At 66.8% G+C, this 57,671-nt stretch carries 47 protein-coding genes and 1 pseudogene (1 of these 48 running past the window's edge); 21 read left to right on the top strand and 27 right to left on the bottom strand.

Annotated features, from left to right (window positions below; translation table 11 throughout):
- Positions 1 to 851: the 5' portion of a cytochrome d ubiquinol oxidase subunit II gene (gene cydB, locus RYM47_RS15205; RefSeq protein ID WP_315388879.1), read on the bottom strand. Its footprint begins 304 nt before the window's first position; the window shows 851 of its 1,155 coding nt (coding positions 1–851); the start codon lies at positions 849 to 851; its stop codon lies off the left edge, out of view.
- A gap of 15 nt (positions 852 to 866) precedes the next feature.
- Positions 867 to 2,453, bottom strand: a complete 1,587-nt coding sequence (locus RYM47_RS15200) for a cytochrome ubiquinol oxidase subunit I (RefSeq protein ID WP_315388878.1) — start codon at positions 2,451 to 2,453, stop codon at positions 867 to 869.
- Positions 2,454 to 2,678: 225 nt separating this feature from the next.
- On the opposite strand from RYM47_RS15200, the gene cydD reads away from it, so the two are divergent.
- Both cydD and cydC read left to right on the top strand, forming a co-directional pair.
- Positions 2,679 to 4,409, top strand: coding sequence for a thiol reductant ABC exporter subunit CydD (gene cydD, locus RYM47_RS15195; RefSeq protein ID WP_315388877.1), 1,731 nt, complete (start codon positions 2,679 to 2,681; stop codon positions 4,407 to 4,409).
- Positions 4,406 to 6,082, top strand: a complete 1,677-nt coding sequence (gene cydC / locus RYM47_RS15190) for a thiol reductant ABC exporter subunit CydC (RefSeq protein ID WP_315388876.1) — start codon at positions 4,406 to 4,408, stop codon at positions 6,080 to 6,082. The genes cydD and cydC overlap by 4 nt, the downstream gene beginning before the upstream one ends.
- A gap of 110 nt (positions 6,083 to 6,192) precedes the next feature.
- Here cydC and RYM47_RS15185 read toward each other — a convergent pair whose 3' ends face one another.
- The 6 genes from RYM47_RS15185 to RYM47_RS15160 all read right to left on the bottom strand — a co-directional run bounded on the left by RYM47_RS15185 (position 6,193) and on the right by RYM47_RS15160 (position 11,931).
- On the bottom strand, positions 6,193 to 6,549 hold the full coding sequence (locus RYM47_RS15185; RefSeq protein ID WP_315388875.1) for a response regulator: 357 nt from the start codon (positions 6,547 to 6,549) through the stop codon (positions 6,193 to 6,195).
- Position 6,550: 1 nt separating this feature from the next.
- Entirely contained in the window at positions 6,551 to 7,693 is a 1,143-nt protein-coding gene (locus RYM47_RS15180; RefSeq protein ID WP_315388874.1) for a PAS domain S-box protein, read from the bottom strand.
- A gap of 139 nt (positions 7,694 to 7,832) precedes the next feature.
- Positions 7,833 to 9,650 carry a glycoside hydrolase family 15 protein gene (locus tag RYM47_RS15175; RefSeq protein WP_315388873.1) on the bottom strand — a complete coding sequence of 606 codons (1,818 nt, stop codon included), beginning with the start codon at positions 9,648 to 9,650 and terminating at the stop codon, positions 7,833 to 7,835.
- Positions 9,647 to 10,546: an SDR family oxidoreductase gene (locus RYM47_RS15170; protein ID WP_315388872.1), complete on the bottom strand. Its 900-nt coding sequence runs from the start codon at positions 10,544 to 10,546 to the stop codon at positions 9,647 to 9,649. The genes RYM47_RS15175 and RYM47_RS15170 overlap by 4 nt, the downstream gene beginning before the upstream one ends.
- Positions 10,547 to 10,582: 36 nt before the next feature.
- Positions 10,583 to 11,449, bottom strand: a complete 867-nt coding sequence (locus RYM47_RS15165; RefSeq protein WP_315388871.1) for an SDR family oxidoreductase — start codon at positions 11,447 to 11,449, stop codon at positions 10,583 to 10,585.
- 95 nt (positions 11,450 to 11,544) lie between these two features.
- Positions 11,545 to 11,931 carry a sensory rhodopsin transducer gene (locus tag RYM47_RS15160; protein WP_315388870.1) on the bottom strand — a complete coding sequence of 129 codons (387 nt, stop codon included), beginning with the start codon at positions 11,929 to 11,931 and terminating at the stop codon, positions 11,545 to 11,547.
- A 157-nt stretch (positions 11,932 to 12,088) separates the two neighbouring features.
- On the opposite strand from RYM47_RS15160, the gene RYM47_RS15155 reads away from it, so the two are divergent.
- The gene (locus RYM47_RS15155; RefSeq protein WP_315388869.1) at positions 12,089 to 12,565 is read left to right on the top strand and encodes a YetF domain-containing protein; all 477 of its coding nucleotides are present in this window, start codon (positions 12,089 to 12,091) and stop codon (positions 12,563 to 12,565) included.
- 179 nt (positions 12,566 to 12,744) lie between these two features.
- Here the strand turns inward: RYM47_RS15155 and RYM47_RS15150 are convergent, their stop codons facing one another.
- The 11 genes from RYM47_RS15150 to ccmA all read right to left on the bottom strand — a co-directional run bounded on the left by RYM47_RS15150 (position 12,745) and on the right by ccmA (position 21,460).
- Positions 12,745 to 13,350: a DUF1294 domain-containing protein gene (locus RYM47_RS15150; protein ID WP_315388868.1), complete on the bottom strand. Its 606-nt coding sequence runs from the start codon at positions 13,348 to 13,350 to the stop codon at positions 12,745 to 12,747.
- Between the two features lie 3 nt (positions 13,351 to 13,353).
- Positions 13,354 to 14,466 carry a homoserine O-acetyltransferase gene (locus RYM47_RS15145; protein ID WP_315388867.1) on the bottom strand — a complete coding sequence of 371 codons (1,113 nt, stop codon included), beginning with the start codon at positions 14,464 to 14,466 and terminating at the stop codon, positions 13,354 to 13,356.
- Between the two features lie 155 nt (positions 14,467 to 14,621).
- The gene (locus RYM47_RS15140; protein WP_315388898.1) at positions 14,622 to 15,620 is read right to left on the bottom strand and encodes a cytochrome C biogenesis protein; all 999 of its coding nucleotides are present in this window, start codon (positions 15,618 to 15,620) and stop codon (positions 14,622 to 14,624) included.
- Positions 15,614 to 16,018: a cytochrome c-type biogenesis protein gene (locus RYM47_RS15135; RefSeq protein WP_315388897.1), complete on the bottom strand. Its 405-nt coding sequence runs from the start codon at positions 16,016 to 16,018 to the stop codon at positions 15,614 to 15,616. Before RYM47_RS15135 ends, RYM47_RS15140 begins: the two co-directional genes overlap by 7 nt.
- An 85-nt stretch (positions 16,019 to 16,103) precedes the next feature.
- A complete protein-coding gene (locus RYM47_RS15130; RefSeq protein WP_315388866.1) occupies positions 16,104 to 16,715 on the bottom strand; it encodes a DsbE family thiol:disulfide interchange protein in 612 nt (203 codons plus the stop codon).
- Between the two features lie 4 nt (positions 16,716 to 16,719).
- Positions 16,720 to 18,639: a heme lyase CcmF/NrfE family subunit gene (locus tag RYM47_RS15125; protein WP_315388865.1), complete on the bottom strand. Its 1,920-nt coding sequence runs from the start codon at positions 18,637 to 18,639 to the stop codon at positions 16,720 to 16,722.
- Positions 18,640 to 19,101: a cytochrome c maturation protein CcmE gene (gene ccmE, locus RYM47_RS15120; protein WP_315388864.1), complete on the bottom strand. Its 462-nt coding sequence runs from the start codon at positions 19,099 to 19,101 to the stop codon at positions 18,640 to 18,642. It lies immediately after the preceding gene.
- Positions 19,098 to 19,283 (bottom strand): heme exporter protein CcmD, encoded by a 186-nt coding sequence (gene ccmD / locus RYM47_RS15115; RefSeq protein ID WP_315388863.1) that lies wholly within the window; start codon positions 19,281 to 19,283, stop codon positions 19,098 to 19,100. Before ccmD ends, ccmE begins: the two co-directional genes overlap by 4 nt.
- Positions 19,280 to 20,056, bottom strand: a complete 777-nt coding sequence (gene ccmC / locus RYM47_RS15110) for a heme ABC transporter permease CcmC (RefSeq protein WP_315388862.1) — start codon at positions 20,054 to 20,056, stop codon at positions 19,280 to 19,282. Before ccmC ends, ccmD begins: the two co-directional genes overlap by 4 nt.
- Before the next feature lie 46 nt (positions 20,057 to 20,102).
- Positions 20,103 to 20,798, bottom strand: coding sequence for a heme exporter protein CcmB (gene ccmB, locus RYM47_RS15105; protein WP_070208422.1), 696 nt, complete (start codon positions 20,796 to 20,798; stop codon positions 20,103 to 20,105).
- Entirely contained in the window at positions 20,795 to 21,460 is a 666-nt protein-coding gene (gene ccmA / locus RYM47_RS15100; RefSeq protein WP_315388861.1) for a heme ABC exporter ATP-binding protein CcmA, read from the bottom strand. The genes ccmB and ccmA overlap by 4 nt, the downstream gene beginning before the upstream one ends.
- Before the next feature lie 30 nt (positions 21,461 to 21,490).
- On the opposite strand from ccmA, the gene RYM47_RS15095 reads away from it, so the two are divergent.
- The 5 genes from RYM47_RS15095 to RYM47_RS15075 all read left to right on the top strand — a co-directional run bounded on the left by RYM47_RS15095 (position 21,491) and on the right by RYM47_RS15075 (position 29,840).
- Positions 21,491 to 22,639 carry a pyridoxal phosphate-dependent aminotransferase gene (locus RYM47_RS15095; protein ID WP_315388860.1) on the top strand — a complete coding sequence of 383 codons (1,149 nt, stop codon included), beginning with the start codon at positions 21,491 to 21,493 and terminating at the stop codon, positions 22,637 to 22,639.
- The gene (locus RYM47_RS15090) at positions 22,639 to 23,469 is read left to right on the top strand and encodes an amidohydrolase (RefSeq protein WP_315388859.1); all 831 of its coding nucleotides are present in this window, start codon (positions 22,639 to 22,641) and stop codon (positions 23,467 to 23,469) included. Before RYM47_RS15095 ends, RYM47_RS15090 begins: the two co-directional genes overlap by 1 nt.
- A 205-nt stretch (positions 23,470 to 23,674) precedes the next feature.
- Complete coding sequence (locus tag RYM47_RS15085) at positions 23,675 to 25,153, top strand: DUF1552 domain-containing protein (RefSeq protein ID WP_315388858.1); 1,479 nt, start codon at positions 23,675 to 23,677, stop codon at positions 25,151 to 25,153.
- 75 nt (positions 25,154 to 25,228) lie between these two features.
- Positions 25,229 to 29,365, top strand: a complete 4,137-nt coding sequence (locus RYM47_RS15080; protein WP_315388857.1) for a DUF1592 domain-containing protein — start codon at positions 25,229 to 25,231, stop codon at positions 29,363 to 29,365.
- A gap of 40 nt (positions 29,366 to 29,405) precedes the next feature.
- Positions 29,406 to 29,840: a hypothetical protein gene (locus RYM47_RS15075; protein WP_315388856.1), complete on the top strand. Its 435-nt coding sequence runs from the start codon at positions 29,406 to 29,408 to the stop codon at positions 29,838 to 29,840.
- Positions 29,841 to 29,898: 58 nt separating this feature from the next.
- Here RYM47_RS15075 and RYM47_RS15070 read toward each other — a convergent pair whose 3' ends face one another.
- The 3 genes and pseudogenes from RYM47_RS15070 to RYM47_RS15060 all read right to left on the bottom strand — a co-directional run bounded on the left by RYM47_RS15070 (position 29,899) and on the right by RYM47_RS15060 (position 33,537).
- Positions 29,899 to 31,638 (bottom strand): pseudouridine synthase, encoded by a 1,740-nt coding sequence (locus tag RYM47_RS15070; protein ID WP_315388855.1) that lies wholly within the window; start codon positions 31,636 to 31,638, stop codon positions 29,899 to 29,901.
- A pseudogene (scpB, locus tag RYM47_RS15065) lies at positions 31,631 to 32,616 on the bottom strand (SMC-Scp complex subunit ScpB). The gene RYM47_RS15070 and the pseudogene scpB overlap by 8 nt, the downstream one beginning before the upstream one ends.
- A 15-nt stretch (positions 32,617 to 32,631) precedes the next feature.
- Positions 32,632 to 33,537 carry a ScpA family protein gene (locus RYM47_RS15060; RefSeq protein ID WP_315388854.1) on the bottom strand — a complete coding sequence of 302 codons (906 nt, stop codon included), beginning with the start codon at positions 33,535 to 33,537 and terminating at the stop codon, positions 32,632 to 32,634.
- Between the two features lie 303 nt (positions 33,538 to 33,840).
- Between RYM47_RS15060 and RYM47_RS15055 the strand changes: the two genes are divergently transcribed.
- From RYM47_RS15055 to RYM47_RS15010, 10 genes are all read left to right on the top strand, one after another.
- A complete protein-coding gene (locus tag RYM47_RS15055) occupies positions 33,841 to 34,140 on the top strand; it encodes a YciI family protein (protein WP_315388853.1) in 300 nt (99 codons plus the stop codon).
- Positions 34,137 to 34,406 carry a BolA family protein gene (locus tag RYM47_RS15050; RefSeq protein WP_315388852.1) on the top strand — a complete coding sequence of 90 codons (270 nt, stop codon included), beginning with the start codon at positions 34,137 to 34,139 and terminating at the stop codon, positions 34,404 to 34,406. The genes RYM47_RS15055 and RYM47_RS15050 overlap by 4 nt, the downstream gene beginning before the upstream one ends.
- Before the next feature lie 148 nt (positions 34,407 to 34,554).
- A complete protein-coding gene (locus tag RYM47_RS15045; RefSeq protein ID WP_315388851.1) occupies positions 34,555 to 35,592 on the top strand; it encodes a LacI family DNA-binding transcriptional regulator in 1,038 nt (345 codons plus the stop codon).
- Positions 35,593 to 35,646: 54 nt separating this feature from the next.
- Entirely contained in the window at positions 35,647 to 38,706 is a 3,060-nt protein-coding gene (locus tag RYM47_RS15040) for a TonB-dependent receptor (RefSeq protein WP_315388850.1), read from the top strand.
- Between the two features lie 105 nt (positions 38,707 to 38,811).
- Complete coding sequence (locus RYM47_RS15035) at positions 38,812 to 40,440, top strand: glucoamylase family protein (protein ID WP_315388849.1); 1,629 nt, start codon at positions 38,812 to 38,814, stop codon at positions 40,438 to 40,440.
- Positions 40,441 to 40,479: 39 nt separating this feature from the next.
- A complete protein-coding gene (locus RYM47_RS15030; protein WP_315388896.1) occupies positions 40,480 to 41,757 on the top strand; it encodes a sugar ABC transporter substrate-binding protein in 1,278 nt (425 codons plus the stop codon).
- Entirely contained in the window at positions 41,754 to 42,635 is an 882-nt protein-coding gene (locus RYM47_RS15025) for a sugar ABC transporter permease (protein ID WP_070209663.1), read from the top strand. The genes RYM47_RS15030 and RYM47_RS15025 overlap by 4 nt, the downstream gene beginning before the upstream one ends.
- Complete coding sequence (locus RYM47_RS15020) at positions 42,632 to 43,468, top strand: carbohydrate ABC transporter permease (protein WP_070209662.1); 837 nt, start codon at positions 42,632 to 42,634, stop codon at positions 43,466 to 43,468. Before RYM47_RS15025 ends, RYM47_RS15020 begins: the two co-directional genes overlap by 4 nt.
- On the top strand, positions 43,465 to 46,650 hold the full coding sequence (locus tag RYM47_RS15015) for a discoidin domain-containing protein (protein ID WP_315388848.1): 3,186 nt from the start codon (positions 43,465 to 43,467) through the stop codon (positions 46,648 to 46,650). Before RYM47_RS15020 ends, RYM47_RS15015 begins: the two co-directional genes overlap by 4 nt.
- A 32-nt stretch (positions 46,651 to 46,682) precedes the next feature.
- A complete protein-coding gene (locus tag RYM47_RS15010; RefSeq protein WP_315388895.1) occupies positions 46,683 to 47,489 on the top strand; it encodes an endonuclease/exonuclease/phosphatase family protein in 807 nt (268 codons plus the stop codon).
- A gap of 22 nt (positions 47,490 to 47,511) precedes the next feature.
- Here the strand turns inward: RYM47_RS15010 and RYM47_RS15005 are convergent, their stop codons facing one another.
- Together RYM47_RS15005 and rne are read right to left on the bottom strand one after the other, a co-directional pair.
- Positions 47,512 to 48,903, bottom strand: coding sequence for a ribonuclease domain-containing protein (locus RYM47_RS15005; RefSeq protein WP_315388847.1), 1,392 nt, complete (start codon positions 48,901 to 48,903; stop codon positions 47,512 to 47,514).
- Between the two features lie 170 nt (positions 48,904 to 49,073).
- Positions 49,074 to 52,493 carry a ribonuclease E gene (gene rne, locus RYM47_RS15000; protein WP_315388894.1) on the bottom strand — a complete coding sequence of 1,140 codons (3,420 nt, stop codon included), beginning with the start codon at positions 52,491 to 52,493 and terminating at the stop codon, positions 49,074 to 49,076.
- 411 nt (positions 52,494 to 52,904) lie between these two features.
- Between rne and RYM47_RS14995 the strand changes: the two genes are divergently transcribed.
- The gene (locus RYM47_RS14995) at positions 52,905 to 53,882 is read left to right on the top strand and encodes an RluA family pseudouridine synthase (RefSeq protein ID WP_315388846.1); all 978 of its coding nucleotides are present in this window, start codon (positions 52,905 to 52,907) and stop codon (positions 53,880 to 53,882) included.
- Between the two features lie 272 nt (positions 53,883 to 54,154).
- On the opposite strand, the gene zupT is transcribed toward RYM47_RS14995, so the two are convergent.
- Genes zupT through RYM47_RS14980 form a run of 3 tightly spaced genes read right to left on the bottom strand, consistent with a single transcriptional unit; the run spans position 54,155 to position 55,758 of the window.
- Positions 54,155 to 54,964 (bottom strand): zinc transporter ZupT, encoded by an 810-nt coding sequence (gene zupT / locus RYM47_RS14990; RefSeq protein WP_315388845.1) that lies wholly within the window; start codon positions 54,962 to 54,964, stop codon positions 54,155 to 54,157.
- A gap of 21 nt (positions 54,965 to 54,985) precedes the next feature.
- Entirely contained in the window at positions 54,986 to 55,411 is a 426-nt protein-coding gene (locus RYM47_RS14985) for an energy transducer TonB (RefSeq protein ID WP_315388844.1), read from the bottom strand.
- A gap of 5 nt (positions 55,412 to 55,416) precedes the next feature.
- Positions 55,417 to 55,758, bottom strand: coding sequence for a 4a-hydroxytetrahydrobiopterin dehydratase (locus RYM47_RS14980; protein WP_070209613.1), 342 nt, complete (start codon positions 55,756 to 55,758; stop codon positions 55,417 to 55,419).
- A gap of 91 nt (positions 55,759 to 55,849) precedes the next feature.
- On the opposite strand from RYM47_RS14980, the gene RYM47_RS14975 reads away from it, so the two are divergent.
- Positions 55,850 to 56,449, top strand: coding sequence for an NfuA family Fe-S biogenesis protein (locus tag RYM47_RS14975; protein ID WP_070209612.1), 600 nt, complete (start codon positions 55,850 to 55,852; stop codon positions 56,447 to 56,449).
- 9 nt (positions 56,450 to 56,458) lie between these two features.
- On the top strand, positions 56,459 to 57,671 hold a 1,213-nt coding region (locus RYM47_RS14970), incomplete at its 3' end, for a hypothetical protein (RefSeq protein ID WP_315388843.1).

The raw sequence follows: 57,671 nt of genomic DNA, 5'->3' as shown, positions 1-57,671 counted from the left end.
GCCAATGCGCCGGCCAGGCCCAGCAGCGGGAACACCAGGGTCAGCGGCATGCTGCTGTAGTTGCGCAGCCAGCCACCGGCCGCCGCGCCCACTGCGGCCGTCTTCAACAGCGGGTTGGTCGGGCCGTCGGTGACCAACCGCGAGGTGATCTCATACCCCGGCAGTCCGAAGGCCACCCACGCACCGCCCGCGGCGAACAGCACGAAGCTGAGCAGCGCGGCAATGCTGCCGTAACGCGCCGAACGCTCGGCCACCGGGCCGTCGGTCTTCAGCACCAGCATCGCGGCACCGTGCGAGACCATCATTGCCACGCCGACCAGACCGGCCAGCAGTGCGAACGGGGTGAGCAGGCCGAAGAACGAGCCGGTGTAGAAGATCCGCATGCTGTCGTCGAAGTGATACGGCACACCCAGCAGCACGTTGCCCACCGCCACGCTGGCGATCAGCGCCGGCAGCAACCCACCGACGAACAGCACCCAGTCCCACGTGGTGCGCCAGCGTGCGCTCGGCATCTTGCTGCGGTACTTGAAGCCCACGGGGCGCAGGATCAACCCGAACAGCATCGCGAAGATCGCCAGGTAGAAGCCGGAGAAACTCACCGCATACAGCGGCGGCCATGCGGCGAAGATCGCACCGCCGCCCAGCACCAGCCATACCTGGTTGCCTTCCCACACCGGGCCGACGGTATTGATCACCAGCCGGCGTTCTTCATCGGTTTTCGCCACGAACGGGAGCAGGGTGCCCACGCCCAGGTCGAAGCCGTCCATCACCGCCCAGCCGACCAGCAGGATGCCCAGCAGCAGCCACCAGATCACGCGCAGCGTGGTGTAATCAAGTCCAAGAATTTCCATCTGGGTTCTCCTGCCTTATGCCTGGCCGGGTGCCGGGGCGGCATTGTGGGGAAGCGGCTTCCGCGACGGCTGCAGCGACGGAAGAATGTCGGCCGGGCCGGTGCGGATCGCCTTGAGCATCAGCTTGATTTCGATGATCAGCAGCACCGTGTACAGCGCGGTGAACACCGCCAGCGTGGTCAGGATTTCATGCAGGGCCAGGCCCGACGCCGCATAGAAGGTGGGCAGCACGCCGTCCACCGCCCACGGCTGGCGACCATACTCGGCCACGAACCAGCCGCATTCGATCGCGATCCACGGCGCCGGCATCGACCACACCGCCAGGCGCAGGAACCAGCGCTTGTCCTGGAAGTTGTTGCGGCAGGAGAAGTAGAAGGCCACCGCGAAGAACGCGATCAGGTAGAAACCGAGGCCGGCCATGATCCGGAAGGTCCAGAACAACGGGGCGACGCGCGGCACGGTATCCATCGCCGCCTTGGAGATTTCTTCCGGGGTGGCATTGAGGATGTCGTCGCGGTACCGCTTCAGCAACAGGCCATGGCCCAGGTCCTGCCAGTGGCGGTCGAACATCTCACGCGCTTCAAGGTCGTTCTTGTCCTTGCGCACGCGTTCCAGCGCGCCATAGGCCAACTGGCCGCCCTTGATGCGGTGTTCGGCACGCTCCACCAGTTCCAGGATGCCCGGAATCGGCTGGTTGAACGAACGCGTTGCGATCAGGCCCATCAGGTAGGGAATGCGGATCGCGAAGTCGTTCTGCTGGGTCCGCTGATTCGGAATGCCGAACGCGGTGAAGTCGGCCGGGGCGCGCTCGGTTTCCCACATCGCCTCGATCGCGGCCAGCTTCATCTTCTGGTGTTCGCTGGCGGCATAACCGCTCTCATCGCCCAGCACCACCACCGACAGGGACGACAGCAGGCCGAACGCAGCCGCTACCGCGAACGAGCGCCGCGCCATGTCCTGGTGCTTGTTGCGCAGCAGGTAGAACGCGCTGATGCCCATCACGAAGATCGCGCCGGTCACGTAGCCCGCGCTGACCGTATGCACGAACTTGGCCTGCGCCACCGGGTTGAACAGCACCGCGGCAAAGTCCACCACCTCCATGCGCATGGTGTCCGGGTTGAATACCGCACCGGTGGGGTTCTGCATCCAGCCGTTGGCGATCAGGATCCACACCGCCGAAAGATTGGTGCCCAGCGCCATGAACCAGGTCACCGCCAGGTGCTTGACCGGGCTCAGCCGCTTCCAGCCAAAGAAGAACAGGCCGATCAGCGTGGCTTCCAGGAAGAACGCCATCAGGCCCTCGATGGCCAGCGGCGCACCGAAGATGTCGCCCACGTAGTGGCTGTAGTACGACCAGTTCATGCCGAACTGGAATTCCATCACCAGGCCGGTGGCCACGCCGATGGCGAAGTTGATCCCGAACAGCGTGCCCCAGAACAGGGTCATCTGTCGCCAGACCTGTTTACGGGTCATCACGTACACGCTTTCCATGATGGCCACCAGGAACGACAGGCCAAGCGTGAGGGGGACAAAAAGGAAGTGGTACATCGCGGTCAAAGCGAACTGCAGCCGCGACAGTTCTACGACTGTCGAATCGATCATGGCCTGGCTACCTCGTGGGGTTCTGCCGTTTCAGGTGGCGGGAAGGGGGGTCTACGGGATGAATTCTGTGACCTGCAACTTCAAACAGCCTTGATTCAGATCAATGTATGCGACGGTTGTGGACGGCATCGTAGGGCTCCCCCTGCGACCGTGTGCCGCACCGGAAGGGTACGCCGGCAGCCATTACAATGTCGGGCATCTCTTCTGCGGCGCCAGTGATTCCTCTTGAGCCAGCCCCCGGACGTGCCTGCCGTTGAAACCCCCGACCTGCGCCGCCAGCGCCTGCGCTGGCTGGACAGCCTGGCACTTGGCGCCCGCGGTCGCCAGCGCCTGGCCGCGCTGTCCATCTGCTGTTCCGGCGCCCTGCTGATCGGGCAGGCGGCCGCCATTGCCTGGCTCATCCAGGCCGTGCTGGTGGCGCGCCGCCCGTTGGCCGAGGCCACCGGGGTGCTGCTGGGACTCATGCTAATACTGATCGTGCGCGCGTTGCTCAGTAGTTTTACCCAGGCGGCCGCAGGCGATGTGGCCGACACCGCCCGGCTCGCACTGCGCGAGCGCGTCTACCGCCGGCTGCTGGGGCGGGGCCCGTTGTGGCTGCGCCAGCAGCGCAGCGGCGAGCTCGGCGAACTGATGCTCGCCCATGCCGATGCGGTGGAGAGCTACTACGCCGGCTACCAGCCGGTACGCATCGAAGTGGTGGTGGTGCCGCTGCTGATCCTGCTGGCGGTGGCCTGCGTAGACTGGGTGGTGGCGCTCATCCTTCTGTTCACCGCGCCGCTGGTGCCGTTCTTCATGATGCTGGTCGGCTGGGGCGCTGAAGCGGCCGGCCGCGCCCAGCTCGGCGAACTGGCGCGCATGAGCGGGCACTTCGCCGACCGCATCAAGGGCCTGGGCCTGCTGCGCCTGTACGGGCGTGGCGAGGCCGAGCTGGAAGGCGTGGCCGCTGCCGCAGAGGGCGTGCGCGAGCGCACCATGAAGGTGCTGCGCATCGCGTTCCTCTCGTCCACCGTGCTGGAGTTCTTCGCCTCGGTCAGCGTGGCCATGGTGGCGCTGTACCTGGGCTTGAGCTACCTGGGCCTGATGTCGCTGCATGCGGCGGTGCCCACCTTGGGCGCGGGCATGTTCTGCCTGCTGCTGGCGCCGGAGTTCTACGCCCCGCTGCGCCGCCTGGCCGCGCATTACCACGACCGCGCCAATGCGCTGGCGGCTGCGGCCGAGGTGGAGCGCCTGCTGGGTGAGCTGCCGGGGCAGGAGACTGAGGATGAGGCCGCGTCCGCGCCGCTGCGCGCGCCCGAACTACTGGAGCAGCACGCACCGCCCGTGGTGGTGCGGGATCTGGTCCTGCGTCCGCTGGGCGCCGATCACGATGTGGTCCAGCAGCTCTCGTTCCAGATCGAAGCCGGTCAGCGCCTGGCGCTGGTCGGTCCCAGTGGGAGTGGCAAGAGCACGCTGCTGGAAGCGCTTGCCGGCTGGTTGCCACCGCGTTCGGGCAGCATCGTGCTGCGTCCGGGGCTGGAGGTAGGTTATGCCGGGCAACGCCCGTACCTGTTCCACGGCAGTATCGCCGACAACCTGCGCCTGGCTGATCCCGGGGTGAGCGACGCGCGCCTGCATGCGGTGGCCGAAGCGGCGCAGGTGATGCGCTTTGCCGCACATCTGCCGCAGGGCCTGGACACGGTGATCGGCGAGCGCGGGTTCGGCCTGTCCGGCGGTGAAGCGCGCCGCATCGGGCTGGCCCGCCTGCTGCTGCGCGACCCGCAGTTGTTGTTGCTGGACGAGCCGACCGCATTTCTGGATCCGTACACCGAAGCGGCGCTGCTGCAGACGCTGGCGGCATTCGCCCGCGACCGCGCGGTGGTGATCGCCACCCACAGCGAGGCCGCCATGCGCTGGGCCGACACGCGACTGGTGCTGACCGCCGCCGGGCGCGCGCAGGTCACGGAGGAGCCGACATGAACGACGTTCGCGACGACGCCCTGAAACAGGTGTTCACCCGCCATCGCGGCCGCCTGCTGCTGACGGTGCTGCTGCTGTGGACCACCATGCTGGCGGGTACCGCGCTGCTTGGCCTGTCCGGTGGATTCCTCACCGCCGCCGCGCTGGCCGGTGCGGCCGGGCTGGGCAGCGGTTTCAACTTTTTCTCGCCCTCGGCCGGCATTCGCGGCCTGACCATGGCGCGCATTGTCTCGCGCTATTTCGAAAAGCTGGTGGGCCATGACGTCACCCTGCGCATCGCCCGCGACCTGCGCGTGTGGTTCTTCCGCCGCGCGCTGCCGCTGGCCCCGGCACGCTTGGCCGGTGTGCGCACCGGCGAACTGCTGGCCCGGTTGATGTCGGACATCGGCGAAGTGGACGGCCTGCTGGTGCGCGCCATCGGCCCGCTGCTGGCGTTGGGCGGGGTCTCGCTGGTGGCGGTGGTCTCGTCGTGGCTCATCTACCCCCCCGCCGCGCTGCTGCTGGCGGTGCTGGCACTGGCGATCGGCGTGGGCGTGCCGTGGTTGACGGTGCGTGGCGCCGGTGCGCATGAGCGCGACCGCGCGCTGCATCGCGCGCACCTGCGGGCGCAGTCGTTCGAAGGCCTGGAAGGCGCGGCGGACCTGACCGCACAGCAGGCCCGCGAGGACTGGAACCTGCGCGTGGTAGTGGCGGCCAGGCAGCTGCGTTCGCGCGACCGGCGCCGACGCTGGCGGCTGGTGGCCGGCAATGCGCTGCATGGGGTCTGCGCCGGGCTTGGCCTGGTCGGGATGCTGTGGGTGGCGCTGCACGGCTTCGAGCAGGGTGCCATCGATGCCGCGCTGGCGGCAGCGTTGGTCTTCCTTACCGTAGCGTTGATCGAACTGTGGGCCGGCATTGGCCTGGCCTGGCAGTCGTGGCTGTCGGGGCGCGTTGCCGCCGCGCGTCTTGAAGCCATCGTTGACCAGCCTGCGGGTGTGGCCGACGCCGAAGTGCCGGTGGCGGTGCCGGTGCAGCCGGCGGCACTGACATTCGAGCAGGTAAGTTTCCGCTGGCCGGGGCAGGCGCGCGCAGTGCTGGACGGCGTGGCGTTGCAGCTTGAGCCGGGCGAGCGTATCGCGATCCGGGGTGACAGCGGCAGTGGCAAGACCACCTTGTCGTCGTTGCTGTTGCGCCTGTGGGATCCGGGCGCCGGGCGCGTGCTGTACGGCGGCCAGGACATCCGCAGCCTGGCCCAGGCCGACTGGCACACGCAGATTGCGTGGCTGCCGCAGAACGCACCGGTGTTTGCCGGCAGCATTTCCGACAACCTGCGCCTCGGCGATGCGCAGGCCAGCGATGCGCAGCTCTGGCGGGTGCTGGCCGCTGTCCGTCTGCAGGCGTGGGCCGAACGGCTGGGTGGCCTGCAGGCGTGGGTGGGCGAGAACGGCGCCACCATGTCGGCCGGTCAGGCGCGGCGGCTGGCGCTGGCGCGCGCGTTGCTGCGTGGCTCACCGATCCTGTTGCTGGACGAACCCACCGAAGGGTTGGACGTGGATACGGCGCATGCGTTGTTGCAGGACATGGTCGCTGCCCTGGGTGGCCGCAGCCTGGTGATGATTACGCATGATGCATTGCCGGAGGGGATCGTGCACCGGAGTTATCGGTTGCATGAAGGTGCGTTGCACGACGCGTGATGTGCCAATTGCGACGCACCATAGGCCACGCCCATCAAACACGTCTCGAACGCGAGCGCCTGCAGGCCTCCTGATGCGGTAGCGCCGGGCTCTGCCCGGCCGCTCTCCGCTCAGGCAAGCTGCTTGTAGATGAACTCGACGAGATTCTTCAGTCGGTAGGGTTTCGAAACGTACTCGACCGACGGTGGCATGGGCGGCAGCTGCGAACGCTGCAGGCCAGAAACTACCACCACGCGCGCATGGGGCTGCAGGGTGATCGCTTCAGCCGCCACCTGAAGGCCCGAAACATCACCGGGCATGCTGACATCGGTCAGCACCACGGCGTACCGGGTCGGCCCGCGCAGCTCGGCGAGCGCCTCGCGTCCATCGCTTGCAGCAGTGACTGCAAAGCCGTGCAGCGACAGCGCGTCGGTCATGATCGTGCGCAGGTCTTCTTCGTCATCCACAAGCAGCAGGTTGATCGCCATCTCATCCCCCGCCCACCGGGAAGCAAAGGGCAACCCGGGTGCCTTGCCCGGGCACGCTGCTCAATTGCGGAAAGCCACCGGACTGCGTGGTGAATCCGAACACCTGGCTCAGGCCCAGCCCGCTGCCGCGACCTACCGCCTTGGTGGTGAAAAACGGCTCGAATACCCGGGCCTGGTCGGCCAGCGGAATGCCTTCGCCATCGTCTTCCACGCTCAGGCAGACATGTGGGGCCGCTGACTCCGCATCGAACGACGGATCATGCGTCTTCTTCGCGCTTGCGGTGATGGTGATCGTGCCCCCGTTGGGCATCGCGTCGCGGCTGTTGCAGACCAGGTTGAGCACCGCGGCTTCAAACTGCGCCTTGTCGACGGACACCTGCGGCAGGGTGTCGGGCAGCGCGAACACCACCTTGACCCGGTCGCCGGCCGAGCGCTGCAGCAGTTCCTGGCACTCGCGCACTGCCTCGGCAAGGTTCACCGGCTCCGGCGACAGCGTCTGGCCGCGCCCGAAGGTCAGCAGCTGGCGTGACAGCAGGGCGCCGCGCTCGGCGGCGCGCAGGGCGGTTTCAATCAGCTTGCCCACTGCGCCATCTTTCACCCGCATGCTGATCAGGTCCAGGCAGTTGACGATGACCGTCAGCAGATTGTTGAAATCATGCGCCAGTCCGAGCGTCAGTTTGCCGATCGCCTCCATCTTCTGCGCCTGCAGCAGGCTGGCCTGCATTTTCTGGAAGCGCTCCTGCGACTTGTGTCGCTCGGTAATGTCCCGGGTCACCTTGGCAAACCCGATCAGCTCGCCGTCGTCCCAGATCGGGTCGATCACCACGCTGGCCAGGAAGCGGGAACCGTCCTGGCGAAGCCGCCAGCCTTCCTCGATGCATCGGCCCTCGACTGCCGCGGTATGCAGGTTGCGCTGCGGCAGGCCTGCCGCAGCCTCTTCGGGCAGGTAGAACCGGGAGAAGTTGGTGCCGATCACCTCGTCGGCCCGATACCCCTTGATGCGCTGGCCGCCGGGATTCCAGGTGCGGATCACGCCACGCGTGTCCAGCATGTAGATGGCGTAATCCGTGACCGAATTGACCAGGAGCGCAAACTGCCGGGATTCGTCATTCAGGGCAGCTTTGGGGCACGATGGATGGCTCACGCGAATCCTCCCTGGATTCGGGCTACCGTAGTTCTACTGTTGTAAATACCATGTAAAAATGATTCACGACCGGATTCGGCATTTTGTCGGGAGTTTCCATTGCCTGCCGTTGGTGGATAATGTAGACAGGCGCAGGGAATCAGTCGCCATCCAATGAAAGCGCTGCATGCACCAGTGCCAGGTGGCTCAATCCCTGCGGCGTGTTGCCCAGTCCGGAATCGGTGTGGGGGTCCCACATTTCGGGCATCAGCCCGACGTCGTTGCGGACCCTTGCCAGCAGCCGATCGAACAGGCTCGCAGCTTCCTCGCGCTCACCCAGCAGGCCGTAGGCCTCCACCATCCAGAACGCACAGCTGATGAAGGTGCCTTCGCAGTCCTGCATGCCGCTGTAGCGCCACAGCAGATCGCCCGTGGCGTCGCTCAGTTCCCGCCGGATCGCGTCGCGTGTCGCAACGAAGCGCTCAGGCCGCGCCTCGGCCAGGCCGAAGCGCGAGGCCAGCATCAAGCTGGCGTCGAGCCGTTCACTGCCGGGGTGCATGACATACGTCTGGCGCGCGTCGTCCCAGCAATGCGCATCGATCCAGTCCAGGATCCGATCGCGCTCACGCTGCCAGCGCGGCAGCCGCGCGGTGGTGATGTGACCCTGCTCGGCGAGCTCGCAGGCGCGGCGCAGTGCCATCCAGCATTCCACCTTCGACATGGTGTAGTGCTGCAGGTCCTCGAGCTCCCAGAAGCCGTTGTCCTTGCGCATCCAGCTGTCCGCGCATTCATCGGCCAGCTCGAACAGCAGGCGCGCGGTATTGGGATCGAGGATATGGCCGGCCTCGATCATGCGGCTGGCCATTTCCAGGATGTCGCCGTACGCGCAGGTCTGCAGCTGGTCGGTCGCGGTGTTGCCCACCCGCACCGGCTGGCTGTTGCGGTAGCCGGGCACGTCGATACGGCGTTCTTCCTCGACGCGTTCGCCGCGCAGGGTGTAGCAGGGCGCAAGGCCGGGCCGATGCTTGCCGATGGTGGTCATCAACCAGCTGAAACCGGCCTTGGCGTCGGGCAGGGCGCCTACGCGCAGGAAGGTCTTGATGACATACGCGGCGTCCCGCACCCAGGCGTAACGGTAGTCCCAGTTCTTGTCGCCACCGATCCGCTCCGGCAGCGACGCGCTGACCGCGGCGGCAATGGCGCCGGTAGGGGCAAACCAGAGGAACTTGAGCGCCAGCGCCGAGCAGATCACCTCGCTGCGACGGGTGGCGCCGCAATCCAGGTCGTCCACCCACTGCTGCCACTCGCGGTGTGAGCGGTCGATGCGGGTGTCGATGTCGACCAGGGGAGGCACCGGCAGCACCTCGTCCTGGGAGGCGAGCAACGCGACCAGCTCACGATCGCCGGCCTGCACGCGCAGCGTGCCGCGTACCTCACGGTCGTCGCAGACAGCGATGCGGGTGCGCTCCGGGTAGCGCAGCATCGTCATCACCGGTCCCACATGGTGTACGCAGCCATTGGGGGTGTCGCTCATCCACGGCGAACACGTGCCGGCGCGGGTGCCGGGCTGGTAGAGCAGGTCGAGTTCGACCTCACCCTCCAGTCCTTCCACCCGTCGCGCAAGCTCGGACCACGGCAGGCGACCGGCAGGACCGCTGTTCAACGACTCGGTGATGCGGGCGCGACCACCCGTCGTTGTCACTTCGGTCTCCAGCACATTGCTGTCCTGCAGATAGCGGCGCCTGATCGACGTCACGTGGTGTGCCTGCAGCACGAAACGACCGCCATGCGGGGCATCCAGCAAGCGGTCGAACAAGGGCGGCGCGTCCATGCAGGGGGCGCACCACCAGTCGATGCTGCCGTCCGGCGCGATCAACGCGCTGGAGCGACCGTCGCCGATGGCCGCATAGGCATGGATGGGCGCGTAGCCTTGGGCATCGCGCTCGAAATCCTTTCTTTCATTACGTGCGGACTTCACGGCAGCAGCATGCCGCCGGTTGCACCGATGACTTCACCGGTGATGTAGCTCGACTCCTGGGTCGCCAGCAGTACATACGCCGGTGCCATTTCCACCGGCTGGCCGGCCCGCTTGAGCGGCGTCTGCGAGCCGAACTCCGGAATGGCCTCGGGCGGCTGGCCGCCGGCCGGTTGCAACGGCGTCCAGACCGGGCCAGGTGCTACCGCATTCACCCGGATGCCCCGCTCGGCGACCTGGTGCGCCAGCGCCTTGGTGAAGTTGACGATGGCGGCCTTGGTGGGCGCGTAATCGAGCAGGTTCGGGGACGGCTGGTAGGCCTGGATGGACGCGGTGTTGATGATCGTGGCGCCAGCCGGCAGGTGCGGCAGGGCCGCCTTGCAGACCCAGAACAGCGCGTGCACATTGGTGCGGAACGTGGCATCGAACTGTTCGGTGGTGAGGTCTTCGATCTTCTCCACCGCCAGCTGCTTGCCGGCGATGTTGGCGAGCACGTCGAGTCCACCCAGAGCCTTGACCGCCTGATCCACCAGTTGATTGCAGAACGCCTCGTCCTGCAGGTCGCCGGGCACTGCGACCGCCTTGCGGCCTTCGGCTTCAATCAAGGCCACCACTTCGGCGGCGTCCTTCTCTTCTTCCGGCAGATAGTTGAGCACTACGTCGGCGCCTTCGCGTGCGAACGCGATGGCGACCGCGCGCCCGATGCCGGAATCGGCGCCGGTGACCAGGGCCTTGCGCCCCGCCATGCGACCGAAGCCGACGTAGCTTTCTTCGCCATGGTCGGCCTTGGGGCGGAGCGCGTGCACGGTGCCCGGTGGGGTCTGTACCTGTTCGGGATAGGTGGGCTGCGGGAACTGGGTGAGCGGGTTCTGCATGTCGTACTGGTTACGCGAGGTCATGGGGGCTCCAGTAGGGGGAGGTAGATTCAGTGGGTTTCAGAGCGTGACCGCGCCGCCGGACACGGTAAGCAGTGCACCGGAGGTGTAGCTGGCTCCGTCAGCGGCGAGCATCACGTAGGCCGACGCCAGTTCGGCAGGCTGGCCGGGGCGGCCGAACGGAGTCTGGCTGCCGAACTTCGCCACCTCCTCTGCGGCCATGCCAGCGGGAATGAAAGGTGTCCAGATCGGACCCGGCAACACGGCATTCACCCGGATGCCCTTTTCGGCAAGCAGGCCGGCCAGACCGATGGTCAGGTTCGCCAGTGCGCCCTTGGTGGCGGAGTAGGGCAGGATGTTCGGGGTGGGCTTCTTCGAGTTCACCGAGGCGGTATTGATGACCGAGCCGCCGTCCTTGAGATGCGGCACGCTCAGCCGGGTGAGGTTGAAGACCGCGTGGACATTGGTTTCGAAGGTCTTGCGCCAGTCGTCCAGGGTGATGTCATCGAACGACTCGTAGTAGCGCTGGTAGGCGGCGTTGTTGACCAGGATGTCCAGGCCGCCCAGTTCGGCGACCACCTTTTCGATCAGCGCTTTTGCCTGTGCGTCGTCGCTGATGTCGCAGGGAACGAGCACCGCCTTCTGGCCCGCCTTCTCAATCAATGCACCGATCGAGGCAGCGTCTTTCTCTTCGCCTTTCAGGAACGCGATGGCGACGTCCGCGCCTTCGCGCGCGTAGGCAATGGCTACGGCTGCGCCGATGCCGCTGTCGCCGCCGGTGATCAATGCCTTCTTGCCCTTCAGCAGGCCATTGCCCTCGTAGCTTTCCTCGCCGTGATCCGGACGTGGATCCATCTTGTCGGTCTTGCCGGGGAAGGTCTGCTGTTGGGTCTTGAACGGCGGCTTGGGATAGTTGGGCACGGCCATCGGCGGGAACTCCGTTGCATCAGGGAGGTTCCACTGTGCCCAAGCGCGGGTAAAGGGCGCGGCCCCGCCGTGTGCTCGCCATGTGCAGGGCGCGGCTACAGCGGGTAGGCAATCGTCGTCATGATGCTGTTCTCGGCCTGGCGCGAATCCAACCGCGTGTGCTGGACCACGACCGGCACATCGGAGTCGATGACGCAGGAGAATCCAATGCCGCGCGGCACCGGCGCGGGATCCTGCAGGTCGTTGAAGCGCTTGTGGCAGGTACGCTCGGCGGGCACGGTGAAGCGGTAAGGGCCTTGCGGCGGACGGTCCTCGAAGTACAGCGTCAGGCTGACCTGCGCGTCGGTGGTGGATGTATTGAGAATGCAGCAGGTCTCATGACTCTGCAGTTCGGGTTCAGGACCGTTGCTCCAGGCCGGAATATAGCCCTCGGCGATGGCCCAGCGGTGGCGACCAAGGGCGGACGTGGCGGATTGGGTCATGGCGTTGCTCCGTTCGCGGGACTCGGCAGGGTGGCAGTCACGGTGGCCTGCTGGCGTCGACGCCATGTGCGGATGGGGTCAATGGACGGCGTCGTATCACGGTGCATCGACCTGCCGTCTTGTATCCATCGCATGAACGTGTTCAAGGAGGTGATCGATGTCCGACCTGTTCGAGCTGGGCATGCCGTGGTTCGAGTTCGTGCTGCGCGCTGCTGCGGTCTATATCGTGGTGCTGTTGCTGACGCGCCTGAGCGGAAAGCGATCGATCGGGCAGTCGGCGCCTTTCGACATGCTGGTCATCGTGCTGCTGGGCACGGCGGTGCAGAATTCGCTGATCGGCGAGGATACGTCGCTGCTGGGTGGCCTGATCCTGGCGGCGACGCTCTTGGCGCTGAACTGGCTGGTGGGGTTTGCAACCGCGCGCAACCGGAAGCTGCACGCATGGGTGGAAGGGACCCCGATCATCCTCGTGCGCAACGGCAAAGTGTTCTGGGACCAGTTGCGCAGCTGCAATGTCGCGCCGGAAGACCTGGACGTGGCAATGCGCCGCGCGGGGTGCGATGGTCATCACCAGATCGCGTTGGCAGTAATGGAGACCTCAGGCGAGATCAGCATCGACACCGGGAAGCAATGAAGCAGCCAAGAAATCGATGAAACAGGCAATCCGTCGGTAGGGCCGGTTCCCAAACGGCCGCCGATAGCGGTGCAACGTTCTGTAACGCATGACCTGCATCGAGGAAAGCGCTTTCCTCGCCGACGTTCACGCCACAACAGAACGCGGATTCGGTATCGGCGGCCGTTTGGGAACCGGCCCTACCGAAGATTGCACACCCACCCTAGTGCGACCAGGTTCACCGCTACAACGATCCAGAACAACACCTGGAACGACACCTTTCGATTCTTGTGCCGAAGCCTTGCCTGCGCGATCAACGCACCGGGCCAGCCGCCGAAGAGCGCCAGCATCTGCAGCATCTTCTCAGGCGTACGGTCCAGGCCGCGTTGTGCCGATACCTTGTCGAGCGAGTACACCCAGTAGGTCACTACACTGAGTCCGCCGTAAAGTGCGGCCAGCCACACCGGGCAATAGCCGAGAAGTGTGGCGATACCCACGCCAGCGAGGAACAACAGCGCGATGGCCGTGCGCGGCAGGCGATCCGGGCCGGCAGTGCTGCGGGCAGCTGCGGAAGTGCCCGCGCGCGCTCCACCGCGTTGCAATGCAAAGCGCACCCCCACCGCATTGTTGCGCCCCTTGGCATCGCGCTGCACGTCATAGGTGATCACGTCGCCCAGCGCAGGCCGCCGGTCGCGCGCTGTGAACGCATGGATGTGCACGAAACAGCGTTCGCCACCGCCGTTCGGCTGTACGAAGCCGAAGCCGCGCGCATCATTCCATTCGCACAGCTTCCCCTGCTGGCGCATGGCTCAGAGCGCGTCCAGGAACGTGCGCACGGCCGGGCCGAAACGTTCGAAATCGACCAGGAAGGCGTCGTGGCCCTGCGGCGAGTCCAGCCCGATGAACTGCGCATCGGCGCCGCCGGCACGCAGGCCGTCGGCGATCTGCTGCTGTTGCTGCACCGGGAAAAGGATGTCGGTGTTGGCGCCGATGGCGAGTGCTTTCTCCACCTTGATGGTGGCAAGACCGTCCATCACGTTCCCGTCCGCGTATTCGGCCAGGTCGAACCAGTCCATCGAACGGCTGAGGTACAGATAGCAGTTGGGGTCGAAGAAGCGTACGAAGCGACGGGCGTGGCCTTCCAGATAACTTTCCACCTGGAACTCCAGCCCGAACGGGTCGTCGTCGGTCTGGTCCGAATCCAGCCGCACGCGGCCGAAGCGGCCGTCCCATTCCAGGGCCGAACGGTAGGTGATGACGCCCAGCTTGCGCGCCATGCGCATCCCCGATTCCGGGTAGTGTTCGTCGCTGTAGCGGCCGCCGTTCCACTGCGGGTCCAGTCGGATCGCCTCGCGCTGCAGCGAGCGGATCGCGATGGAGAAGGGCAGCGCCTGCGCGCTTCCCGAAATATTGATGTGGCTGCGGGCGATGCCCGGGTGCAACAGCAGCACCGCCAGCGCGGTCATGCCGCCCATCGAGTTGCCGATCACGCAGGCCAGTCGGGTGATGCCTAGTGCGCGTACTACCTCCACGGCAGCGCGAGCCCCATCCTCAATGGAGAGCTCCGGAAACTGCAGGCGGTACAGCTCGCCGGTGGCCGGATTGGCCGTGGCCGGCCCAGTCGATCCTTTGCAACTGCCCAGCGAGTTCACGCACACCACGAACCAGCGGTCGGTATCGATCGCCTTGCCCGGACCAACCATGCCTTCCCACCAGCCCGGCGCCGGGTTGGCATCATTTGTCGCCGCATGCGCGTCCGGCGAGAGACCGGTGACGATCAGGAGGGCGTTGCCGGCATCGGCGTTGAGCGTGCCCCACGTTTCGAAGGCGACGTGGCCGCCGTGGAGTTCGCCGCCGCGCTTGAACGCGAACGGCGAGGGCAGGGCGTGGTAACGGGTGCCGGGCGGGATGAATTCGGTCATGCGGGCATTCTACCCGGGCCGGGTGGGGGTGCCGTGCCGGAAGCGGGACGGTGTGTGTGCCTTCCTGACACGTGCGCATTTCCGGGTAGAGCCATGCCCTGCGTGGCTGTCGGGATATGGATCGATGCGGCATCCCAGCCACGCAGGGCGTGGCTCTACCGCAGGGTTATCTCCACCGTGTCCTTGTGCGGCAGTTTCACCCGCACCACCGGCGAATCAATATCGCCCGCCTGCCGGTTCGCCTGGCCGCTGGCCGAGATCCTGGCAAACACCTCCACCTCGTCCAACGACGACAGCTTCGCAGTCGGCATCGGGCTGTCGCCGTCGTCCAGGGTGATCTGCAGCGGCACGTCGGCCAGCCGGTGCTTCTGCACCGCCACCGGCATCGGCGGGCCTCCGGGCATGCGTGCGATGACGAACACCGTGGCGTCGGCTGGCAGCGCTGCCTTGTCGACACCCTTGCCCAGCGTCACTGAGATGTTCAGTGCCTTCGCGCCCTGTTCGGATGGCATCGGGGCGTGCGATTCGCCTGCCTTGCTACGTGCAATGGCGATCTGCTCACGCAGCGCGCTGGCCGCTGCCGGTTCCAGCCTTGGCAACAGCGCCTCCCACGTGGCTGCTGCTTCCGCATTTTGGCCGCGCTGGCGCTGCGCGATGCCGATCAACCAGCCGGCGCGCTCGCTGTTGGGGTCTACCTGCTGGGCATGGCGCAGCCACTGCAGGGCGACGTCGTCGAACCGCTTGGACGGGTCGGCCTCGGCGCGCGCCTGCGCTGCTTCGACCAACACCGGCACTTCATCCGGGGCCAACCCCACCGCACGGGCGAACGCCTGGTTGGCCTTGTCCATGTTGCCCAGCGCCAGTTCCGAGCGACCCAGCAGGGCCCAGCCGTCGGCACGCTGCGGCTCGCGCGCCAACGCCGCTTCCAGGTCGCGCACGCCCTGTTCCAGCGACGCGGGCCCGGGTTCGGCCACCACGTCCATCGCCTTCGGCGTGCCCACCAGCATGTACAGCGCCACGCCGGCCACGCCCAGGGCGATCACGGCAGCAAGAAACGGTCCGCGCCGGCCGCTGCGGCGCAACGGCCACAGCACCACCATGGCCACCACCGCGGCACACAGCCCGGCAATCACCTGCATCCACGCGCTCACCAGCGTTCCTCGCTGTCGCCCATCGGTTGCACCTGGCGGCTGCGTCGCCGCACCACCCAGAACAGTACGCCGGCACCGGCCAGGACCAGCACCAGCGGGCCGAACCACAGCACGCTGTTGCGGGTGTCCATCAGCGGGCGATACAGCACGAACTCGCCGTAGCGATCCACCAGGAACTGCTTGATCTCTGCGTCACTCTTGCCTTGCTGCATCAAGGTCAGCACTTCGCGGCGCAGGTCGTGCGCGATCTGCGCGTTGGAGTCGGCCAGCGACTGGTTCTGGCACTGCACGCAGCGCAGCTCGGCGGCCAGCGCATGGAAGCGCGCCTCTTCTGCGGCGTCGCGATACTGCAGCGGGGTCGGGTCGGACACCGCCTGGGCCGACGCTGCCAGCGGCATCATCAACGCCAGAACGAGCACCAACACCGACGCAACAGCCAACCCCGCTAGCGCACGACGATAAGTCGTGCGGCACGCGGTGTCGGAATTACTCCGCAGGCGGCGTCGTAGTACGCGGCTGAGCATGGGCACCTTCCAGTTTCTCCAGTTCCGGCAACAACTGCGTATCGATCACGCGCTGGCTCAGCGCACCGCTGTACTTCCAGCGCACCACGCCGCTGGCATCGACCAGGAAGGTTTCCGGCGCAGCGGTCACGCCCCAGTCGATCGCGGTGCGGCCTTCGATGTCGCTGAGCACCAGTACGAACGGGTTGCCCAACTGTTCCAGCCACCGCAGCGCGTCGGCCGGTTCGTCCTTCCAGTTGTAGCCGATCACGCGCACGCGCTTGGTTTCGGCGAAGCGGGTCAGGATCGGGTGTTCCTCGCGGCAGGCCGCGCACCAGCTGCCCCACACGTTCAGTACGTACGGCGCACCGCGCAGCTCATTGCTGCTGACCTTGATCTCCGGGTCGTGCAGCACCGGCAATTCGAATGCAGGCGCGGGCTTGCCGATCAGCGCCGAGGGCAGGATGTCGCGGTCCGGTGCGCCGGACTTCATCACCCCGTACACCATCAGCCCGAGCAGCCCGAAGAAGAACAGCACGCCGATGACGATGGCCACGGGCGGCAGCGGGCGGGAGGCGGGGCGGGGATCGGACACGGAACTACTCCTGGAAACGACGGAAACGGCGGTCGGCGGCGGTGACGAAGCCACCCAGTGCCATCAGCAGGGCACCGAACCAGACCCAGCGCACGAACGGTTTGACATGCACGCGTACGGCCCACGCATTGTTGCCCAGCGACTCGCCGAGCGCCACGTATACGTCGCCACGCACGCGTGCATGGATGCCGGCTTCGGTCATCACCTGGCCGCCGCTGGCGTACGCGCGTTTTTCGGGATGCAGCAGGGCCAGTTCACGTCCTCCGTGCAGCACGCGGACATGGCCACGGTCGGCCACGTAGTTGGGGCCCTGCTGGTGGTCCACGCCTTCAAAGCGCAGGGTGTAGCCGCTCACCTCGAGGGTCTGGCCGGGCGCGAGCGCCACTTCGCGCTGCACGTTCAACGCCTCCACCAGCAGCGCGCCAACCAGGAACACCGCTACGCCGCTGTGGGCGAGCAGCATGCCGACCATCTCCGCGTTGAAACGGCCATTGCCGCGCAGGCGTGTCCACACAAACCGCGCGGTGCCCAGCGCGACCCAGGCGGCGGCGGCAACACCGGCGGCGGCCTTGAGCTTGCCCTGCGGCGCCATGAACCAGGCCAGCACGCCCAGCACCAGTGCCAGTCCCGCCCACGGCGCGAGCAGCGCCAGCCGCTTCGAGGCCTGGTCGCGCTGCCAGTTGACCAGCGGTCCGAACGGAAGCAGTGCCACCAGCGGTGCCATCAACACGATGAACAGCGTGCCGAAGTAGGGCGGCCCCACCGAGACCTTGCCCAGTCCCAGCGCGTCGGCCAGCAGCGGGTACAGGGTACCCAGCAGCACCATCGCGCAGGCACCGGCCAACAGCAGGTTGTTGGCCAGCAGCAGGGTTTCGCGCGAGGTGGGCATGAAGCCCTTGCGCGGATCGTCGCTGCCCAGTGCACCGGCGCGCAGCGCGTAAAGCAGCAGCGCCGCGCCGACCACCAGGGCCAGGAATACCAGGATGAAGGCGCCGCGCGAGGGATCGGCCGCGAACGAATGCACGCTGGTCAGCACGCCCGAGCGGACCAGGAACGCGCCGAGCAGCGAAAGCGCGAACGCGGCGATGGCCAGCAGCAGGGTCCAGCTGGCGAAGCTGCCGCGCTTTTCGGTTACCGCCTGCGAATGGATCAGCGCCGCGCCGGCCAGCCACGGCATGAAGCTTGCGTTCTCGACCGGGTCCCAGAACCACCAGCCGCCCCAGCCCAGTTCGTAATACGCCCACCAGCTGCCCAGTGCGATGCCGAGGGTCAAAAAGCCCCACGCCACGTTGGTCCACGGCCGGGTCCAGCGCAGCCAGCGCGCATCCACGCGGCCGTCGAGCAGCGCGGCGATGGCGAACGCGAACGGGACCGCAAAGCCCACGTAACCGACGTACAGCATCGGCGGGTGGATGATCAGCCCGGGATCCTGCAGCAGCGGGTTGAGGTCACGGCCTTCCAGCGGTGCCGGCAGCAGGCGCGCGAACGGGTTGGAGGTGAAGAACAGGAACGCGATGAAGCCCAGGCTGATGATGCCCATCACCCCGAGCACGCGCGCACGCACGGTGTCGGGCAGGCGCTTGGACCACAGCGCCACCGCGCCGCCCCACAGCGCCAGCACCAGCACCCACAGCAGCAATGAGCCCTCGTGCGCGCCCCATACCGCCGAATAGCGATAGGCCAGCGGCAGCAGGCTGTTGGAATTTTCGGCCACGTAGGCCACCGAGAAGTCCTGCTGCACGAACGCCACGGTGAGCAGGACGAACGCGCCGGCGATCAGCAGCAGCTGGGCGAACGCGGCCGGACGGGCCACCGCCATCCACGCCGCCTGCCCGCGCTGCGCGCCCCACAGCGGCAGTACCGCCTGCAGCAGGGCGGCCAGCAATGCGCACAGCAGCAGGACCTGCCCCAGTTCCGGCAGCACTCAGCGGGTCTCCACGGCAGGCATCGGCACGTCATGCTTGGTGTGCGCCTTGCCCATCTTGTCGGCCACTTCCTTGGGAATGTAGTTCTCGTCGTGCTTTGCCAGCACTTCATCGGCGACGAACACGCCGTCCTGCAGGCGGCCCATGGCGACCACGGCGGAGTCCTCGCGGAACATGTCCGGCAGGATCCGCGAGGTACTCACCGGTAGGGTGGCGTCGCCGTCGGTGACCACGAAGTGCGCGTCCAGCGAGCCTTCGGCGCGCTGGAACGAGCCTTTGACCACCATTCCGCCGAGACGGAAGTTCGACTGCGTGCCGTGTTCGCCGCGCAGCACTTCCGAGGGCGTGTACAGGTAGGCGATGTTGCGCTGGAGCGCGAACGCCACCAGCGTGGTGGCCAGCCCGGAGGCGAGCAGCACCAGCAGCACCCACACCATCCGGCGCCGTTGCACCGGGGTCATCGGCTCAGCTCCGTGGTCAGCGGGGCGGCCGCAGTGCGACTGTCGCGCGCCTGCTGCCGCTGCTGGCGTTGCAGGGCCTGTCTGCGGGCGGCGCGCAGGCGCAGCCGCGAGCCCAGCAGGTCGGCGGCCAGCACCAGCACGAATACGGCGTACGCCGCGATCAGGAAGGGCACATGGGTCATCGGGTCGGCTCCTGCAGTGTGGTGCCCTCGGCGTGGCCGAGGCGTTCGGCCACCCAGGCCTTGCCGGCCTCGCGGGCGAGATTGTCGGCGCGGGCCTTGGCCAGCAGCGAGCCGACGAACCACAGCTTGGTGGCCACCACCATCCACCACAGCGGTGCGATCAGTTCGGAGCGCACCGCGTTGTCTCCGAACACATTGATCGACTGGCGCTGGTGCAGGCCGCCCCACCAGTCCACCGAGTAACGGATGATCGGCAGCAGGCCCACACCCACGATGGCCAGCAGCCCGGCCGCGCGCGCGGCGCTGCGGCGGTCTTCAATGGCGTGGTACAGGCCGATCACGCCCAGGTACAGGAACAGCAGGATCAGCTCGCTGGTCATGCGCGGATCCCAGTCCCACCAGGTGCCCCAGGTGCCCTTGCCCCAGATGCTGCCGGTCAGCAGGGTGATCAGGGTGAAGCCGGCGCCCATCGGCGCGCATGCCATGGCCAGGATCTCGCAGATCTTGATCCGCCAGACCAGTGCGATGGCCGAATACAGCGCCATCAGCGCGAACACGAACAGGCTCATCCAGGCGCTGGGCACATGGATGTAGATGATGCGGAAGGCGTCGTTCTGGTTCTGTTCGGCCGGCACCACCCAGAGGCCCTGCCAGATGCCGATCAGCAGCACGGGGATCGCAGCGAGGTAGAACACCTTCGACCAGCGCGAGGCGAAACGGTCGAAAGTGGGCGGCGAACCGACTTGATGGAACCAGCGAACGAGGGCATTCATGCGGCGATGGCTATCCAGCGGAGGGCTATGAACCGGCAAACACAACTCAACTCAACGAAATCCGTATCGCAGCGGCGGTGGCCAACGGGGCCAGCACCAGCGCGACCACCAGCCCGGCACCGAGCAGCAGCAGCGCGCCGACCGGATCCTGTCCGCGTGCGGCGGCGGCCACGCTGCCTGCACCGAACACCAGCACCGGTACGAACAGCGGCAATGCAAGCAGCGCAACGAGAATACCAGAGCGCCGAATGCTCACCGTCAGCCCCGCGACCACGCCACCGATCAGGCTGAGCAGCGGCGTGCCGAGCAGCAACGATGCCAGCAGTATCGGCAACTGGTCATGTGGCAGATGCAGCATTTCGGCAAGAAGTGGACTCACCACGATCATCGGCAGGGCGGTGGTGGCCCAGTGCACCAGCACCCGTACCAGCACCAGCCAGGCCAGTGGCACCGGCGCCAGCAGCCACTGTTCGAGCGAGCCGTCTTCGGCATCGCTGCGGAACAGGCTGTCCAGCGCCAGCTGCCCGGCGAGCAGCACGGCCAGCCACAGCACGGCGGCGGCAACTTTCGCCATCAGCGGCGGGTCGCGGCCCAGCGCCAGCGCGAACAGCACCACCACCAGCAGCGCGAACAGCAGCGGCTGCAGGGCATCGCCGCGACGCCGCCAGAGCAGGCGCAGATCGCGTCCCGCCAGTGCTTTCGCCGTCTGCCAGAGCCCGGGCTGGGTGCCAGGCGCGATCATGCATCCCCCCGTACCGGGCTCTGCCCGGCCGCTTCCAACTGGATCAATCGCGTGCGCACCGGCGGCGCCGCATACGCCCCATGGGTGGTCACCAACGCCGCCCCACCGCCGCGCAGGTGCGCGGAAATCATCCGGTTTACCAGGTTGATCCCGTCCAGGTCGAGGTTGGCGTAAGGCTCATCCAGCAGCCACAGCGGGGCCGGGGACAGCCAGATCCGGGCCAGCGCCAGTCGTCGCTTCTGGCCCGCCGAGAGCTGCCGTACCAGCGTGCTCTCGTAACCCGCCAGGCCCACGATGGCCAGCGCGTTGCCCGGCATCTGGCGCGCGCGGCGGCCGTGCAGTCCGCACAGGAAGTTCAGGTTCTCCAGCGTGTCCAGGTCCGGCTTCAGGCCGGGCAGGTGGCTCAGGTAGGCCACGAACCGGGCCCGCTCGGCACGACCGGCGGGGCGCCCGTCGATCTGGATCTGCCCGCTGCCAGGCCGCAGCAACCCGGCCAGCACCCGCAGCAGGGTGGTCTTGCCAGCACCGTTGTCGCCCTGCACCAGCAGCGCCTCGCCCGCATCGACCTGCAGGTCGAGCGGCCCGAACACCGGTTCATCGTTGCGGCTGAAGGTGAGGCCAGAGGCGACCAGCAACGGCGGGGTATTCGTGGAATTGAGCATGCCCGCCAGTGTACGGTTTAGACTGTCCGAATGACCATCCAGACCAAGCTGCCCAAGGTGGGCACCACCATTTTCACCGTGATGTCCCAGCTGGCCGCCGAACACGGCGCCGTGAACCTTGGCCAGGGCTTCCCGGACTTCTCCGCGCCGCAGCGGCTCATCGATGAAACCGTCAAGGCCATGCAGGCCGGGCTGAACCAGTATCCCCCGATGACCGGGGTGGCGCCGCTGCGCCAGGCCATCGCGCAGAAGTCGCTGGACCTGTACGGCGCGCAGGTCGATCCGGACACCGAGATCACCGTCACCAGCGGCGCCACCGAGGCGATCTTCAACGCCATCCACGCCGTGGTGCGCCCGGGCGAGGAAGTGATCGTGCTGGACCCGGCCTACGACTGCTACGAGCCGGCCATCGACCTGGCCGGCGCGCGTGCCGTGCACGTGCCGCTGGACCCGCAGAGCTTCCGCGTCGACTGGGACCGCGTGCGCGCGGCGATCACCCCGAAGACCCGCCTGCTGATGGTCAACACCCCGCACAACCCGTCCGGTGCGATGCTCGACGCCGACGACATGCAGGCCATCATCGACCTGCTGCGCGGCACCGGCATCTACCTGATCTCCGATGAAGTGTACGAACACATCATCTACGACGGTCGCCGCCACGAGTCGGCGCTGCGCTACCCGGAACTGCGCGAGCGCACGTTCGTCATCTCCAGCTTCGGCAAGACCTACCACTGCACCGGCTGGAAGATCGGCTATGCGGTGGCGCCGCCGGCGATGAGCGCCGAGTTCCGCAAGGTGCACCAGTACAACACCTTCACCAGCTTCGGCCCGGCCCAGTACGGTTTCGCCGCGATGATCCGCGACGAACCGGAACACCACCTGGAACTGGGCGCGTTCTACCAGGCCAAGCGCGACCGCTTCCGCGAGCAGCTGCTGGGCACGCGCCTGAAGCCGCTGCCGGTGCCGGGCGGGTATTTCCAGCTGGTCGATTATTCGGCGATCAGCGACCTGCCGGACCATGAGTTCGTGAAGTGGCTGACCATCGAAAAGGGCGTGGCCGCCATTCCGTTGTCGCCGTTCTATGAAACGCCGCCGCAGGGCCAGCGCATCGTGCGCCTGTGCTTTGCCAAGAACGACGCCACCATGGACGCGGCGATCGAACGCCTGAAGGTGCTCTGATGACCGCCGAGCTCCGCCGGGACCTGCGCATCACCCTGGTCCAGGGCAATACGCGCTGGCACGATCCCGACGGTAACCGTGAACACTACGGCGCACTGCTGGCGCCGTTGGCCGGCCAGACCGACCTGGTGATCCTGCCGGAGACCTTCACCAGCGGGTTCTCCAACGACGCCATCTTCCGTGCCGAAGGCATGGACGGCCCAACCGTCGCCTGGATCCGCGAACAGGCTGCGCGACTGGGTGCAGCGGTGACCGGCAGCGTGCAGCTGCGGGTGGGCGAGGGCGTGTTCAACCGACTGCTGTGGGCGACCCCGGACGGCGAACTGCAGTATTACGACAAGCGCCACCTGTTCCGTTACGGCGACGAACACCTGCGCTACGCCGCCGGCAGCGAGCGCCTTACCGTGGAATGGAAGGGCTGGCGGATCAATCCGCTGGTCTGCTACGACCTGCGCTTCCCGGTCTTCTGCCGCAACCGGTACAACGTCGAACGCGCCGATGCGCTGGACTTCGACCTGCAGATTTTCGTGGCCAACTGGCCCTCGGCGCGTGCGTATCCGTGGCGCACGCTGCTGCGCGCGCGTGCCATTGAAAACCTGTGCTATGTCGCCGCGGTCAATCGCGTTGGTGTGGACGGCAACGACCTGCAGTACGACGGCGACAGCGCGGTGATCGATTTCCTGGGCCAGCCGCAGCTGGAAGTGCGCAACAGCGAGCAGGTAGTCACCACCACGGTGTCTGCGGCCGCACTTGCCGCGCATCGCGCACGCTTCCCGGCGATGCTCGATGCCGATGCGTTCACCCTGGGTGGTCCCAACCTGCAGGGCTGACTTCACCCGGTTTTAATAGGACGGGGCGCAACCTGCGGCCAATTCCACTGGGCCTGTGCATGGCCAGTGGAATTTGAATTCAACGGGGGTCGAATTCACGTTGGGGACCTCCCATGAAGACCTGCGCAGCGGCCATTCGGTCGGCGTCTGAGAACCTGTACACCGCAGTGGGTATTTCCTGCAGGATGACGCAGGAGACCGCCCGATGAGCATCTCGATCTCCCGCCGTAGACTGTTGCTGGGTCTGGCCGCCGCCGGCGGACTGGGCGCCCTGGGCGCAGGCGCGTACTACCTCAATCGTGCATCGCTGGCCCGCTGGGCGGTGGATGGGCGCGAGTTGAAGGGGGCGCTGCAGGGCGGCAAGCCCAAGGTTGTGTTCGTGATCCTTGCCGACGGGTTGGGGACGCTCAACATGAACAACCAAACACCCAACCAGGATCCACCGACCGACCCTGACGAGCGCCAGATCTGGCATCCCTGGGACGGCGAGGTGGGCAACAACAGTTACCGCTCGCTGGGGCTGGATGTGGAAGGTCCCATTCTGGCGATGCTGAGCAGCGAGCTGGAGCCTTACCGCTCGCAATCGCTCTACATCCGCGGTACATCGCTGGCTGGCAACTACGAAGCGCACAACGGCTGGGCATCATGCCTGCGTGACGGCCGCAGGCAGCAGGCAAGCATCGACCACATCATCGGGCAGAACCTGCAGAACTACACGGCCACGCAGAAGGCGGTGTTCTGCGGTCACATCACGCACAACCCGACGTTCCGGGTGTCCTACTCTGCCGGCGGTACGGCGATCCGGGACATGCAGAGCAATCCCCACCGCCTGTTCGCAAGCCTGTTCCCCGACCAGGCCGGGCGCAGCCGGAGTGGCGGCAAGCACGTGTTCGACCCGGCCCTGGCCGACCTGCGCGAACTGAAGGAAGGAATGTCCCCGCGCGAACGGCAGAAGTTGGAGTTGCACCTGGACGCAATCGAGCAGGTGCAGAAGGATCTGGACAGCGGCCCGGTGGAGCCTTCGCCGGGCTGCGACCCGACCCTGCCCGAGTTCGAAGAATCGTGGCTCTCCGACCACCGCCGCAGGGCGGATGTGCTGGCGGGAACGTCCAGCGTGCTGGCGACGGCACTGGCCTGCGGTGCGACCCGGGTAGCCACCTTCCAGGTCGGCGCCAGCTCGGAAAACCAGGCCGTCTATTTCGATCCGTATGGCGACGGTACCGGGCCGACGTTTGTCGACAATGCGCACGAGGCCGCGCACCAGAATCGCGGCAGCGGCCCGGACGAGAAGCGCATCCTGTGGCAGCAGTCACGGGTCTGGTACGTCAACCGTCTCAAGGCGTTGCTGGACGACCTGGCCCGGCACCAGGATCCGGACGTGCCGGAAGATTCGCTGCTCGACCACACCCTGGTGGTAGTGACCAGTGAGCTGTCCGACGGCCGTCCCGAGACCAGTATGGACCTGCCGATGGTGATGATCGGAGGCACCAGGTCGCATGGTTTGAACGTCGGCAACAGCAACAACGGTCGCTTCATCCATGTCGGTGACCAGGGCGACAAAATGGACGAGATTGGACAACACGTCACCATCGAGCGGATCTGGACGACGGTGGCACAGTCGATGGGGGTGGAGTCGGGTTACAGCCTTCCACCGGTCGGCGGCATTTTCAGCGGCATCCGCTGAATGCGGTGACAGGCTGCAGGCGCGGCATGCGGCATGAATTCAACGGGGGTCGAATTCACACATTGGGGACCTCCGATGAAAGCCGGGATCGCGGTGGTTGCGCTGATGATGGCGCTCGCGTTGGGTGGATGCCGCCGGGAGGAGGGCGGCTCCGGTTCTGCCAGGGCAACGTGCGATGACCCGCAGTGGGCGCCGGACAGCGGCTACGTCATCGGCGATACGGTGCAGCACCTGGGGCAGCGTTACGAGTGCCATGGGCACGCGGGCTGGTGCAACCAGGAGGTCTACGAACCCGATGGACAGAACGATTACTGGGAGGACACATGGACGCACCTGGGCGCCTGCATGGGCCCCGATCCGGATCCCGATCCGCAGGGAAACCGCATCACCCTGGAACTGCCGTCCGACATCGAACATGGCACCGGCGCGCCCGCCGGTGAGATCACCGGCAAGCTGCAGTGCGGCCAGGATGTCCACCCGATCCAGGGCAACTGGGGGCAGACCGTTGTCATCGACGAGCTGAAACAGTGCAATTACGTGCTGATCCTGGACAGCAGCAGTGCAGGCGCGCCGATGGATACCGGCCGTGTGCTGCGGATCACCGAACCAGCCGGCCAGAACGTCGTGTTCAAGCCGCGCTTCCGCCGCTTGCCGGATGTAGCCCGCCTGAAGGGGCTGCCGGGCATCAAGGTCGAATTGTTCGCCTCGGGTCTGGATCAACCCCGGCAGATGGCGCTCAACGATGCGGGCACCGTGCTGTATGTGGGCAGCAGTGCCATTCCGCATTGGGCGGACGTGCCGGTGGGCGACGGCAGCACCGCCAACCGTCGTGCCCAGGTGCTGTACGCGCTGGAATTGAACGCGCAGAAGACCGGCACCACGGCCACGTACGTGATCGGTACCGGACTGGAGGAGCCGCATGGCGTCGCCTATCGCAAGGGCACGCTGTACTACGCGACCAGCGGCAGCCTTCGCCGCATCGACGACATCGACAACAAGTACCGCACCGGTGCGCTGATCGGTACCGAGGTCTGGAAATTCCCGGCTGACGACACCGCGTTCCCGATGCCGGACGTACCGCCGTGGCGGTGGTACCACCAGAAGCACTCGCTGCACTTCAACACCTTCGATCCCACCGATGAGTGGATCTACACGGACGTGGGCATTCCGTGCAATGTCTGCATCACCACCAAGGACACCCGCTACGGCACGATCCTGCGCGTCAACCCGGCCACCGGCGCGTCCGAAGTGCTGGCGCGCGGCATACGCAATGCCGTGGGCATGGACTGGCAGCCGGCCACCGGCACGGTCTGGTCAGGCGACAACAACCGCGACGGGTTCGACAATCCCGATGAGTTGAACGTGTTCAACATGATGCGGGCGCCGCGGCATTACGGCGCGCCCTACGTATTCGGCCGCGACACCGTCGGCATCACCGACTCGGAGTGGGAGCGTCGCGAGGAACTGGATGCGCTGCGGATTCCACAGGGTGCCATCCTCAGCGACAAGGCGCCTACGGACATCAATACGCTGAACTTTTCGCCGCCCGCGTTCGATTTCGGCAGCAACTTCGCACCGCTTGGCATCCGCTTCTGGAAGAGCTACGCGCCGCAGCGCGGCCGCCAGTACCTGCTGGCCGCCGTGCACAGCAAGGGCAGCGACGAGCGCCCGGGCATGAACATCACGGTGTTCACGCTGGAAGGCGACACGGTGGAAGCCTCGATTCCACTCGTGCAGGGCTGGCGCGGCACCGGCCCGACCACACCGTCCGGCCGCATGCAGGAGAACGGCTGCATCGGCAGTCCAGTGGAGTTCCTGCCCATGCCGGACGGCTCGCTGCTGGTCAGCGACGACATCTCGGGCAACATCTACCGGCTCACCTATGCCACCGACGAACTGCCGGCCACGACGCTGACGCTGAGGGCGCCGGCGGCACCTTCGGCGGACGTGGCCGGTCAGCAGGTGGTGGGGTTCCTCACCGGGCCGGACGGGGATCGTCGCGATTTCGGCCTGGCCTGGGGCAAGAAGCTGGCGCTGACCGGCCTGGCACACGGTGACTACAAGGTGGAATGGAAGCCGTTCGACGAGTGGGTGCCGGAACAGCGTGAGATGCATGCGACCCTGGGCGCGGGTGCGCCGGACGCCGAGGTCGCTGCCACCTACATCGAACGGCCGGAGGTCAACGTCGAACTCACCCTGCAGGCGCCGGCCAAGCCCGCCGGCGCACTGGCCGAGACCTGGCAGGTGCAGCTGCGCAAGGGCAACCAGGGCTGGGTGCCGGTGGACGTGGCCTGGGGTGGCCAGGCCAAGGTGGCGCTGGAGTATGGGGACTATGTGGTGCATTACCCGTACACCGAAAAGGCGTACCCCGAGCCGATGCGCGAACGCATCCAGGTGGACTACGACACCGCGCCGATCACCCGGACCACCGCCTACACGGTGGTGGAAGACCTCGGCAAGCAGGTGCTGCTGGACGACCCCAACGGCTGCGTGGGCTGCCACTCCGCGACCAGCTGGAACGATCCGGTCAAGGCGATGCGCTGGGTGGAGAATGTCGATGCGCTGAAGGAAAAGATCATCGGCATGACCACCAACATGACCGCCAACGGCACCCACTGCGACGGTGTCTGCGCGTCGGAGATCTCCGATTACCTGGTGAATACGGTCTGGCGCGAGTACAGCAACCCGGGTCCGCAGGCCGGCCCGCGCCAGCTGCGCATGCTGGCCCGCACCGAGTATGCGAACGCGGTGCATGACGTGCTCGGCGTGACAGTGGATCCGGAAGACCTGCCAGACAACAAGGCCGATGGCCCGGACTTCATCTATCCGGTCGAAGCCATTGCCAGCACCTTTACCGCAGAGGACGTGCGCAAGTACTACGACACCTCGTTGAAGGTGCACGACGCGATCGACGAAGCCGCGTTGGCCACCCGCTACGGCAGCACGGCGGCCGACTTCGTGGCAAACCTCGGGCGCGAGCTGTTCCGGCGCCCGCTGTCTGCGGCCGAGAAGACCCGATACGGAACCGTGTTTGGAGAACCGGAGGGGGGCGCGCGGGGCGTGGCGCTGGCGATGCTGGCCTCGCCGTATTTCCTGTATCGCTCGGAGATGGGAACCCCGGATGCGGACGATGCGCTGTTCACCCTGACCCCCTACGAGCGGGCTACCGCGTTGTCGTTCACGCTGCTGGGTACCACGCCGGATGCGGCGCTGCTGGACAAGGCAGGCAACGGCGAACTGGACACGGAGCAGCAGGTACAGGCGGTGGTCGACGGCATGCTGGCCGACCCGCGCGCGGCGCAGCAGCTGACCCGCTTCGTGTCTTACTACGCCGGCCTTGCCCCGGGTATTCCGGTATCGCCGCGTCCCGGACTGGACGCAGCGATGATCTCGGACATGCGCGATGAGTTCCGGATGACCCTGGAAGAGAACTTCGGCGAAGGCTCCGGCACCGTACGCGAAGCGTTCAATCCGGGCTATACCTATCTCAACGAGGCGCTGGCCAATCACTATGCCATCGGTGGGGTCAGCGGCAGCGCGCTGAAGAAGATCACGCTGTCGACCGAGCAGGCGCACTGGCGGGGTGGCGTGCTGAACGCCGGTCTGTTCCCGGTCAAGTACGCCAACAATCACTCCACCTCGCTGGTGATGCGCGGCTTCGTCATCCGCAACAGCCTCTTCTGCCAGGCGTTCGCGTCCAATGCACTGCGGCCGGACCCGGACCCGTATCCGGACCGTCCGATCGGCGAGCGCGAGAAGTGGCATATCAACACCGGCCCTGACGCATCGAGCGGCACCTGCTGGACCTGCCACAAGTTCTTCAACGACACCGGCGCGTCGATGGAGAACTTCGACCAGACCGCGAAACTGCGCCAGACCGAACTGGGCATCAACGAGGGCTACACCGACCAGGAGGTGCCCATCGATGCCTCCGGGCCGTTCATCGACACGTCCGGCGGCAATTGGGTGGACCATATCGATGATGTGCGTGGCATTGCCGGGCACGTCGCCGACAACCGCGAGGCGATGATGTGCCTGGCCAGCGGCTTCTATCGCTACGCCATGGGCGCACGGCCGGACAAGTCCAGCCTGAAGACGGTGTCGAAGGCGCGCGACACGCTGCTGCATGACGGCGACGTGCGCAGGCTGGCGTCTACCTTGCTGACCGCTGAAACGATGAACCGCCGCATGGACGAGGCGCCCGCCAAATGAGCTAGATTCGGCCTCGTTACCCTGGTACGAGGCCACCCTGATGAAGAAGCGTTTCCTGGCACTGATGAGTCTGGCCAGCCTGGGCGCGGTTCCCGCCGCCCAGGCGGCGGGCAACATCGATTGCGAACTGCAGTACAACCTCGCCGGATGGTCTGTGTTCTACAAGACCGCCTCCGGCACCGGCACCATCAGCTGCGACAACGGCGCGCGCATTCCGGTCAAGATCACCGTCAAGGGCGGCGGCCTCAGCGTGGGCAAGTCGACGGTCACCAACGGCAAGGGCAAGTTCAGCGGGGCGTACTCGCTCAACGACCTGATCGGCTCGTACGCGTCGGTCGAAGCGCACGCCGGCGCCGACAAATCCAGCAGCGCGCAGGTGGTCACCAAGGGCGATGTGTCGCTGGCCCTGGCCGGCACCGGCAAGGGCTGGGACCTGGGCATTGCGGGCGCCCGCTTCACCATCGAACGCCGATAAGTCACACGGTGGATCCAAACGAAAAAACCCGGTCATTGACCGGGTTTTTTCAGTTCACTCAGCCGCCGCGCGGACCACCGCCACGGTGGCCGCCGCCGCCGGGGCCGCGATTTCCGCCCGGACGGGCGCCGCCGGGACGACCGCCCGGACCGCGCGCACCCGGACCACCGGGGCCGCGATTGCCGCCGGGGCCACCCGGGCCACGGTTGCCACCCGGGCCGCCCGGACCGCGGTTGCCCGCAGGACGATTGCCGGCCGGACGCGCATTGCCGTACGGGCTGGCGCCCGGGTTGGCATGGTCGGACGGGAAGCTCGGGGCATTGCCCGGGTGACCGTACGGATGGCGCTGCGCGCCCTGGCCGCCGCGGTTGCCCGCGCCGGCACCGGCCGGACGACCCTGGCCGCCGAAGCCGCCACGGCCTTCGCCGCCACGACCTTCACCGCCGAAACCGCCGCCGCTGCGCTCACCGTAGGCGCCACGGCCCTGGCCGCCTGCGCCGCCCGGACCCTTCGGCTTGCCGTACGGACGACCCTGGCCGCCGGCGCCGGCGCCGGCACCCGGACCACGCGCGCCCGGGCCACGGGCAGCGCCCGGACCGGCATTGCGGTGGTTGCTCGGGCCGGTGCTCACGCCATCGGGCACGTACCAGCTGCGGAACGCGGCCGGGTTGCCTTCGGGCAGGGCGCGGTTGCCCTTGTCGGGACGCTGCTTGAACGGACGCTGCGACTGCTTGGCCGCCGCTTCGCCGGTGACCGTCAGGCCACCCTTGAAACCGCCGCCCTTGCCGCCGCGACCGCGGCCGCGGTCTTCGCGCACGTTGTCGAAACGACGCAGCTCGCGGCCTTCATCGGCCTGGTTGTGGCCGTTGACGTAGGCATTGCCACGGCCACCCTCGCGCGAGACGCGCACGGTGGTCTTGGCGGCGCGGCGCTGGCCGATCACCGGCTGCAGGGTCAGCGCCGACGGCGCGCCTTCTTCCAGCTTCAGCTGCGCACGCAGGGCTTCCACCTGGGTGGTGCCCAGTTCCACCGAATGGCCACGGGCCAGTTCGCGCGGCAGGCTCACCTTGCCGTAGCGGGTGCGCTTCAGGCGGCTGACCTGGCAGCCCTGCGATTCCCACAGGCGGCGCACTTCGCGGTTGCGGCCTTCCTTCACCACGACGCGGAACCAGTCGTGCGAATCGGTACCGCCGATGCGTTCGATCTCGTCGAATTTGGCCGGGCCGTCTTCCAGTGCCACGCCACGGGTGAGGCGGTCGACGATGGCGTCGGAGACCTTTTCCTCGCCTTCCGGCGCACGCACGCGGACCACGTATTCGCGCTCGACCTCGAACGACGGGTGCATCATGGCGTTGGCCAGTTCACCGTCGGTGGTGGCCAGCAGCAGGCCGGTGGTGTTGATGTCCAGGCGGCCGATCGCGATCCAGCGCGCGCCCTTCAGCGGCGGCAGCGATTCGAACACGGTCGGGCGGCCTTCCGGATCATCGCGGGTGGTCACTTCGCCTTCCGGCTTGTTGTAGACCAGCACGCGCGACGGCTCGGCCAGGGCGGTGGCGACGAAGCCACGGCCATCCAGCTCGATCTTGTCGCCACTCTTGACCGACATGCCGGTCTGCGCGACTTCACCGTTGACCTTGACCAGGCCTTCGGCGATGCGCTGTTCCAGCGCGCGGCGCGAGCCGAGGCCGGCCTGGGCCAGCACCTTGTGCAGGCGCTCTTCGAGCTTGGGCTGTTCGGTAGCGGTTTCGCGCTTGAGCGAAAGCTTGTTCAACGACAGCTTGCGGGGGGTGTCACTCATTTACTTGGCTCCGGCCGGCGACGTTTCGTCGGCCTCTGGTTCGGGATCGGCTTCGTCAACAGCCACGGTCGTCGTCGCGACGGCGTTGTCTTCGGTTTCTTGATGGTGCGCCGTGCGGTCTACCGGCACGGAATCGGGGTCGCCATCGCTGGCGGGTGAATCGTCTTCGGCGGCTTCCGCGGTGGCGGGCGCGTCGATATTGTCCTGCGTGTCGTCCTGTTCCGCCAGTCGGGCCGACATCAGGGCGGTGCGGGCGGCGGCACGGGCCGCGTTGGGGTCCAGCGGCGGTTCCGGTTCCGGTTCGGAATCAGAAGGTTCGTCGGTGTCGGCCGGCATGTCGTCCGCGCCGGCCGGCGTTTCGTCGTTGTCAGCTTCCGGCGTCGCTGCACCTGCAGCAATCCGGCCAGCTGGCTGGCCATCGGTGTCCAGCGGCAGCTGCGGTTCCAGTTCGCCCAGGTCGCGCAGCTCGGACAACGGCGGCAGTTCGTCCAGGCGCTTGAGCCCGAAGTAATCCAGGAAACCCTTGGTGGTCCCGAACAGCGCCGGCTTGCCGGGCACGTCGCGGTGGCCGATCACGCGGATCCATTCGCGTTCTTCCAAGGCCTGGATGATGTTGCTGCTGACCGCCACGCCACGAACCTGCTCGATCTCGCCGCGGGTGATCGGCTGGCGGTAGGCGATCAGCGCCAGGGTTTCCAGGGTGGCGCGGGTGTAACGGGTCTTGCGCTCGGTCCACAGCCGGGTGATGAAGCCGTGGACCTCGTTGGTGACCTGGAAGCGGAAGCCGGAGGCGACCTCGACCAGCTCCACGCCACGGTCGGCGCAGCCTTCGCGCAGCAGTTCCAGCGCGCGTTCGATGCTGCCCGGCGGCGCCGGTTCCTCTTCCGGGAACAGGCCCTGGAGCTGGGCCAGGGTCAGCGGCTGGCTCGAGGCCAGCAGCGCCCCTTCGACAATGCGGTTGATCAGCGGTTGATCCATGCGTGGGTCGGGTGCTCAGTCGGATTCGTTGGCGGCGTCGGCGTCGTCGAACTCGCTGTTGAACTGCAGCGGTTCGTTGGTGTTGCCGGCGGCCAGGGATTTGACGTAGATCGGCGCCAGCGGCGCTTCCTGCACGATGTCCAGCAGCTGTTCCTTGGCCAGTTCGAGCAGGGCCAGGAAGGTGACCAGCACCCCCAGCTTGCCTTCTTCGGCGGTGAACAGCGTTTCAAAACGATAGAACCTGCCGTCTTCCAGACGGCCCAGCACGTCGCCCATGCGCTGGCGGACGCTGAGGGCCTCGCGCTTGATCGCGTGGCCGGTGAACAGCTCGGCGCGCTTGAGCACGTCGTGCAGCGCCAGCAGCATTTCCTTCAGGTCCACCGGCGGCGGCAGCTTGATCGCCGCGCGGTCGGGCACGAAGGCATGCGCCAGGCTGGTGTCACGGTCCTGGCGGGGCAGGGCGTCGATATCCTCGGCAGCCTGCTTGAAACGTTCGTACTCCTGCAGCCGTCGCACCAGTTCCGCGCGCGGGTCGCCTTCCTCGCCTTCGATGCTCGGCGGGCGCGGCAGCAGCATCCGCGACTTCACCTCGGCCAGGATCGCGGCCATCACCAGGTACTCGGCGGCCAGTTCGAAACGCAGTTCCTGCATGACATTGATGTAGTCCACGTACTGCCGGGTGATTTCGGCGACGGGGATGTCCAGGATGTCCAGGTTCTGCCGGCGGATCAGGTACAGCAGCAGGTCCAGCGGACCTTCAAACGCATCCAGGATGACTTCCAGCGCATCCGGCGGGATGTACAGGTCCTGCGGGATCTGCAGGACCGGTTGACCATGCACCACGGCCAGCGGCATTTCCTGCTGCTGCGGGGCGGTCGGCCGGGTTTGCGGGTTCGCGTCGAGCGCGAGTTCGGAAGTCATCAAGATTGACGTCGGTATTGCAACGGACCAGTTTGCTGCGCCGGACCCGGCCGCAAGCCATGACACGCCTGTGCCGGCGTGGTTCCACATTTCAAACAGCAGCAGGACGCGCTGCGAACGTGCAGCGACAGAACTACGGGAGGTCGTCTACGTGTGCTGGTGTGGGGCAGGGGGCCCGGTTCCGACCGGGTTGCTGCGTCCAGCCACGTGCAATGTGGACAAGAGTACGGCTTCACAACGGCAGTGTCCAGCGAGGCGGGCTAGAATCGCGGGGTTTGTTTAGCTGAGCCCCTGGAGTTGCCCGTGTGGTATGTGATTGAAGGCTATGACGGTACCGACGTACTGCCCGCCCGGCTGGCGGCGCGGCCGGCCCACCTGGCCCGCCTGGAAGCCCTGCGCGACGACGGTCGCCTGCTGCTGGCCGGCCCGTGCCCGGCCATCGACAGCGAAGACCCGGGTCCGGCCGGCTTCAGCGGCAGCGTGGTGATCGCCGCGTTCGATTCGCTGGAACAGGCCCAGGCCTGGGGCGCCGAAGACCCCTATGTGGAGGCCGGTGTATACACCCGCGTGCAGGTGCGTCCGTTCCGCAAGGTGCTGCCGTGAACCGGGTCGAGCGTATCCGCGAGGCCCTGCAGGCGGCCCTGGACCCGGTGCTGCTGGAGGTGGAAGACGATAGCCACCGCCATGCCGGCCATGAAGGCGCCCGCGACGGGCGCGGGCATTTCAACGTGCGCGTGGTCAGCGCCGCGTTCAAGGGCAAGCTGCCGCTTGCGCGCCACCGCATGGTCTATGCGGCCGTGGGCACGATGATGGAGACCGATATCCATGCGCTGTCCATCGACGCCCAGACCCCGCCAGAACAGGGCTGAAACCCTTGTCCTGCCTTGTCCCGGCAAGTCCCGGGGCGACCTCTACAAGACATCTCGAGGTTACCGCCGTGAGACATTCGCCTAACGGACTGTTTACATCCGGGAATGAAAACGCTTACATTCCGCGCCAAGCCCAGATCTCTAAGCCGTGGAGGGCGGCGAAGTGAACAAGGCAGCCATCACCATCAAAGATGTAGCCCGCGAAGCCCGCGTCAGCGTGGCAACGGTCTCGCGTGCCCTGAACGGCCATGAAAACGTCGCCGAGCCCGTGCGCAAGCTGGTGCTCGAGGTGGCAGCGCGCCTGCGCTACACCCCGCACGCGGCCGCCCGCAGCCTGAGCAGCCGGCGCACCAACACCATCGGTGTGGTGCTGCCCGACCTGTACGGCGAATTCTTCTCCGAACTGATGCGCGGCATCGACGGGGTGGCGCGTTCGCGCCGCCAGCACCTGCTGGTGTCCAGTTACCACGGCGACCAGGAGCAGCAGGGCGCGGCCCTGCGCGCCATGCGCGGCCGGGTCGACGGACTGCTGGTGCTGTCGCCGTATGCGGAGAGCCCGGGTTTCCTGACCGACAACCTGCCGCAGTCGCTGCCTACGGTGTTGATCAATACGTATCTGCCTGAGCAGGACCACCCCGTATTGAGCATCGACGACCATGCCGGTGCGATGGCGATGACCCGCCACCTGCTCGACGCCGGGCATCGCCGCATTGCCTTCATCGCCGGCCCCGACCTGAATTTCGATGCGCGCGAACGCCTGCGTGGTTTCCGCGATGCGCTGGCTGCGTTCGGCAGCGATGCGCAGGGCATCGAGCTGCCCGGCGACTTCGACGAAGCCTCCGGCCACCGTGCCGGGCAGGAGCTGCTGGCCGCCGGTGCATTGCCCGATGCGGTGTTCGCAGCCAACGACATGATGGCGCTCGGTTGCCTGTATGCGTTTGCACAGGCTGGCGTACGCGTGCCGGCCGATGTGGCGTTGGCCGGCTTCGATGACATTCCGCTGGCGCGTTTCGTTCACCCCTCGTTGACAACGATGCAGGTGAGTATCGCCGAGTTGGGCGACAAGGCGGCGACGCGCCTGCTGCAGTTGATGGATGGCAACAACACGGAGACGGAAGGCGACAAGCAGACGCTTGTACCCACCCTGATCGTGCGTGATTCAAGCAAGAAAAGCGTAACGCCGTAACTTCAAAAAAAGACAGGTGGCCGCAACGACGGCTTCCACCACCCGGAGATTTACATGACGTATTTCAATAACCGCACCCGCATGCCGGCCCGCCGCCTGCTCAGCAGTGCACTGGTCAGTTGCCTGTTGCTGGGTGCTGCGCCGGCCGTGATGGCACAGTCCGCTACCTCGTCGCTGCGCGGCCAGGTTGCCCAGGCCGAAGCCGGCACCGAAGTCACCGCCACCAACGTGGCCAGCGGCAGCGTCCGCCGTGCCACCACCCGCGCCGACGGCAGCTACTCGCTGATGGGCCTGGACCCGGGCACCTATGACGTGGTCGCCAATGGCCAGACCCAGAAGGTCACCGTGACCGTGGCCTCGACCGCGACGCTGAACTTCAGCGGCGCCGCCGCCAACGGGTCCACCGCCAACGCCACCAACCTCGACACGGTCAATGTGGTTGCGCCGACCCTGCTGCAGGAAGTGCGTACGTCCGAAGTGGGCAAGACGGTCAGCCTGCAGCAGATCCAGACCACCCCGCAGGTGTCGCGCAACTTCCTGGAGTTCGCCGACGCGGTGCCGGGCATGATCTTCACCCGTGACGCGAAGGGCAACACCTCGCTGCGCGGCGGTGCCACCAATGCCGACGGCACCAACGTCTACATCGATGGCGTGGGCCAGAAGAGCTACGTCAAGGGCGGCGGCGTCGCCGGCCAGTCCGGCAGCGCCGGCAACCCGTTCCCGCAGCTGGCCATTGGCGAGTACAAGGTCATCAGCGGCAACTACAAGGCCGAGTACGGCCAGGTCTCCAGCGCGGCAGTGACTGCGGCGACCAAGTCCGGTACCAATGAATTCAAGGGTGAGGCGTTCTACCGCTACACCGACGAAGACATGCGCGCCAAGACCCCGGCCGAGCGCCAGGAAGGCAAGACCAAGGAAGTTTCGGCCGAGAAGGAATACGGCTTCGCCCTGGGCGGCCCGATCGTGCAGGACAAGGCGCACTTCTTCGTGACCTACGAAGCCAAGCGCTTCGACCTGCCGGTGACCATCGCCCCGGAAGGCTCGGTGACCAACCGCGTCGGCCTGCTGCCGGCCGATGCCGCCGCCCAGCTCGGCCCGGCCAGCCAGCCGTTCCAGCAGGACCTGATCTTCGCCAAGATCGACGTCGAGCCGACCGACAACGACCGCATCGAGCTGACCTTCCAGGACCGCGACGAAACCCAGCAGCAGTTCAGCGGGCAGACCGCGCCGTCGCACGGCAAGGAAACCGAGAACACCGACCGTCGTTACGCGCTGCGCTGGAACCACAGCGGTGAGCGCTTCTACAACGAGCTGATGCTCACCCACGAAGATTCGTTCAACAACCCGGTGCCGCTGACCATCGGCAACGGCTACGTGTACACCGCACCGGACGGCACCGACGACCGCACCCTGGTGCAGATCGGCGGCGCCTCGGCGCTGGACTCGCAGGTCAAGGGCCAAAAGGGCTGGTCGATCGAAGACAACCTGACCCTGGACGGCATCCAGTGGGCCGGCGACCACACCATCAAGATGGGCGCCAAGTACAAGGAAATCGACCTGTACGCGTCCGACGCGCAGGAGATCAACCCGCAGTTCACCTATACCCTGGGCGATCCGGATTTCCCGTCCGACATCCCGTACAAGGCGCAGTTCGTCAAGCCGGTGACCGGCGTGTCGGGCGTGACCGGTGAAGTGCGCTCGAAGGTGAAGCAGATCGGTCTGTTCATCCAGGACGACTGGCAGGTCAATGACCACCTGCAGTTGAACCTGGGCCTGCGTTGGGACTACGAAAAGAACCCGACCTACCTGGACTTCGTGACCCCGCCGGAAGTGGTGGCTGCACTGTTCAGCCAGGATCCGCGCGCTGCTGCCGGCCAGACCTATGCGCAGTCGATGGCACTCGGCGGGCTGAACATCAACGACTACATCAGCAACGGCCACAACCGCAAGGCATTCAAGAATGCCTGGCAGCCGCGCGTTGGTTTCTCGTATGACATCAACGCCGACGAGATGCACGTCGTGCACGGTGGTGCCGGCCGTTCCTACGACCGCGACCTGTTCGACTACCTGCAGCTGGAAACCACCAAGCTGGCCCTGCCGCAGCCGACCATCTACTTCCGCAACCCCGGCACCGGCGCCTGCCTCAACGGCCAGGCCGCGTGCTACGACTGGGATCCGAACCTGCTCAATGGCATCCAGAACCTGCAGGCCCTGGTCGGTTCGACCAGCAATGCCGGGCTGGAAGTGGACATGCTCAACAACAACCTGAAGGCGCCGTACGCCGACCAGTTCAGCCTGGGCATGTCCAACCAGGTGGGCGAGTGGCTGACCGACGCCACCATCGCGCGTACGCTGACCTATGACGGCTTTGCCTTCACCCTGGGCAACCGCTACCCGACCGGCCAGTTCTTCGACGACCCGCGCCTGTGCGGCGGCACCTCGCCGGGCCTGAGCCAGGCCTGGAGCTGCAACATCCCGGGCTTCGGCAGCCTGATCATCGGCCAGCAGGGCATCAAGACCCGTGCCACGCAGGTGCTGCTGTCGGCGCAGAAGCCGTTCACCAAGGAAAGCGGCTGGGGCACCTCGGTCGCCTACACCTGGACCACGGCCCGCCACAACCGCGACATCAACGAGCATTACGCGTTCGACCGCGGCCTGATCACCGACTACCCGACCATCCGTTCCAACGGCGCGCCGCGTCACCGCATCGTGCTGACCGGTTCGTACGCCGGCTTCTGGGACATCACCTTCGGTGGCAAGATCACCCTGGCGACCCCGACCGCAGTGAACGACTGGTACCCGGTCACGCAGTCGACCGGTTTCGACCTGCCGACCCCGGGCGCCGCAGTGCCGGACGGCAACGGTCGCTTCCTGCTCGGTGGCAAGATCTGGGGCTACCGTTCGGTCGACCTGCAGGCGACGAAGACGTTCAAGATGCCGGGCGACACCGAGCTGTACGCGCGTATCGACATCATCAACGTGTTCAACTTCGACAACTTCTCCAACTACAACTACACCAAGTCCAACGGCAAGCTGCTGGCCAGCTACAACGAGACCGGCGATATCGTCGGTACGCCGCGCCAGGTGAAGGCAGAAGTCGGCTTCCGCTTCTGATCGCAACAGCCGGCGTCGCCTGAGGGCGGCGCCGGTTTTTTTCGCACACGGTTTGTAAACGATTTCAGTTGCAGGGACGTTATCCTCCCTGAAACGCACACGTAAATGAGGTGGTGGTCGATGAAGGCACGTCGTGTTCTGGCTCTGGCCGTGTTGGCTGCAGCGATCGTGGGCTGCAAGCCGCAGGCCGAAGAACAGCCCTCCAAGCCCAAGCCGCCGGTCATCCTGGTGGAGGCCGACGCCCCGCCGCGCCCGATGAAGCCGGAACTGCCGCCGCTGTTCGACGATATCGAACGCCGCACCTTCCAGTTCTTCTGGGATACCACCAACGAGGTCAACGGGCTCAGCCCGGATCGTTACCCGTCACGTCCGTTCGCCAGCATCGCCTCGGTAGGCTACGCGTTGACCGCCTACCCGATCGGCGTGGAAAACGGCTGGGTCAGCCGCACCCAGGCGGTGGACCGCACGCTGACCACCCTGAAATTCTTCCGCGACATGCCGATGGGCCCGCAGCGCACCGGCAAGGGTGGCTACAAGGGGTTCTACTACCACTTCCTGGACATGCAGCAGGGCCACCGCTATGACAGCTGGGTGGAACTCTCCAGCGTGGACACCGCACTGCTGATGATGGGCGTGCTGTTCGCGCAGTCCTATTACACCGGCGACGACGCGCGCGAGAAAGAAATCCGCGCCATCGCCGATACGCTGTACAAGCGCGTGGATTGGCCGTGGCTGCAGCAGCGCGCCCCGCTGATCTCGATGGGCTGGTTCCCGGAAAGCGGCTTCATCGACCATGACTGGATGGGCTACAACGAAGCGATGATGGTCTACATCCTCGCGCTCGGCTCGCCGACCCATCCGGTCAGCCCGGACGCGTGGACGGTGTGGACGCGTACCTACGACAACGACTGGGGCGTGTTCCAGGGCCAGGAATACCTGTCCTTCGGCCCGATGTTCGGCCACCAGTACAGCCACGTCTGGATCGATTTCCGCGACATCCAGGACGCGTACATGCGCGAACGCGGCAGCACCTACTTCCTCAACAGCCGCTCGGCCGCGCTGGCCCAGCGCGAGTACGCCATCGCCAACCCGGCGCAGTGGAAGGACTACGGCGAGAACGTGTGGGGTTTGACCGCCAGCGACGGCCCGCAGAACACCACCCAGGAGTTCCGTGGCGAGCAGCGCCAGTTCCGCCATTACTCCTCGCGCGGCGCCGGCCTGCGCGAGAACTTCGACGACGGCACCATCGCTCCGACCGCGGCGATCGCCTCGGTGGTGTTCGCCCCGGAGGAAGTGATCCCGGCCACGCTGGAAATGCACAAGCGCTACGGCGACTACCTGTATTCCAGCTACGGCTTCCTGGATTCGTTCAACCCCAGCTTCAACTTCGACATCCCCCTCAAGACCGGGCGCATCGTGCCCGACCGCGGGTGGGTGGCCAGCGACTACATCGGCATCGACCAGGGCCCGATCCTGACCATGATCGCCAACTACCGCAACGACTTCGTGTGGGACACGATGAAGAACAACCCGCACATCCGTCGCGGCCTGGAGCGCGCCGGTTTCAGCGGCGGCTGGCTGACCCCGGAAGGCGAGGACCAGCCGATGGAACTGCAGAAGGATGAAAAGGCCGCTGCAGCCCGCTCGATGGGCATCGCCGAGTCCCGTGCGGCCGCCGCGCAGGAACAGAAGAACAATTCCAATTCGAACCGCAACCAGCCCCAGGGGAAGTAAGCAGTGTTTTTGTCGTCGCGCCCCAAGCTGTGGGTGAGTGTGGTGCTGCTGGTTGTCGGCAGTCTGTTGTTGAGTGCCTGCCGGAAAGAACCGGGCGGGGTGACCGTGCGCTTCTGGGCAATGGGCCGCGAAGCCGAGGTGGTCACCGAGCTGATCCGTGAGTTCGAGGCCGAAAACCCCGGCGTCCACGTGGATGTGCAGAACATTCCGTGGACCGCCGCGCATGAAAAGCTGCTGACCGCGTTCGCTGCCGATGGCCTGCCGGACGTGTTCCAGCTGGGCAATACCTGGATCCCCGAGTTCGCCGAGCTCAATACGCTCACGCCGCTGGCGCCGTTCGTGGCGCAGTCGAAGGTGGTGGACCCGGCCGACTACTTCCAGGGCATCTGGGACACCAACGTCATCCATGACGAGCTGGTCGGCATCCCGTGGTACGTGGATACCCGCCTGCTGTACTACCGCAAGGACCTGCTGGCCCAGGCCGGCTTCGACCACCCGCCCAGGACCTGGGACGAGTGGAACACCATGATGGCGGCGATCAAGAAGATGCAGGGTCCGGACCGCTACGCGATCCTGATGCCGATCAACGAGTTCGAGCAGCAGCTGTCGTTCGCATTGCAGCAGCCCGACCCGCTGCTGCGCGACCACGACACCCGTGGCAACTTCCGCAGCCCCGGCTTCCGCCGCACGCTGGCGTTCTACGAAAACATGTTTGCCCAGGGCTGGGCGCCGCGCATGTCCGAGACCCAGATCTCGAACGTGTGGGATGAGTTCTTCCGCGGCTTCAACGTGTTCTACCTGTCCGGCCCCTGGAACATCCGCGAGTTCAAGAAGCTGCAGCCCAAGGAACTGGAAGGCAAGTGGGGCACCGCCGCACTGCCGGGCCCGGAAGGCCCCGGCGCCGGCATTGCCGGCGGCACCAGCCTGGTGATCTCGCGCAACTCGCAGCAGAAGGAGGCGTCGTGGAAGCTGATCGAGTTCCTGTCGCGCCCGGCGATCCAGGAACGCTTCCATTCCATCATCGGCGACCTGCCGCCCCGGCGCAGCACCTGGGAATTCGCCTCGCTGGCCAACGACCCGCTGGCGCAGCCGTTCCGCGACCAGCTCGAACGCGTGCGGCCGACCCCGAAGGTGCTGGAGTGGGAACGTATCGTGCAGGAAATGCGCATCGTCACCGAACAGGTGGTGCGCGGTGGGCTGGACCAGGATATAGCCGTGAACCGATTGGATGACCGCGTGGACAAGGTATTGGCCAAACGCCGCTGGATGCATGAACAACGGCAGCAGGCCGAAGGCGCCGCGGAGGTGACCCCATGAAGCAGCGTTCGCTTGCCGGCTGGATCTTCGCCGGGCCGTCGCTGCTGGTGATCGGCGTGTTCTTCGGCCTGCCGGTGTTCTCGGCCCTGGCGCTGAGCATCACCGACTTCGACCTGTACGCGCTGGCCGACGGCGGCAACCTGCGCTTTGTCGGGTTGGGCAACTACATCGACCTGCTGCAGACCCCGATGTTCTGGAAGTCGCTGTGGAACACCACGTACTTCGTGATCGTGGGCGTGCCGATGTCGATCGGCGTGTCGCTGGGCGCGGCGATGCTGCTCAACGCCCCGGCCGCGCGCTTCAAGGCGCTGTTCCGCACGGCGCTGTTCGCCCCGGTGGTGACCACGCTGGTGGCGGTCGCGGTGATCTGGCGCTACCTGTTCCACACCAGCTACGGGCTGGTGAACTACGGGCTGGGTCACCTCGGCATCAGCCCGATCGACTGGCTGGGCGACCCGAACTGGGCCATGCCGACCATCATGCTGTTCGCGGTCTGGAAGAACTTCGGCTACAACATGGTGATCTTCCTGGCCGGCCTGCAGGCGATCCCGCATGACCTGTACGAAGCCGCCCGCATCGACGGTGCCTCGCGCTGGAAGCAGTTCCTGCACATCACCCTGCCGATGCTCGGCCCGGTGCTGCTGGTGGTCGGAGTCATTACCGTCTCCGGCTACTTCCAGCTGTTCGCCGAACCTTACGTGATGACCCGTGGCGACCCATTGCAGAGCACCGTGAGCGTCCTCTACTTCATGTTCGAGGAAGGCTTCAAGTGGTGGAACCTGGGCCGCGCGTCGGCGGTGGCGTTCCTGCTGTTCCTGATCATCCTGGCCGTCACCAGCCTGATGCTGCGTTTCGGCCGCAAGAGGCAGTTGGTATGAGTCGTGAGATCGGCCAGTCGCGCTGGCATGCGTGGTGGGTGAACGGTGGGTTGCTGGTGCTGGCTGCGGTCAGCCTGGCGCCGCTGCTGTGGATGCTGTCGGTGTCGTTCATGCCGACCGGCGAAGCGGCGCATTTCCCTCCGCCGCTGCTGCCCTCGTCGGTGACCACCGCCAACTACCACGAGCTGTTCGCCCGCACCGGCATGGGCAACAACTTCGTCAACAGCCTGTTCGTGTCGCTGGCGATCACGCTGGGCTCGCTGCTGCTCAACACCATGGCCGGCTATGCGTTCGCCAAGCTGCGCTTCGTCGGCCGCGAACGGATCTTCCAGGTCCTGCTGGCGGCGCTGGTGATCCCGGCCCAGGTGGCGATGCTGCCGCTGTTCCTGCTGATGAAGCAGCTGGGGCTGGTGAACAGCTTCGGCGGGGTGATCGTGCCGGCGCTGGCCAGCGTGTTCGGCATCTTCCTGGTGCGCCAGTACGCGCGCTCGATTCCCGATGAACTGCTGGAAGCGGCCCGGATCGATGGGGCAGGGGAGCTGCGGATCTTCTTCCAGATCGTGCTGCCGATGCTCAAGCCGGTGCTGGTGACCCTGTCGATCTTTACCTTCATGGGCGCGTGGAACGATTTCATGTGGCCGTTGATCGTGCTGACCGACCAGGAGCACTACACTCTGCCGGTTGCCCTGGCCACCTTGTCGCGCGAACACATCATGGACGTTGAAATGATGATGGCCGGCGCGGTGGTCACGGTGGTTCCGGTGCTGGCACTGTTCCTGGTGCTGCAGCGCTATTACATCCAAGGTCTGTTGCTGGGGAGTGTGAAAGGGTGAAGCGTGCCGTCGTCGCGGGTGTTCTGGGTCTGGGTGTGGTGTGGTCGTTGGCGGCGCCTGCCGCGCCCCCGGCAGTGCCGGCGGCGCCCAAGGTCCTGGACAGCTTCGACGACATGGCGCCCTGGAAACTGGTGGTATCGGACCAGGTCAGCGGTTCGCTGCGCAGCGTGGCCGGCGCCAACGGCGGCCGCGCGCTGTGCGTGGACTACGATTTCCACGAGGTCTCCGGTTACGTGGCGATCCGCCGCGAGCTGCCGGTCACCTGGCCGGACAACTACCAGCTGGGCTTCCAGATCCGTGGCGATTCGCCGGGCAACGACCTGCAGTTCAAGCTGATCGACGCCAGCGGCGACAACGTGTGGTGGGTCAACCGGCCCGGCTACAGCTTCCCCAAGACCTGGACCCCGGTGCAGTACCGCCAGCGCCAGATCGACAAGGCCTGGGGCCCGGACCCGGACAAGACCCTGCGCAGGAGCGCGGCGGTGGAGTTCACCATCTACAGCAAGGTCGGCGGGCGCGGCACGGTGTGCTTCGACCGGCTCACCCTGCAGCCACTGCCTCCGGCCGATACCTCGGCGCTGGCGCCATCGGTGATCGCCGACACCGCCACCGCGCTGCAGAGCCGCATTGCCGACGGCAAGCCGGACACAGTGTGGATCAGCGGTGGCGTGCCCGACCAGACCATCAGCCTGGACCTGCACAAGGTGCGCGAGTTCGGCGGGGCGGTGATCCAGTGGCTGCCGGGCCTGGAGGCCACGCGTTACGTGGTGCGCTCCTCGGTCGACGGCCGCGACTGGAAGACGCTGCGCGAGATCACCGCCGGTGGCGGTGGCGACCGCGACTGGCTGGCGCTGCCCGACACCGAAGCGCGCTACCTGCGTTTCGACCTGGAGAACGGCCGCAGCTGGCGCTACGGCATCCGCGACATCTCCATCAAACCGCTGGATTTCGCCGCCACACCCAATGACTTCGTCGAGTCGGTCGGCGCCGATCTGACCCGCGGCTTCGTGCCGCGCGGGTTCAGCGGCGAACAGCCGTACTGGACCCTGCTGGGCCTGGATGGCGGCAAGGAGCAGGCGCTGATCGGCGAGGACGGCGCGCTCGAACCGGCCAAGGCCAGCTTCAGCGTCGAACCGTTCGTGCTCGTCGACAAGAAGCTGCTGAGCTGGGCCGACGTGGAAACCAAGCAGTCGCTGCAGGACGACTACCTGCCGATCGCGAGCGTCGACTGGAGCCACCCGCAGGCGGCGCTGAAGGTGACCGGCTTCGTCCAGGGCAGCCCGGACAAGGCGCAGCTGGTCGGCCGCTACACCCTGCACAACCCGGACAAGGTAGCGCACGACTATACCCTGGCGCTGGCGGTGCGCCCGTGGCAGGTGAATCCGCCGCGCCAGTTCCTCAATACCGTGGGCGGCGTGAGCCGGATCGACCGGCTGGAGATCGAACCGGGCCAGGTCGAGGTCAACGGCGCCCCGCGCGTGTTCCCGGTGCAGGCGCCGGATGCGGCCTTCGCCAGCCCGTTCGACGGCAAGCTCGAAGTGACCCACCTGGCGGCAGGCAACCTGCCGACCGCCACCGAAGTGCGCGACCCCACCGGACTGGCCTCGGGCGCGCTGCTGTACAAGTGGCGCCTGGAACCGGGACAGACCCGCGAAGTGGCCATCGTGCTGCCGCAGACCGGCAGCTGGACCACGCCGAAGGACTTCGACGCCAACAAGGCACAGCAGCAGGTCGCGTCGATGTGGCGCACCAAGCTGGACCAGGTCTCGCTGCAGGTGCCGGCGGCAGGCAAGCCGCTGGCCGACACCCTGCGCACCGCCTTGGCACACATGCTGATCTCGCGGATCGGGCCGAGCCTGCAGCCGGGCACGCGCTCTTACTCGCGCAGCTGGATCCGCGACGGCGCGATGATTTCCGAAGGCCTGCTGCGCATGGGCCGCAGCGACGCGGTGCGCGAGTACGTGAACTGGTACGCGCCGTACCAGTTCGACAACGGCAAGGTGCCGTGCTGCGTGGACCCGCGCGGCGCCGACCCGGTGCCGGAGAACGACAGCCACGGTGAGCTGATCTTCAACATCGCCGAGTACTGGCGCTACACCGGCGACAGCACCTTCCTGGAGCTGATGTGGCCGCATGTGCAGGGCGCGTACCAGTACATGGAGCAGCTGCGCCTGAGCGAGCGCACCGAGGAGAACCGTGCGCGCAACGCGGCCTTCTACGGCATGATGCCGGTCTCGATCAGCCACGAAGGCTATTCGGCCAAGCCGATGCATTCGTACTGGGACAACTTCTGGGCGCTGCGCGGCTACAAGGACGCTGCCGTGATTGCCAGCACGCTGGGCAAGGTCGAGGCCATGCAGATCGCAGAATCGCGCGATCAGTTCCGTGACGACCTGCAGGCCTCGCTGCTGGCGGCCACCGCGCTGCACAGGATCGATTTCCTGCCCGGCTCGGCCGAGCTCGGCGATTTCGATGCGACCTCGACCACCATCGCGCTGGCACCGGCGGGCGAGCAGGGCAGGTTGCCGCAGCCGTACCTGGACAACACCTTCGAACGCTACTGGAAAGAGTTCGAAGCGCGCCGCGACGGCAAGCGCGAATGGAAGGACTACACCCCGTACGAGTGGCGCAACGTGGCCGCGTTCGTGCGCCTGGGCTGGCGCGACCGCGCCTGGCAGGCGACCGAGTTCTTCTTCAAGGACCGCGCGCCGCAGGCCTGGAACCAGTGGGCCGAAGTGGTCTCGCACACGCCGCGCAAGCCGTTCTTCGTCGGCGACCTGCCGCACGCGTGGGTGGCCTCGGACTTCGTGCGCTCGGCGCTGGACATGTTCGCCTACACGCGCGACGTGGACGACAGCCTGGTACTGGCCGCAGGCGTTCCCACGCGGTGGTTTGAAGGGCAGGGCGTGGCCATCAAGGGGCTGCGCACCCCGTATGGCCAGCTGGGCTATTCGCTGAGCCGCAGCGACAAGCTGCTGACCCTGCAGGTGCAGCCGGGCCTGGTGGTGCCGCAGGGCGGGCTGGTCCTGCCGTGGCCGTATGCCGGTGAGCCGGGCGAGGCGACCATCAACGGTGAGCCGGCGCAATGGATCAACGGCGAGCTGCGCGTCACCCAGGTGCCGGCCAAGGTTGAAGTGCAGATTCCCGCCTCGGTGCGCCGCGCCGAACGCAAGGCGCCATGAGCGCGCGTTGGTTGGCGGCCGGCATGCGTTGCATGCTGGTCGCGTGCACGCTGGCGATGTTGCCGGCGCGCGCGGCGGAGCCGCAGGCGCCGGGCATGAGCATGGTGACCTTCAACCTGCACCATGACCGCGAAGACTGGCCGCAGCGTCGTCAGGTCATCCTGCGCGAGCTGGAAGCGTTGCAGCCGGATGCGATCGCGTTGCAGGAAGTGATCCAGAAACCGTACGTGCGCAACCAGGCGGCGTGGCTGGCAAACAAGCTGGGCTACGACTACCAGTTCGTCTCGACCGATCCGCCAGGGCGCTTCAAACGCTACGGCAATGCGCTGTTGACCCGTCGCACGGTGCTGGCGCGCGGCGAGCACCTGCTGGCACCGCGCACCGATTACCGCACCGTGGCGCACCTCCGCATCGATGTCGACGGCCAGGCGGTGAACGTGTACGCCACGCATCTCAACGAACGTTCGGACGAGAACGGCGGCCGCATCCGCGGCGAGCAGGTGGCGGACCTGTTGAAGTTCATTGCCGCCACTTCCGGCGACGCGCCGGTGGTGATCGCCGGCGACTTCAACGCGCTGGTGGATGCCGGGGACCTGAGCGCGCTGCGCCAGCGCTACGGCGACAGCTACGGCAGCGTGCACGTGAACAATCAGCTGGCGCAGGTGAGTACGCTCAACCGGCACTACTACGAAGCGCCCTCGCGCATCGACCACATCTTCTTCCAGCAGGACCAGCTGGTCGCGCGCGAGGCGCGGCTGCTGTTCGACCAGCCGTATGCGGAAGGACGCTGGGCGTCGGACCATTACGGGGTGTGGGCGCGGTTGCAGTTCGCGCCGTGAGCGCTGGATTTCGCATCCAGCCTCAGGGCGGGCGTGGATAGGGGTACCAATCGTCCATCCGGTTGTGGAATATCACTCTCTTGAAGGTGATGTAGTGGTCGCCTGAGAAGTAGACATTGGCCGGGCCATTGACGTTCAGGCCTCCCAGCACCAATCTGCGTCCACCCCGGTCGAAGGCGCCAGGCGTCGGGACGGTGTACTCCACGTAATGACCGCGCTTCGCTTGGGGCAGGAAGCCTGACTGGTTTCCGAACACAGCACCATCCTGTTTCGGATAATGCGCCGGGAGTCCTTTTCGGATCCTCTCGAGTGTCTCCTGTGCTTCAGCGACAAGGTCCTTGTGGAGCAACGGCCGCAATGTCCGCTGGACAGGTGGCGCGCTGCTCCTGGCCTGCCTCCCATGACCTTTGAACGGCGTGCCAGTGCCTCGCACGGTTGACTTGACTGCTGCATGGGCAGCGGCCTTCGGTGGCGCGCCAGGAATCAATCCGCCACGGACCAAGCCGTCCGGCATGCGATGGTAGGGAACGCTGGGGGGCGTTGCGGCCCATTTGAGCGCTTTGGACAAGCCCTTTCTTGTCTTGTTGGCAAGGAACGCCCCTGCCTTTGCTGCCTGCCTTGCAACGGAAGGAAATGAAACAGCAAGTCCAACGGCGCCGGTGGCCAATCCCACCCAACCCAGAATGCTCGCGACCTTTTCGTTGCCAAGCTCGTGGGCAACGAGCCCCCCAACCTCGACCACAGCCCCTACGGTGGTGATGGCTGCGCCCGCTATGGCAGACGCGGTAAGCGTGGCGGCCCCGGCAATCAGCGGAGCGGCAAGCGCGCCCAGACTTGCGACAGCGGCGATCACGGCGACGCCTGTCATGATCCAGTTCCAGAAATGGCCCGATGGATCGCTGCGGTTGATCGGGTCGCCCGCGCAATACGCGTACGTGTTGGTACCGCCGTCGCCAAACGGGCTGAGCGCATCCGGTGCAAGGAAGAAATGCAGCGTCGGGCTGTAAGGGCGATGGTGGCCCGCGCCCAACAGGTAGCAGCCACTCGGGTTGTCGAGTAGTTCGCCGTTGTAGGCGGGTTGCAGCTCGGTCCTTTTCGAGGGCAGGAAGCCGTAGGGCGTGTAGCGCTGGTTGCGTGCGCCGAAATCGGCCTCCATGAGCACGGAGCCGGATGGGTCTGTGGCCAGAAGCGTTGCAATCGGGCCGCCGCCGATGCCGCCGCGCCGGGTGGCAACCTGCTGACCGGCGAAGTACGGCCAGCTCAGTTCATTGCCATCGCCGGCGGCATTGACCACGACGTCGTCCAGCCAGTAGCGCCAAAGTGATGTGCTGGCCGTGCCTGTACAGACCAGCAGGTTATCGGCGTCATAGCGATAGCGGGCGGGCGCGGCAAGCGCGCCGGACGGAGAAGCCATGGCAGTCTCTCAGCGTGCGCCCCCGCAGGCAGGACGATGCGCCTTGCGGCGTTAACGGGTCGTCGAATTTTTCTGGGGCGCGCAAATGCAGACAGCGGCCTTTCGGCCGCTGTCTGGGTTCTGCTTTGCGTCGCAGCCACGCCGGGCGTGGCTCTACCGGGAACAGGGGATCAGGGCTTGTCGGCCTTGTCCTGGTCTTCCTTGGCGGCGGCTTCGGCGGGGGCGAGTTCATCGGTGGGGATGTCTTCGCGGGCTTCAGCATGCGCGGCTTGGGCGGCGGCGTCGGTCGGGGCGGCATCGCTCTGGACGCTGCCGAACAGCTGGCCGGTCTGCGCCACTGGAGTGGGCTCCAGCATGCTGGTCTGGACCGGGCGGCCGACTTCGGTCGGACCCTTGCGCTCGGGCTGGGCATCGACGGCGACGTCTGCGGCCTTCGGTGCGTCGACAGCGACCGGGGCTTCAACCGCCTTCGGTGCTTCGGTCACGACCGGGGCTTCGACAGCCTTAGGTGCTTCGGCCACAACCGGCGCTTCGACAGCTTTCGGTGCCTCGGTCACGACCGGAGCTTCGACAGCCTTCGGTGCTTCGGTCACGATCGGAGCCTCGACCGCCTTCGCTGCTTCGGCAACCACCGGGGCTTCCACAGCCTTGGGCGCTTCGGTCACGGCCGGGGCCTCGACGGCCTTCGGCGTTTCCGCAACCACCGGCTTCTCCGCCTGCGGCGCAGCTTCCACCGGCGCGGCCACCGGCATCGGCGACTCCACGAACGGCACGCGGTCGGTGTAGGACGGCGCACGCTCGGCCACCGGCTCGGCCTTCGGAGCGGGGGTCGGGGTCGGGCTCGGCTCGGCGTGACCGGCGGTCACCACCGGGCTGCTGACCACGGCCAGCGGTGCGGCAGCGGCCACGGCGGCAACCGGGGCCGGGCGCGGGGCCTGGACCGGTGCCGGTGCCGCAGGAGCAGCCGTCGGAGCCGGGGTAGCAGCGCCTTCGTCGTCGAAGTCGAACTCCGGCTGCGGCTGGCCCTGGGTCACGGCCGGACGGGCGGCAGGGGCGGCGGTGTCGCCGTCCTGGTCGTTGTCCTGCTCGTCGCCCTCGGCATCGTCATCCAGACCGGCGTCGTCCAGCGAACCTTCGCTGCCGGCAGCCTGCTCGCCATTGCCACGACGACGGCGACGGCCACCGCGACGGCCACGACGACGGCGCGAGGCGCCTTCGCCAGCGGCGTCATCGGCCGTGCCCGGCGCGTCACCGTGCTCGCCGGCGTCGCCCGCGACCACGGCGGCCTGGGTGTCGTCCGCAGCGACCGGGGTTGCCACCGGAGCGGCAACCGGTGCAACCGGCGCCGGGGTGGCGACGTCGGCCACGGTCACGGCAGCGGCGGCGACCAGCGCGGCATCGGCCACGGTCGCGTCGTTCTGCACCGGCTTGGCGTTTTCGGCCTGCGGCTGACGCTGCGGCTTGTCGCCCTCGTTCTGCTGGCGCGGCTGCTTCTGCTTCTGGCCCTGGTTCTGGTTCAGCTTGGGCTGCTGCTCGTTGCGCGGCGCCTTCGGCTGCTGCTCATTGCGCTGCTTGCCCTGCTGCGGCTGGCCGGCGTTCGGCGCGGCGGCCTGTGCCGTTGCGTCCTGGCGGCGCTCTTCACGGCGCTCGCCTTCACGACGCTCGCCCTTGCCACCACGCTCGCCACGGTCGTCGCGACGGTCCTTGCCACGGCCCTGGCCCTGCTGGGCCTGGCCTTGGCCGGAACGCTCACCGCGCTCGCCACGCTCATCGCGACGGCCATTGCGGTCCTTGCCGTTGCGGTCCTTGTTGCGGCCGTTGCGGTTGCCGTCCTGGGCAGGACGCGCAGCGGGCGCCGGGGCGGCGACGGGTGCCGGCTCGCCTCCGAAGATGCGCTTGAGCCAGCCGACCACGCCGGTGGCAGCGGGTGCAGCAACCGGGGCGGGGGCGACCGGGGCCGGTGCGGCGACCGGTTCGGCCACTTCGCGGACCGGGGCCGGCGAGCTGTGCTTGACGTTGGTCACTGCGGGGGCAGCCGGGATGTTCAGCTGCGCCTTGGTCAGCGCGTGCACGGGCAGCTTGCGCGGGGTGCCGCGCTGGTAACTCGGCTTGCCGCTGTCTTCGCCCAGTTCGTTTTCACGCAGGCGGGTCACTTCGTAGTGCGGCGTATGCAGCTGCTCGTCGGCGACGATCACGATCGGCGCGTCGTGGCGCTGTTCGATCTCACGCAGCGCGTTGCGCTTTTCGTTGAGCAGGTAATTGGCGATCTCCACCGGGGCCTGGACCAGCACCTGCCCGGTGTTTTCCTTCATCGCATGCTCTTCGGCGACGCGGATGATCGACAGCGACAGCGATTCCACGCTGCGCATGCGGCCATGGCCGTCGCAACGCGGGCAGACGATCTGGCTGGATTCGCCCAGGCTCGGGCGCAGGCGCTGGCGGCTCATTTCCATCAGGCCGAAGCGCGAGATGCGGCCCAGCTGAACGCGCGCACGGTCGTACTTAAGCGCGTTCTGCAGGCGGTTTTCCACTTCGCGCTGGTGCTTGTTGGACGACATGTCGATGAAGTCGATCACCACCAGGCCGCCCAAGTCGCGCAGGCGCAGCTGGCGGGCCACTTCCTCGGCCGCTTCCAGGTTGGTCTGGAACGCGGTGTCCTCGATGTCGCTGCCCTTGGTGGCGCGCGAGGAGTTCACGTCGACGGCGGTCAACGCTTCGGTCTGGTCGACCACGATCGAGCCGCCCGACGGCAGGCGCACGTTGCGCTCGTAGGCGCCTTCGATCTGCGATTCGATCTGGAAGCGGTTGAACAGCGGGATGTCGTCCTTGTAATGCTTCAGCTTGCGCAGGGTCTGCGGCATCACCTGCTGCATGAAATCGCGGGCGGTGTCGTACAGCTCCTCGGTGTCGACCAGGATCTCGCCGACATCGGCGCGCAGGTAGTCGCGGAGGGCGCGCACGATCAGGCGCGATTCCTGGTAGATCAGGAACGGGGCCGGCTTGGTCAGCGCGGCTTCGGCGATCGACTTCCAGACCTGGAGCAGGTAGTCCAGGTCCCACTGCAGCTCTTCGGCATCGCGGCCGACGCCGGCGGTGCGGATGATCACGCCCATGTCGTCGGGGATGTTCAGCTTGTCCAGCGCTTCCTTCAGCGCGGCGCGGTCTTCGCCCTCGATGCGACGCGACACGCCACCAGCGGTAGGCGAGTTCGGCATCAGCACCATGTAGCGGCCGGCCAGCGAGATGAACGTGGTCAGGGCGGCGCCCTTGTTGCCACGCTCTTCCTTGTCGACCTGAACCACCACTTCCTGCCCTTCACGCAGCAGTTCGCGGATGGTCGCCTTGTTGTGGTCGACCCCGGCCTGGAAGTAATCGCGGGAGATTTCCTTCAGCGGCAGGAAGCCGTGGCGTTCGCCACCGTATTCGACGAAGGCCGCTTCCAGCGACGGTTCAAGGCGCGTGATGCGACCCTTGTAGATGTTCGACTTCTTCTGTTCCTTGGACGGCTGTTCGATGTCGATGTCGTACAGCGTCTGGCCATCCACGATGGCAACCCGCAGCTCTTCAGCCTGCGTGGCGTTGATCAGCATTCGCTTCATAGTGCGTTCCTCGCGCGCTGCTACCGCGCGGAACGCCATGGGGTTTCGCTTCTGGTCACGCTTCGACGCCCATCGCGCATGCGCGGGGAGGGCGGCTTGGGCTTCCAGCGCTACGACACCACGGCAGGCCGCGGGAGCGCTACATTTTCTTGGTTTGGGTATTACGGGCCGGAGGCAGCTTTCAGCCAGGCTGGAGCGCCACAGGGACATTTTTTCAGCGCAGACGCGTGTCAGGCATCCGGCGATGGCCGGGACTGCCGGTGAGCCGCTAACATGGCCGCCCCGGGGGCGGTGGCTGCGCACTGTGCCGGAATCGAGGGAAGTTGGGCTTCTGGCCCAGAGCAACTTCCAACGAAATCAATCCCTTATCTCGCCTGCCGAGTGTAACAGAATAAAAGGCCAATGACCGACACCGCACCGCCCGCCAAACCCGCTGAAGGCAAGACCAGCGTCCGTCTCCTGACTGTCCCGGAGGATCGCGCCGGGCAGCGCCTGGACAATTTCCTGCTGGGGCAGCTCAAGGGCGCACCGCGCAGCCTTGTCTACAAGCTGGTGCGCAGCGGCCAGGTCCGCGTCAACGGCGGCCGCGCCAAGGCCGAGCGCAAGCTGGAGGCCGGCGACGAAGTCCGCGTGCCGCCGGTCCGTCTCACAGAAGAGGGAGACAAGGCCGGTCCGCCCGCCGCGTTCATGAAGCGCCTGGAAGACGCCATCGTCTACGAAGACGAGCGCCTGCTCGCCCTGAACAAGCCCTCCGGCGTGGCCAGCCATGGCGGCAGCGGCATCAGCTTCGGCGCCATCGAGACCCTGCGCGCCCTGCGCCCGGGCAAGACCCTCGAACTGGTGCACCGCCTGGACCGCGACACGTCCGGCCTGCTCATCGTCGCCAAGAAGCGCTCGGCCCTGAGCGAGCTGCAGGCCCTGCTGCGTGAAGACCACGGCGCCGGCATCCGCAAGCGCTACCTGACCCTGCTGGTCGGCCGCATGCCAGACGGCACCATGACCGTGGACGCCCCGCTGCACGTCGGCCTGCGCCAAGGCGGCGAGCGCCACGTGCAGGTCAACGCCATCGGCAAGCAGTCGGTGAGCCACTTCAAGGTGCTGGAACGCCGCGGCGGGCACTCGTATTGCGAAGTCCGCATCGAAACCGGCCGCACCCACCAGATCCGCGTGCACGCCCAGCACCTCGGCCATCCGGTCGCCGGCGACGACAAATACGGCGATCCGGACGTCAACAAGCGTCTTCGTGAGCAGATCGGCCTGAAACGCCTGTTCCTGCACGCCGCCTCGCTGGAGTTCGCGTTGGACAACGGCAAGACGCCGTACACGCTGAACGCGCCGCTCGCGGACGAGCTGGTAGAGGTGTTGAACCGGTTGGGATGAGGGATGGAGCCGGGCAGAGCCCGGCTCTACCGCCTTTTGGTGACTCACCTGCCAACTGTCAGAGGGTCGGCGGGGGTGGGTTTGTGGGGGAATGAGCCGCATGGATGCGGCGACTTAGCCCCCATGGATGGGTTTACGGCGTCCCCCACAAACCCACCCCCGACGGCCCTGACCAGGGAGACCCCGCAGCCCAAGGCTGTTCGCACCAATCCAACAGCAGCCGGGCAGGGCCCGGCTCTACCGAATGCTGGCGATTACCGACGAACAACGCGTCACCACTTGAACAACACCAGGCTGATCGCCAGGCTCGCCATGCCCGCCACCAGGCCATACACCGTCTCGTGGCCTTTCGCGTACCGCTTCGCCGCGGGCAGCAGCTCGTCCAGCGCCAGGAACACCATCACCCCGGAAATCAGCCCGAACACCCAGCCGAACGTTGCGTGGTTGAGCACCCCAGACAGCAGCACGTAGCCAATGGCCGCGCCGATCGGCTCGGCCAGCCCCGACAGCAGGCTCGCCCCGAACGCATAGAACTTGTTCTGCGTGGCGAAATACACCGGCACCGCGATCGCGATGCCCTCCGGAATGTTGTGGATCGCAATCGCGAACGCCAGCGGCATCCCCACCGACGGACTTTCCAGCGTCGCAAAGAACGTCGCCAGCCCCTCCGGAAAGTTGTGCGCCGTGATCGCCACCGCCGTCAACAGGCCCACCCGCTTGATGTACGCCTTGTTGTTCTCCCGGAACATCGGGTCCTGCTTGTCCAGGCTCTCGTGCGGGTTCGGGATCAGGTGGTCGATCAGCACGATCAACCCCACCCCGCACAGGAACGCCGCCGTCGCATACGCATAGCCCACCCGCGCGTCATACGCCAGCGTGAACGAATCGATCGCCTTGGTCAGGATCTCGGTCAGCGACACGAACACCATCGCGCCGCCTGCAAACGCCAATCCGAACGCCAGCAGGCGCGGGTTGGGCCGCCGCGAGAACAACACCATCAGGCTGCCCAGGCCGGTCGCCAGCCCGGCAGCCAGGGTCACCAACAGGGCGACCCATACATTTTCAGAGGAAATATCCAGCATCCGTTCCGGGCCCGTCCCTGATCAGCCGCCGCGACGCAGGCGTTCTTCCACCGCGAAGCACTCGTCCGGCTTCGGCTGCGGCGGGTTGAAGCTCACCGGCACCTGGATCGTCGTCGGCACCGGCTGCCCGGCTCGCGTGGCTGCCCTGAACTGCCAGCCTTCCACCGCCTTCTGCGCCTGCTCGTCCAGCTGCGCGTTGCCGCTGCCCGACACCACCTCGATCTGCCCCGGCTTGCCGTCGGTGCCGATCACCACCTTCAGCGTCGTCGTACCGCCTACCGCCTGGCAGGCCAGCTCGATCGGATACACCGGCGGCGGCGTCTTCACTGCCGCCACCTCGGTCGGCGGCGCCACCGGCGTGGCCGGCGTCGAAGGCCCACCACAGGCCGTCAGGCCCACCAACACCGCGCCGACAATCCCGGCGCGCACTCCGATATGCATCGTCATAACACTCACTCCGTCAGGCCCGAAGCCTTGGCTGCACAGATGAAGTCGTTCTCGCTCAACCCGCCCACGTCGTGGGTCGAAAAGCGCACCACCGCCCGGTCGTAATGCACCCCCAGGTCCGGGTGATGGTCTTCCGCATGGGCGATGAAGGCCAGGGCGTTCACGAACGCCATGGTCCGGTAGTAGTCCTTGAAGCGGAACGTGCGGGTCAGCGCCTGGCCCTGTTCGGCCAGCTCCCAGCCCGGGATCTGCGGCAGCAGCTCGGCTACCCGGGCCTCGCCCAGCTTGTGGTCGCTGCCCTTGCGGGGCACGCAATGGGCCTGCGCCAGCGGAATCAGGTCGGCCATGGAATCCTCCATCTCGTATATGCCTGAACAATGCGCCGGACAGTGTATAAACCGAATGAGCGCATAACATGTAAGCCGCTAGAATAGCCGCATGATCCAGATCTCCGACACTGCCCAGACCTATTTCCGCAAGCTCATCGAGCGCGAAGCCGTGCCCGGCATGGGCGTGCGCCTCAGCGCCGTCGACGCCGGCACCCCGCGCGCCGACGCCCGGCTGGAGTTCGCCGAACCGTCCGACCTGCTCGGCGACGAGTGGGCCGTGGACTGCGACGGGTTCACCCTGTATGTCGCCGCCACCAGCGTCGCCTGGATGGACGGCGCCGACATCGACATCGTCACCAATGGCACCGGCGGCCAGCAGCTCACCATCAAGGCGCCCAAGATCAAGGGCGAAGTGCCGGCCGAATCCGCCTCGCTGGTCGAGCGTGTGCGCTGGGTGGTGGAAAACGAAGTCAACCCGCAGCTGGCCTCGCACGGTGGCAAGGTTGCCGTGCAGGAAGTCTCCTCCGACGGCGTGGTCCTGCTGCGCTTCGGCGGCGGTTGCCAGGGCTGCGGCATGGCTGACGTCACCCTCAAGCAGGGCATCGAGAAAACGCTGATGGGCCGCGTGCCCGGCATTACCGCCGTGCGTGACGCGACCGACCATGACAGCGGTCACGCGCCGTATATTCCCCGCGGCACGGCTGCCTGATCGTCCTGCGTGACACTGCGCCGGGCTGACGAGATCCTCCACGCGCTGCTGGCTCGCCAGCCGGAAAAACGCATCGTCGAGAAAACCACGGGCCTCCCTTACGGGTGGGGCCTGTGGCTGCGTGCGCTGACGCCGCTACCGCGCCCGTTCCGCTCCTCCGAAGTCATTGCCGAACTGATCCAGCGCCCGCTCCCGGGTTCGCCCGGCCGCCTGCCTGCGCTGGGCACCGTGCAGGCCATGCGCCGGCTGCTGTGGCAGACCTGGGATCCGGCGCCGCGTGACCAGCGCTGGATGCGTTGGACCTCCGGCGTGGTCAGCCTGCTGCTGCACCTGCTGTTTGCCGCACTGCTGCTGTGGGTGGCGTTGATCCGTCCGCCGGTGGCACCGGAGCAGGGTGGCGATGGTGGCCGCATCCAGGTCGAGTTCCTCGGCAGCGGCACCCCGCAGGATAGCGGCGGTGGCGATCCCGCCGAGGCCAGCAGTGCTGCCGCCGCCGCAGCTGCAGCGGCGCAGGCCGCAGCCGCGCAGGCACGCTCGCGCGCGACCGCCAGCACGCCGGCCGCCACCGCTCCGCAGCCCCCCACGCCGCCGTCCACCACCGACGCCGAACCGACGCCGCCACCGCCACAGCCCGCCGCGACCGCCGAACCGGCTCCGCCGACCCCCGCGCCCACCCCGGTTGAACAGCCGGTCCAGGCCACCGACGTGGCCGAGGCCACCACCGATTTCGTGGTGCCGCCGACCAGCGTGCCGCGCACCGAAGTGCGGGTGATTCCGCGCGAGGCGCCCGAAGTGCAGGTGCGCGAGCGCACCGTCGACGTCGTGCAGGCGCCGACCCCAACGCCGGTCACCCCGACCCTGCGCCCGGTCGAACCGCAGCTGCGCACCCCCGATCTGGCCGTGCGCGAGCGCGAAGTCACCACGATCACGGCGCCCACCCCGCCGGTGCCGACCGCCGGGCCGCAGGTGGAGATCCGGGTGCCGCAGCGCGAGCTGCAGGTCCGCGAACGCGACATCACACCGGCGCCCTCTGTGTCGGTCACGGTGGCGCCGGTGCCTCAGCGTGAGGTCACCGTGCCAGGGCGCAGTCCTGAAGTCAGTGTGCGCGAGCGCAGCGTGCCCAATGCCGCGCCGCGTCCGGCGCCGGCCACGCCCAGCGCGACGGCGAGCACGCCTTCGGCCACGCCGAGCGCCAGCCCGAGTCCGGCCCGCCAGGCCGCGC

This window comes from uncultured Stenotrophomonas sp., assembly GCF_963519125.1.
GTDB lineage: Bacteria > Pseudomonadota > Gammaproteobacteria > Xanthomonadales > Xanthomonadaceae > Stenotrophomonas.
This window is presented reverse-complemented; position numbering and strand designations above follow the sequence as displayed.

What these genes read in the sequence shown, in the direction of transcription:
- RYM47_RS15200 (WP_315388878.1), bottom strand. Translation starts at nt 2,453, where the DNA reads ATGATCGATTCGACAGTCGTAGAACTGTCGCGGCTGCAGTTCGCTTTG.
- cydC (WP_315388876.1), top strand. Translation starts at nt 4,406, where the DNA reads ATGAACGACGTTCGCGACGACGCCCTGAAACAGGTGTTCACCCGCCAT.
- RYM47_RS15185 (WP_315388875.1), bottom strand. Translation starts at nt 6,549, where the DNA reads ATGGCGATCAACCTGCTGCTTGTGGATGACGAAGAAGACCTGCGCACG.
- RYM47_RS15170 (WP_315388872.1), bottom strand. Translation starts at nt 10,546, where the DNA reads ATGACCTCGCGTAACCAGTACGACATGCAGAACCCGCTCACCCAGTTC.
- RYM47_RS15165 (WP_315388871.1), bottom strand. Translation starts at nt 11,449, where the DNA reads ATGGCCGTGCCCAACTATCCCAAGCCGCCGTTCAAGACCCAACAGCAG.
- RYM47_RS15160 (WP_315388870.1), bottom strand. Translation starts at nt 11,931, where the DNA reads ATGACCCAATCCGCCACGTCCGCCCTTGGTCGCCACCGCTGGGCCATC.
- RYM47_RS15155 (WP_315388869.1), top strand. Translation starts at nt 12,089, where the DNA reads ATGTCCGACCTGTTCGAGCTGGGCATGCCGTGGTTCGAGTTCGTGCTG.
- RYM47_RS15150 (WP_315388868.1), bottom strand. Translation starts at nt 13,350, where the DNA reads ATGCGCCAGCAGGGGAAGCTGTGCGAATGGAATGATGCGCGCGGCTTC.
- RYM47_RS15145 (WP_315388867.1), bottom strand. Translation starts at nt 14,466, where the DNA reads ATGACCGAATTCATCCCGCCCGGCACCCGTTACCACGCCCTGCCCTCG.
- RYM47_RS15135 (WP_315388897.1), bottom strand. Translation starts at nt 16,018, where the DNA reads ATGATGCCGCTGGCAGCGTCGGCCCAGGCGGTGTCCGACCCGACCCCG.
- ccmE (WP_315388864.1), bottom strand. Translation starts at nt 19,101, where the DNA reads ATGACCCCGGTGCAACGGCGCCGGATGGTGTGGGTGCTGCTGGTGCTG.
- ccmD (WP_315388863.1), bottom strand. Translation starts at nt 19,283, where the DNA reads ATGACCCATGTGCCCTTCCTGATCGCGGCGTACGCCGTATTCGTGCTG.
- ccmC (WP_315388862.1), bottom strand. Translation starts at nt 20,056, where the DNA reads ATGAATGCCCTCGTTCGCTGGTTCCATCAAGTCGGTTCGCCGCCCACT.
- ccmB (WP_070208422.1), bottom strand. Translation starts at nt 20,798, where the DNA reads ATGATCGCGCCTGGCACCCAGCCCGGGCTCTGGCAGACGGCGAAAGCA.
- ccmA (WP_315388861.1), bottom strand. Translation starts at nt 21,460, where the DNA reads ATGCTCAATTCCACGAATACCCCGCCGTTGCTGGTCGCCTCTGGCCTC.
- RYM47_RS15095 (WP_315388860.1), top strand. Translation starts at nt 21,491, where the DNA reads ATGACCATCCAGACCAAGCTGCCCAAGGTGGGCACCACCATTTTCACC.
- RYM47_RS15090 (WP_315388859.1), top strand. Translation starts at nt 22,639, where the DNA reads ATGACCGCCGAGCTCCGCCGGGACCTGCGCATCACCCTGGTCCAGGGC.
- RYM47_RS15085 (WP_315388858.1), top strand. Translation starts at nt 23,675, where the DNA reads ATGAGCATCTCGATCTCCCGCCGTAGACTGTTGCTGGGTCTGGCCGCC.
- RYM47_RS15080 (WP_315388857.1), top strand. Translation starts at nt 25,229, where the DNA reads ATGAAAGCCGGGATCGCGGTGGTTGCGCTGATGATGGCGCTCGCGTTG.
- RYM47_RS15075 (WP_315388856.1), top strand. Translation starts at nt 29,406, where the DNA reads ATGAAGAAGCGTTTCCTGGCACTGATGAGTCTGGCCAGCCTGGGCGCG.
- RYM47_RS15070 (WP_315388855.1), bottom strand. Translation starts at nt 31,638, where the DNA reads ATGAGTGACACCCCCCGCAAGCTGTCGTTGAACAAGCTTTCGCTCAAG.
- RYM47_RS15060 (WP_315388854.1), bottom strand. Translation starts at nt 33,537, where the DNA reads ATGACTTCCGAACTCGCGCTCGACGCGAACCCGCAAACCCGGCCGACC.
- RYM47_RS15040 (WP_315388850.1), top strand. Translation starts at nt 35,647, where the DNA reads ATGACGTATTTCAATAACCGCACCCGCATGCCGGCCCGCCGCCTGCTC.
- RYM47_RS15035 (WP_315388849.1), top strand. Translation starts at nt 38,812, where the DNA reads ATGAGGTGGTGGTCGATGAAGGCACGTCGTGTTCTGGCTCTGGCCGTG.
- RYM47_RS15025 (WP_070209663.1), top strand. Translation starts at nt 41,754, where the DNA reads ATGAAGCAGCGTTCGCTTGCCGGCTGGATCTTCGCCGGGCCGTCGCTG.
- RYM47_RS15020 (WP_070209662.1), top strand. Translation starts at nt 42,632, where the DNA reads ATGAGTCGTGAGATCGGCCAGTCGCGCTGGCATGCGTGGTGGGTGAAC.
- RYM47_RS15010 (WP_315388895.1), top strand. Translation starts at nt 46,683, where the DNA reads ATGCTGGTCGCGTGCACGCTGGCGATGTTGCCGGCGCGCGCGGCGGAG.
- RYM47_RS15005 (WP_315388847.1), bottom strand. Translation starts at nt 48,903, where the DNA reads ATGGCTTCTCCGTCCGGCGCGCTTGCCGCGCCCGCCCGCTATCGCTAT.
- rne (WP_315388894.1), bottom strand. Translation starts at nt 52,493, where the DNA reads ATGCTGATCAACGCCACGCAGGCTGAAGAGCTGCGGGTTGCCATCGTG.
- RYM47_RS14995 (WP_315388846.1), top strand. Translation starts at nt 52,905, where the DNA reads ATGACCGACACCGCACCGCCCGCCAAACCCGCTGAAGGCAAGACCAGC.
- zupT (WP_315388845.1), bottom strand. Translation starts at nt 54,964, where the DNA reads ATGCTGGATATTTCCTCTGAAAATGTATGGGTCGCCCTGTTGGTGACC.
- RYM47_RS14985 (WP_315388844.1), bottom strand. Translation starts at nt 55,411, where the DNA reads ATGACGATGCATATCGGAGTGCGCGCCGGGATTGTCGGCGCGGTGTTG.
- RYM47_RS14980 (WP_070209613.1), bottom strand. Translation starts at nt 55,758, where the DNA reads ATGGCCGACCTGATTCCGCTGGCGCAGGCCCATTGCGTGCCCCGCAAG.
- RYM47_RS14975 (WP_070209612.1), top strand. Translation starts at nt 55,850, where the DNA reads ATGATCCAGATCTCCGACACTGCCCAGACCTATTTCCGCAAGCTCATC.